We start from the raw sequence: 56,436 nt of genomic DNA on the forward strand, positions 1-56,436 counted from the left end.
AGAGGCCTCTTTGGTACTGCGGCCCTGCCGCGCTTCGATGTCTTCGAGTTCACGCCGCACCCGGCGCGCGCGCATGACGCTGAACAAAACCAACAGAATGATCAGGGTCAGCGAAACCGCATAAGCGCTGAGCACGTAGCCTGCATATTTTCCAAGATCCGGCAGCATCACAGTGTCCTTTCGCGGGCCATCAGCGCGCGGGCGCGCCGCGCCCGGATTTCAGTCTGCGTGCGCAGGAATACCAGCGCGATGAACAACAAGGCGAAACCAACCATGGAGATCACCGCCGGATACCAGAATACATCCGCGATATTCTGTTCCTTGTCAGCCGAGAAGGTGGCCTCCTGATGCAGCCCCTGGTTCCAGAACAGAACGGCGTAGCGGCTGAGCAAGGCAAAGACCGATCCAACAAGGCAAAGGATCGATGTCAGATCGGCGGCGGTGTCGTCATCCTCGATGGCCGACCACAGCGCGATATAGCCAAGGTAGAACAGGAACAGGATCAAAAAGGATGTCAGTCGCGGGTCCCAGGCCCACCATGTGCCCCACATCGGCTGGCCCCAGATCGCCCCTGTTGCCAGCGCAATGACCGTCATGACAGCGCCCACCGGGGCTGCGGCGCGCGCAGCGAGGGCCGAAACATGATGGCGTCTGACGATCCAGATCAGCGACGCCACAAGCATCATGAGCCAGGCATTAATCGCCATCAGCGCCGCAGGCACATGCAAGTAGATGATCTTGACGGTTGATCCCTGCCGGAAATCATCCGGCGTAAAGAAAAATCCCCAGATCAACCCGGTGGCAAGGCAGCTCAGCGCCGCCCAAGAAAACCATGGCAGCAGGCGGTCCGTTGTTCGGATGAACTTGACCGGATTGGCGTATTCCCAGATCGACATGATGTGCAGTTATCCCTTGTGCGCGCCTGTTACACCTCAAATATGCGTCATACGCAATATGGCAGTGCCCGGCGCATCAGCGCAGGTTGATCCTCAAAACAGCCGCCGAGGCAAAGGGAAGCAGGGCAACCACGCCCGCGCTGATCCCCGCCAGCATCAGCAACGGTGTTTGCACAGCCAGCCCCTCAGCACCCCGTCGGGCCACTTCGGCGCCAAAGATCAAGGTCGGGACATAGAGCGGCAGCACCAGCAATGACATCAGCAACCCGCCGCGTTTGATGCCCACGGTCAGGGCCGCGCCGAAGGTTCCGATCACACTCAGGGCCGGTGTGCCCAGTGCGAGGCTGACAACGACCCAGAGATAGGCATCGACAGGCATGCTCAGCAGCACGCCGAGTGCCGGTGCGGCAAAGACCAGCGGCAACCCCGTTGTGATCCAGTGCGCCAGTGCCTTGATGGTCACGATGCCTTCCATCGGCAAAGGCGCGGTCGCGAGCAGATCAAGCGATCCGTCTTCCCAGTCCAGCGCCAGAATGCGATCGAGCGACAACAAACAGGCCAGCAAAGCACCGATCCACAAGATACCCGGCGCAATCTTGGCAAGCAGTGCGGTTTCAGGGCCCACGCCAAAAGGCACCAGCACGGTAACGATCAGAAAGAACGCCAACCCGAGGCCAAAGCCCCCACCTGCCCGAATGGCCAGCATCAAATCCCGTTTCAAAAGCGCAATCACAGGAACGCCTCGTCTTGGGCGGACACGCGTGGAACCGCGCGGAATTTGCCCACATCCAGCACCTCAGCCTCGTTCAGGCCCAGATCGATATGCGTGGCCATCAGCGCAGCACCGCCCTGCTGCAGATGCGCACGCACCGCATCGGCAAAGAGCGCAACCGAAGCTGCATCCAGCGAAACCGTCGGTTCGTCCAGAACCCAAATCGGACGCCCCGTGACCATCAACCGCGCAAGACCAAGGCGGCGTTTCTGGCCCGCGCTCAGTGTTCCGGCAAGCCGCGTGCGCAATCCGGTCAGGTCAAAAGCCTTGATCGCAGGCTCAATATCGCGTTGGGCAAAGACATCAGCCCAAAAGCTCAGGTTCTCTGTCACGCTCAGCATGGATTTCAAACCGTCCGCATGGGCGGCATAGGCAATCCGGTCTTCTGCGCCTTCAATCCGCCCAGAGAGCGGCGGCTGCAGACCAGCCATGGTGCGCAGCAGGGTTGTCTTACCAGCGCCATTGGGTCCGCGCAGCACCAAGGCACGGCCAAGGCCGAGGGAAAACGTCACCCCCTCCAAAACCGGCACACCACCGCGTGCTACGCCCAGATCAATTGCTTGCAGATCCATGAAACGGAATTACCCCACGGGCGCCAAGCGCAAAAGCGCCAAATCGGCGCGCCCTGCCCATGCGCCAGTCACGAGGCCTGTTCGATCTGCTCTTCGCCTTCATCCTCGACCCTGGCAACACGTGCACCGGCCTTCTGGCTGGTGACCACACCCAGCGATTTGAGCTTACGATGCAGCGCTGAGCGTTCCATACCGACGAAATTCGCCGTTCGGGAAATGTTGCCGCCAAAGCGGTTGATCTGCGTCAGCAGGTATTCGCGCTCAAAGGCTTCGCGTGCTTCGCGCAGGGGCATCGTGGCCAACGTTCCGGAGAGAATGACCTTGCCGTCTTCTTCTTCGCTTGGGGCCGATTCCTGTGGCAGTTCACGGGCCTCGATTGGTCCGGTCCCCTCGCCCAGTATGAGCACACGCTCCACCAGATTCTTGAGCTGCCGCACATTGCCGGGCCAGGTCATGGTTTGCATCAGGGCAACCGCTTCGTCAGACAGCGTGCGCTTGGGCAGGCCCTGTGACTGATGGCATTGCTCGATGAAGTAATCGGCCAGCATTGGAATGTCTTCGCGCCGTTCAGACAGGGATGGAACCGCGATCGGCACAACGTTCAGGCGGTGGAACAGCTCTTCGCGGAACCGCCCTTCGGCAATTTCCTCCTGCAGCTCGCGCCCGGTCGAGGAAATGACCCGCAGATCTACGCGAACCTTGTCACTGCCTCCGACCCGGTTGAATTGCTGATCCACAAGAACACGCAGGATTTTTGACTGTGTGCCCAACGGCATGTCGGCCACTTCGTCAAAATAGATCACACCGCCATGGGCCTGTTCGAGCAAACCCGGCTCGATCCCCCGCTTGGCGCTTTCGCGGCCAAACAGCATAGCTTCCATCATTTCAGGCTCAACCCCGGCGCAATTCACGGTCACAAAGGGCGCAGAGCTGCGGTTGGACTTGGCGTGAATATATCGCGCTGCAACTTCCTTGCCGCTGCCTGCAGGGCCGGTCAGCATAACGCGGCCATTGGATTTGGTCACCTTGTCCAGTTGTGCAATCAAGGCGCGGTATCCTGCGCTGTCACCCAGCATTTCAGCGCTGCGGGTTTCACCGCGCTTCAGAGTGGCGTTCTCGCGGCGCAGGCGCGAGGTTTCCATCGCCCGCCGGATCACCACCAAAAGCTGATCAATGTTGAACGGCTTTTCGATAAAGTCATAGGCGCCCTGCCGGATCGCAGCCACCGCGATTTCGATGTTGCCGTGACCGGATATGATCACAACCGGCACGTCCGGGTTGTCGCGCTTTACAGCCTTGAGAATATCGATCCCGTCCATCTTGCTGTCTTTCAGCCAGATATCGAGGATCAGCAGCGCCGGAGGCTCTTTGTTGATTTCGGCCATGGCATCGTTGCTGTTGCCCGCAAGACGCGTGGTAAAGCCTTCATCCTCCAGAATATCCCCGATCAGCTCGCGGATATCGCGTTCGTCGTCAACGATCAGAATATCACTCATCTCTGCCTCTAACCTTTTCAATCACCATAACTGCTAAACCTCCTCCAATTGGGATGACCCGTCCGGCTGCTGCGCCGAAGGCGAATCCAGCGGCAGACGGATCACCGCCATCGCGCCCACATGGGCGTCTGGTTCAAAAGGTGGCGCGTCTTCCAGCGTCAGACTGCCGCCATGTTCCTCGATAATCTTTTTGACGATTGGCAGGCCCAGCCCGGTGCCTTCGCCACGTGTGGTCACATAAGGCTCGAACAGGCGGGCCCGGTCCTCTGGCAAGCCGATCCCGTTGTCCATGATCCGGATCTCCACCTTGTCATCGACGATCTCAGCACTGACGTGGATCTGCGGATCGTGACCTTCAGGAGCGCCCTTTTCCTGAAGCGTTTCAATCGCTTCTCCCGCATTCTTGATCAGATTAGTGAAGGCCTGCCCAATCATTGTCGCATCCAGTTCGGCGGGCATTGCCTGTGCCGCGATCTTGGTAACAAAGCGCACATTCGGCTGACCTGCATCCTGCAACAAGACAGCCCCGCGCAACAAATCGCCCAGATCTTCGGGCTTGCGTTCGGGTTCGGGCATACGGGCAAATTTCGAGAACTCATCGACAATGCGGCGCAAATCGCCTGTCTGCCGCACGATCACCCCTGTCATGTCCTCCAACTGGGCCGCATCGTCTTCCTCCAACACGCGCGAAAACTTGCGTTTGATACGCTCGGCGGACAGTTGGATCGGTGTCAGTGGGTTCTTGATCTCATGAGCAATTCGGCGGGCAACATCACCCCACGCGGCCATGCGCTGCGCACTGACAAGATCGGTCACATCGTCAAAAGCGACCACGAAGCCTTCAAGGCTGCGGTCATCCCTGCGTCTGGTGGCAACGCGCACCAGCAGGTTTTCCAAACGGCCTTCGCGCGACACTTTGATTTCTTCCTGAGCGCTCTCCTGACCGCTGCTGCGCAGGCGTTCAAACAAGGGGCCAAATTCAGGCACCGCAACGTGGATCGGAACGGATTCGCGGGTTTCATGCCAACCCAGCAAGCGTTCGGCGGAACGGTTGACGAAGGTCACTTTGCCGCCTGCGTCCAAGCCGACAACACCCGATGTGACCGACGTCAGAACCGAGTCGAACAGGCGTTGGCGCCGTTCAATCTGGCGGGTATTTTCCAAAAGGGTTTCGCGCTGCCCCTTGAGCTGCCGGGTCATCTGGTTGAAGTACCGCCCCAGCATCGAGATTTCGTCATCACCCTCTTCTTCGGGCACCTGCACGTCCAGATCGCCCGAACCAACCCGCTGTGCCGCGCCAGCCAAACGCCCAACGGGTCGCGACAGACGTTCCGCAAACCACAAACCGGCCCATGTCGCCGCGAGGATGAGCAGCACGGCAAAGCCAAGGTAAAGCAGAGCAAAGTCAAACAGTCGCCTACCGCGTTCGCTTTCCTGCTGCTGATAGAACCGCGCGGTTTCCTGTGTTTCATCCAGCAAGGACAGCAAACGGCCATCGACGTTGCGGCTGACATAGAGATAGCGATCGGCAAATGCCGCCAGGGGCACCAGAGCGCGGAATTCATCGTTTTCCCAATCCGCGATAACCGTGATGCCCGTCGCGTCCGCCGTAGCGAAATCGTCCGGTGATGGGCGTTCGAAGTCAAACAGATAGGACCGTTCCCCGCGTGCGCGAATTTCGCCAGCGCCGTCAATCACATAGGCCTCACGCAGGCCGCGCTGGATCTGGGCCTGACCCTGCCCCAGAATTTGCCGCAGATCGCCTCCGTCCATCGCCAGACTGACGCGCCGAGAGGCATTCAGAAACCCGGCCAGCGCCTGAGCATCCTGCTCAAGACCTTCACGCTGCTCTTCTTCGTAGGCCTCGGCCGCTGTCAAAGAGGCTCCGACCACGTTCTGCACGCGGCTGGAAAACCATGTCTCGAGACCAATGTTGATGGTCAGCACCGCGAACACAGCAACCGTGATGGTCGGCAGCAGCGCCATGACCGTAAAGGCCCCGGTCAGACGCAGATGCAAACGCGATCCCGCGGATTGGGCACGTCGCTCGGCCACCATGCGCGCGACACGGCCCAAAACCAACGCGGCAAGAAACAGAACATAAACGAGATCGGCCAGCAGCACCAACCGCAGGCTCAGCACGCCAGCCGAGCTATCCAGCGGCCCCAGAACAAGGAAGGTGGCAACAGCAAGGATCGGACCAAGCGCAACCAGCGCGAGTGTCATCGCGTTCTGCACCCGTCTTTGCCGCCGCAAACGGCTTATACGAGCCCAAGTCATGGTGCGCGCTGCAGTGCGTGCTCCTGTGGCCACAGCCCATCCTCGCCTTGATGTGTCGCCTCAAAGCGACAACCGCCATATCTTGTGGTCTGCCAGACCGTTTTCGCTGGGATAGCCCAAAAGCGAAGCGGTCGCGCCACAGTTATGTGGCCGTTTTACATCAATTTGCGGCGGCGTGTCACGCGAATATCCAGCTCGGTGATCTTTTTGCGCAAAGTATTGCGGTTGATTCCGAGCAAATCGGCACATTTAGCCTGATTTCCACCCGTCGCCTCTAGGGCGATTTCGATCAACGGCACCTCGACTTCACGGATGATGCGGCCATGCAGGCCCGGAGGTGGCAAAATTGCGCCGTGCAAATCGAAATAGCGGCGCAGGTGACGGGCAACCGAAGCGCCCAGCTTTTCGCTGTCCCCGCCCCGCAGGACAGGGCCGGTTTCCGGCTGGTTACCAAGCACCGCTTCGACTTCGGAGCGGGCAATTTCGTCAGCCCGCGCGGTCAGACACAAACGGCGCACTGCATTCTCCAACTGTCGGACATTGCCCGGCCAGCTGTATACCCGGAATAACTCTTCGGCCTGTGCCGACAGCCACCGCTTTGGGGCACCTTCTTTTTCAGACCGCAACATGAAATGTTCGGTCAGCAATTTGATGTCCTCAACGCGTTCGCGCAGAGAAGGCACCGACAACGCCGCGCCGTCCATGCGATAGAACAGATCCTGCCGAACCAACTTTTCTTCCATCAGGCGCCCGGGATCATACTGCGACGTAGCCATAAAGCGCGGCACATGATCACCCGGCACATCCATCATGCGCACGATCCGCGCCTGTACCTCGTCAGAAATGTCGGCGATTTCGTCAATCAGCAGCGTGCCGCCCTTGACCCGCGCCAGCACCTTGGCGGGGCCTTCCAGATCGGCAAGATCAGCCGCTGTTACCGATACGAACGGCAGAGTGCGACGATCAGAAAAGTCGTGCAGAGCGCGGGCGATCAGGCTTTTGCCTGTACCCGACTCGCCGGTGATTAGCACCGGAAGATCAGTGTTCATTACACGGGCCATCAATCGATAGAGCGCCTGCATGACCGGCGTTTTGCCCACCAGTGGCAATTCTTCCGGCTCGTCCGCGCCACCGACAACCGGATCATCGCGGCGCGGAACACGCTGCCGCGAATCCAGCGCCCGTGCGGTGCGCTTCATCAGATCGGGCAAATCGAACGGTTTTGGCAGATAGTCGTAGGCTTCTGCCTCTGCGGCCTGAATGGCTGTCATGATCGTGTTTTGCGCAGAGATCACGATCACCGGCAGATCCGGGCGGTCCTCGGAAATCTTGGGCAGCATCTCCAGCCCGTTTCCGTCAGGCATCATCACGTCCGAGATAACGACGTCGCCTTTGCCCTCGCCCACCCAACGCATCAGCGTCGTCAGCGAAGAGGTTGCATGCACTTTGCAGCCCGCGCGTGTCAGCGCCTGGGTCAAAACTGTGCGGATCGTACGGTCGTCATCGGCGACAAGAACAGTGCCATCCATAACTCAACTCTCCTCTTTGGCAGGTGTTGCCCGCGGCAACGAAATTCGAAAAACAGTGCGTCCGGGAATACTGTCGACGGAAATCCAGCCGTCGTGGTCCGAGATAATCTTGCTGACCAGCGCCAGCCCCAATCCGGTTCCGTTTTCACGGCCCGAAACAAAGGGATCAAAAATGTCGCCCTTGATGTCATCCGGCAAACCGGGGCCGTCATCGATCACTTCGATCTGCAACGGCAGCGACTGACCAGAGCCATCGGCACGCCGCAGGCGGAAGCTGTGTTCGTAGTAGGTGTGCAGCCTGATGGTGCCCCCGGTGATCGGGTCGGCGGCTTCGGCGGCGTTCTTGAGCAGGTTCAGAATGACCTGCAACAGCTTGTCCGGATCGCCCATCGCCATGGGCAGCGAGGGATCGTAATCCTCGACAATCTTCATATGCGCCCCCGCACCCAGCAAGGTTGAGCGGCGCGCACGATCCAACACGTCATGCACATTGACCTCGGTGCGTTCGGGCGTCGACAGGTTGCCGAACTGCTCAACCTGTTCGAGCAGCTTTACGATGCGCCGGCTCTCCGCCACGATTAGATCGGTCAATTCCAGATCATCGGCAGACAAGTTCATGCTGAGCAGCTGTGCAGCGCCAGTAATCCCCGCCAGCGGGTTCTTGATTTCATGGGCCAGCATTTCCGCCATGCCGATTGCCGATTTTGCAGCAGATTTCACCGAATGGCTTTGCGTCATACGCCCGGCCAGTTCACGGGGCGAAATCAGCAGGATCATCTGACCACCGCTGCCTTGAACCGGTGCAATCGACAGATTGCAGATCAGCGGTGCTCGGGATCCCGAGCCCACGTCCACATCGTTTACAAACAGCGGCGTGCCATGGTCGCGCGCCCGGGCAAGGCTTTCTTCCAGAGGCGCATCAACGGCGATGCGGTCCCATACGGGCTGCCCTTCAAGCCATTTTGCCGAGGTGTTCAGAAATCCTTCGGCGGCTGAATTGGCATCGAGAATGGTTTCATCCGGCGCAATCAGAATGGCCGGAACCGGCAGCGAAGACCACAGCTGCATATCCTGTTCTTCGGTCATGCTGCCACAGCCCCCGGATCCCGTTCCGCCAGAGCATCCGGCAGCAAAGCCAGTACATGGCTGGTGTCCTTTTCGGTCAGGATGCGCCCGCGCAAGGCCTTTTCCGTGCCTGCACGGTCCATGTACCACCCCAAATGCTTGCGGGCGACGCGTCCACCCAGCACCTTGCCGTAAAAGCGCAGAATCGCTTCGTAGTGGCCTGACACCATATCGGTCAAAGCTGCCCCGGTCGGCACTTTTGGCGCCGGCGTTCCATAAAGCTCGGCTGCGACTTCGGCCAGTTTCCAGGGCGCCCCCTGTGCCCCACGGCCAATCATGACCCCATCGGCCCCGGACGCCCTGAGCGCCGCCTGCGCCGTGTCGGCATCAACTATATCGCCATTGGCCACCACGGGGATGTTCACGGCCTCTTTGACGGCGCGGATTGCGTCCCAATCGGCCTGCCCCTTATAGAACTGACAGCGGGTGCGTCCGTGGATCACAACCATGGATACGCCAGCCCCCTCGGCGCGGCGGGCCAGATCAGGTGCGTTCAATGCATCGCTGTCCCATCCCAGCCGGGTCTTCAATGTAACCGGCACTTTGACGGCTGCCACGGTCGCTTCGATCAGGCGCAGCGCGTGATCCGGAACCTGCATCAGCGCCGAGCCTGACCATCCACCCGTCACCTTTTTGGCCGGACAACCCATATTGATGTCGATGACCTTGGCGCCCATCCCCTCAACGATCCGGGCGGCCTCGGCCATGGGTTCCGGCTCGCGGCCCGCAATCTGAACCGAGGTGTTTTCGATCCCGGCCCCAAGCTCGGCTTTTTCGCGTGTACCCGGGCGTTCTGTCAGGAATTCGCCGGAAGCAATCATCTCGGACACAACAAGGCCCGCGCCAAAGCCTGACACGAGGTTTCGGAACGGCAAGTCCGTGATTCCCGCCAGCGGAGCCAGCAAGACAGGGGGTGAAATGGTGCGGTCTGGCAGAGCAATGCTCAAACGCTTAATCCTTGTGCAGTTGCATCAGGGGTAGTGGTCCCCCTGAGTTCTTTCAATGTTTTGCCCTGTTTTCGCTACCGCAGCAAACCTATTTGCCTATTTTTTAATCACTTTCCCCGGGCAATTGCGCATGCGCCCCGCAGCGCCTAGAACAAAGGGAAACAGGGGCCAATCCCATGACAACAGCCGTGATTTTCGTCGCCGCAGGCCGTGGAAGCCGCGCAGGTGGACCATTGCCCAAGCAATGGCAAACCATCGCAGGGCGTCCCGTGGCGCGCTGGACGCTGGAGGCCTTTGCAGACGACATGACCAAAGTCATGGTGATTCATCCCGATGACCGACACCTTGCGGAAGCCGCCTGCACGGGACTGGACGTCGCGCTGGTGGATGGCGCGGACAGTCGCGCGGGCTCTGTGCTGAACGGGCTCATGGCGTTGCAGACCGCGGCGCCGGACCATGTCCTGATCCATGACATCGCCAGACCCTGCATTCCCGGCCACGTCATTGATGCGGTCCTTAATGCGCTAAGCGACACGCCGGGCGCCGCCCCGGCACTGGCGGTCACTGATGCGCTTTGGACCGGCGCCGAGGGCCGTGTCAGCGGAACACAGGACCGCACGGGGTTGTTTCGTGCGCAGACGCCGCAGGGATTTCGCTATGCCGATATCCTGGCCGCGCATCGCGCCCATCCGGGTAATGCCACTGACGATGTGGAGGTCGCCCGCGCTGCGGGGCTGGACGTATCCATTGTTCCGGGCGACGAACGAAATCTGAAAATCACGGGTCCGCAGGATTTTGCCCGCGCCGCCCGATTGCTGGAGACCGATATGGACATACGCCTAGGCAACGGCTTTGACGTACACGCCTTTGAAGATGGGGATCACGTCATCCTGTGCGGTGTGCGCGTTCCGCACAATCGCAAGCTCAAGGGCCATTCCGATGCGGACGTCGGCATGCATGCCGTGACCGACGCGCTCTATGGCGCGTTGGCCGAAGGCGACATCGGCCGCCACTTTCCCCCCAGCGATCCGCAGTGGAAAGGCGCGGCCAGCGACATATTCCTGCGCCACGCCTGCGATCTGGCCCGCTCCAAGGGGTATACGATCAGTAATGTTGACTGCACGTTGATTTGCGAACGGCCCAAGATCGGCCCACATGCCGCTGATATGATGGCGAAAATGGCTGAAATCATGGAGCTGCGCAGCGATCAGGTATCGATCAAGGCAACCACGTCTGAACGACTGGGCTTTACCGGCCGCGAAGAAGGCATCGCGGCCATCGCAACCGCAACACTGGTGAAGCCATGAAGTGGATCGCATCGGTTTGCGGCGTCGGCTTTCTGCGACCGGCCTCCGGGACATGGGGATCACTGGCCGCCCTGCCCCTTGCCTATGGCATTCATCAGATTGGCGGCTTTTGGTTCCTGCTGAACCTGACAGTCTTTGCCTTCATCTCGGGCCTTATCGCAACACAGCGCGTGACCGAGGGCGCAGAGGATCATGACCCCAGCTGGGTGGTCATCGACGAAGTGGTCGGACAGTGGATTGCCTTGTTCCCGGTCAGCTATGGCGCGGCCATGATGGGCATCGGGATCGAAAGACTGTGGCCCGGCTGGATTGCAGCCTTTGTTCTGTTCCGTCTTTTCGACATCACCAAACCATGGCTTGTCGGACGCGCAGACAGGATGGGCACCCCCATGGGGGTCATGCTGGATGATGTGATCGCCGGCGTTTTTGCTGCAATTGGCGTGATCGCACTGGCCTCGGTTTATCATGGAGCGATGATGTGACCGCCTCCGAGGTTCTGGAACTGGCACGCAAACAAGGCAAGATGATCGCCACCGCAGAAAGCTGCACTGGCGGGATGATCGCCGCAGCACTGACCGCAATCCCGGGATCGTCCGACGTGGTGGACCGCGGGTTTGTCACCTACTCCAACGGGGCAAAGATGGACATGCTGGGGGTCAGGGCCGCAACACTTGAGGCGCATGGCGCCGTATCCGAAGCGGTCGCGGCCGAAATGGCAAAAGGCGCGCTGGACCGGTCTGACGCACAGATCGCGGTATCCGTCACCGGGATCGCCGGGCCGGGAGGGTCCGAGTTCAAACCCGAAGGACGGGTGCGCTTTGGTCTGGCGAATGCAGACGGCGTACAAACCGAAACCGTCGAATTCGGCGCGATTGGCCGTGATGCGGTGCGGGCAGCGACGGTTGCGCATGCCCTGCATCTGCTCGGAAAAAGCTGCCTTTCATAAATGCCCTATTTTTGGTCATTGCTTAAATTTTAAGCCCATTTTTTGTGCAGTTTGCATATTGCCCCCTATTTGCGCGGCCTGAGGACGGCATGCCGCTTTTTTCCGCATCCGAATCCCGCTTTTGACCTGCGCAACGAACAAAATCGGAAGGACGGGACTATGAACGGAGCGGATACCGCTTGGATCATCGTGGCAACAGCGTTGGTGTTGTTCATGACATTGCCAGGTCTGGCGCTGTTTTACGGCGGACTGGTTCGCGCACGAAATGTGCTGAGTGTTTTCATGCACTGCTTTGCCATTGCATGCCTGATGAGCGTGCTGTGGCTGGTCGTTGGATACTCCATTGCCTTTGGCGGCGGCACATCCGGCTACTGGGGCGGATACGACAAGATGTTTCTTGCCGGTGTGACGGCAGACAGCCTGTCGGGAACGCTGCCTGAGGTGTTGTTCTTTGCCTTCCAGATGACCTTTGCGATCATCACCCCTGCCCTGATCGTCGGCGCCTATGTCGAGCGCGTCGGATTTGGGTTTGTTCTGCTCTTCTCGGGCCTTTGGATGCTGCTGTGCTACGCACCCGTGGTGCATTGGATCTGGGGCGGCGGTTTCCTCGCCGACGGCGGTATCTTTGGCGAAAACGGTGTGAAAGATTTCGCAGGCGGTATCGTGGTTCACGAAACAGCCGGTCTGGCCGCATTGATCATCGCAATGTTCCTTGGTCCGCGCAAAAATCAGACCACGCCGCCGCACAACCCCGGTTTCGTGATGATCGGCGCCGCCATGCTTTGGGTTGGCTGGTTCGGTTTCAACGGCGGCTCGCAGCTGGCGGCCGATGGTGGCGCAGCCATGGCGCTGACCGTCACCCATATTTCGGCGGCCACCGCATCGCTGACATGGGCGCTTTGGGAAAAGATCAAGTTCGGCAAGGCGTCCTTGGTGGGCATGGTCACAGGGACAATTGCAGGTCTTGCATCGATCACACCCGCGTCGGGCTTTGTCGGCCCGGTCGAAGCACTGATCATCGGCGGCATCGCCGGCATCCTGTGTCAGGAAGCGGTCAACGTGGTTCGCAACCTGCTCAAGATCGATGACACTCTGGATGTCTTTGCCGTCCACGGTGTCGGCGGTATCTTTGGCACATTGATGATTGCGATCTTTGGCGCTGGCAGCTTTGCCGCACAGGCCGGATCGCTGGTGATCGTCGGTCTCTTTACCATCGTCGTGACCGTGGTTCTGATCTTCATCACCAAGGCCATCACACCGCTGCGCGTGGATGAAGAGACTGAGCACAGCGGGTTGGACATCATGGTTCACGGTGAACGGGCCTATGATCACGCCAGCTGATCACAAACCAGCCAAACCGGCGGTTTGATCAAAATGCAAACGGGCCCTCGCGGGCCCGTTTTTCATGGGTTTTGCGGTTTTTTTCAAAACCGCCCGTTGGGGCGCTGCCCCAAACCCCGGGATATTTCAGGCACAAAGAAGCATCAGAAAAGCGCAGTCAGAGCGCAGAGGTCGTCCGTGTCTAGTGCCTGGCTGATTTGTAGAGCGGTGCTTTCGCCGACGAGCGCGCGCGTTTTGGCGGCAATGCGGCTTTGCCGGCTGTCCAGATCAAGCGGGAGATCCAGATCGAAAAACGCCTCTTGGCTTTTTTGGTCGGTCTGAACCGTGACACGGGCTTGCATTTCGCTAAGGCTCTCGTCTGCATGAACACTCACACGGGGCAAGATCGCCTGCACCACGGCGGCCTGTGCCAGGGAATCATCAAAGGTCGTGAGCGCGCCGGTGTCATACCCAAGCAGGGACAAGGCCGTGACACAGCGGTAAGAGAACTTGGCCTCGAGCCCGCTGCGCGGCGTCTGGATGTTGCATACGGTCATCCAGCGAGGGTGCGTTGCGATGCCAACCGCAGTGACATCCTGCGCATCAATGGGTTTGAGACTTTGCAAGGCTTCGAGTGTTGCATGAAGCCCATGGCAACAGGCGTGGAATTTGTGACTGACGTTTTCCATGAAAAATCCGGCCTGTTCGGCGCGAGATGAGCTGCTTACTTCAATGTCTGCGTGGTGGGTTGTCAGAAAACCATTCTGTCCGGTCATGGCATCCGAATTTGATTGAAAGCCTGCTGCGATCAGCAAGGCGGCCTCAACGCCGTTGGATGCTGCAATCCCGGCGTTAAAGGGTTTGCCCATTGTGCCAAACTGCGATTTCAGCCCTGAGGCCCGCGTCGAAATCAGCCCGATCACGGCTTGCAGGTCATCGCGGCCGAGCCCCAGCAGCTGCGCCGCTGCCACCCCGGCGCCAAAGGCACCAGCGGTTGCGGTCTGGTGGTAGCCGATCTGATAATGCGACCGGCCGAACAACAAGCCAAACCGGATCGAAGCCTCGCACCCTGCCAGCGCGGCTTTGAGCACGTCGCGCATGCCTGCGCCCTGACGCTCGGCCATCGCGAGGGCAGCGGGCAGAACGGCAACCGACGGGTGGCCGATATGGGCGAAGTGGGTGTCATCGTAATCAAGCGCGTGGCTGGTCGCGCCGTTGACCAGTGCCGCTGCCCGGGCCGGCGCGCGCCCCCCACCCAGCAGGCTGGCCTGTTCGGCGCCGCCTTCTTCGACAATCATGGCGCGGGTGATACGCGCGACCGGCTCGCTGCGCCCGGCCAGAGCGCAGGCGGTCCAGTCCTGCAAGGACATCCGCATGACCTGACGCGCAGATTCAGTCTGTTTGGCCAAGCTGGCGTCGAGAATAGGCCCGACCGGGTCAGCTGCGATGGTCACTTGTCATCCCTCCTGAACATGAGCCGCAAAACAGCGATCCCTCAGGCAAGATGCGCCGGAGCGCGCTAGCTGTAAAGCTCGGCGGCGCGCCGTTCGAAGGCCCTCACAATACGCTGCATGGCCTCGTAAAAGAACATCCCCGCCGCGCCTTGCAAAATCCGGTTGCGGAACTCGAAATCCACGAAGAAGGACACTTCGACCCCGCCGTCCACGTCTTTGAAGGCCCATTTTGACACCATGTGATTGAACGGGCCATCCAAGTATTCTGTGTCGATCTTTTGGGCTTCGGGCCACAGTGTGACCCGGCTGCCAAAGCGTTCGCGGAACACTTTGAACGAGATGACCAGATCCGCCAGCATCACCTCATGATCGCCCTGCTCTTCGCGCGACCGAATGCGGGCCGCCGCCGTCCAGGGCAGGAACTTGGGGTAGTTGGCCACGTCGGCCACAAGGTCGTACATCTGCTGCGCCGAATAAGGCAGCGTACGGGTTTCCGAATGGGTCGGCATCTCGCCCCCTTGCATCCGTGACATTGTCGGGTCATGTCGTATGCTGCGGCTCAAATTTCAAGGGTAAACCCATGACACAGCGTCCTTATGTCGTAGACCAGATGATCTCGGCCAAATCCATTGCCGCGCGGATCGAAGCGCTCTGTAGTGCAATCCAGACCGAGTTCTCGGATACCGACAAGCTGATTGTCGTGGGGTTGTTGCGCGGATCATTCGTTTTCATCGCCGATCTGGTGCGCGAGCTTGATCTGCCGGTCGAGGTGGATTTCCTCGAGGCGTCGTCATACGGCGACGGCATGGAAAGTTCGCGAGAGGTGCGCATCCTGAAGGACCTGCGCGGTGGAATCGAAGGGCGCGATGTACTGGTCGTCGAGGACATCATCGACACCGGATTCACAATGAAACATGTTCTGGGGCTGCTGAAAGCGCGCAAACCGCACAAGCTGCGTTCGATCGCGCTTCTCGACAAACCCAGCCGCCGTGAAGTGGACGTCAAAGCGGATTGGACGGGCTTTGAAATTCCCGACGAATTTGTTGTGGGTTACGGCATCGATTTTGCGCAGCGCAACCGCAACCTGCCCTTTATCGGCAAGGTCCGTTTCACCGATCCAGACTGAAAACGGCTGCGGTCACGCGCCCTGGGCTACGCCTTCGAGCGCGTCTCTTTGACGCCTGAGGGCTGCAAAGACGGCGCGCTGCAACAAGTCAATGCGGGGCAGCCCCGCAAGATCGCGGTGCGTTGCCACCCAAAGCGGCACCCGCAGATCCGGCATGTCACAGTCGATCCTGTTCAGCCCCCGCGCACGATCCCCCAAAATACAGGGCAAAACGGCCCGCCCCATTCCGGCCTGCGCCATGACAGTGAGAACCTGAAAGCTATCAGCCAAGGCCACCACATGTTCAGAGAGCACGTGGTCGGCCAACCATCGCCCTGGTAATGAGCCAGCCAAGGTGCCGCCCAGTCCCAGCCAGCCGCCCGGCGCGTCCTTGTTCGCGTAAACCGCAAAAGCCAGATCGCAGGCAATTTCCCCGACCATGAACTCTTCGAGCGTGGGTGTGGGCCGGACTGTCATTTCTGCCTGGAGTCTTGAGATATCGAGCCGGGTGTTGGCCGAGATCAGCGCAAGCCGGTGCGGCGCGATCCGCTTGGCAATCTGCGGCATTTCCTCGGCCAGAACCGATTGGCATAGCGAATCCACCGACGTCAGGCGCATCAAAGAGCCACCATCCGGCAGGGTTTCGCTCAGGTGGCGCCCTGCCCGGTCGAGCGCGCTGGCGGCATCCCGTGCGGCCTCAATCACGGCCAGCCGATCCGCCCGCAGCCGATAGCCCTGCGCGCTGCGCTCAAACACCGGGGCACCTGCGGCAGCTTCAAAAGCGTTCAGCCGGCGCAGGACCGTAGCGTGGTTGACGCCAAGAATTCGTGCCGCGCTGGCCACTGAGCCGGAATCGGCCACAGCCAGCACAAATCTCAGATCATCCCAGTTCAGTTTTTGCATTTATGCGCACCTGCCCCGCAAATTTGTGGAATGTGTTTGTTGCGGCCCCTAAACATACTATGGTTGCTACTATTAATCACACTAGGGAGTTCCTCCATGAAAAAGACTTTGACCCTTTTGGCCGCTGTCGCCACCCTCGGCAGCACCGCCGCATATGCGCAGGATTTCGAAGCGCAACTCAAGGCCCGCCAGGGTCAATTCCGTATTATGGCGATCAATCTTGGCATTCTGGGCGGCATGGCCCGTGGCGCTGTGGAATATGACGCCGAAGCAGCTCAGGCAGCAGCCGACTCGCTCGTCGGCGTTTCGATGGTCAACCAAGCACCGCTTTGGCCCGAAGGTTCTGACAGCATGTCGATCGACGGCACGCGCGCAATGCCAGCGATGTGGGAAAACCTGCCGGATGTTCTTGAAAAGTGGGGCGCATTCGGTGCGGCGGCCGCAGAAATGCAGACCGCAGCGGCGACAGGTGTCGAAGCCATCGGCCCCGCACTGGGCAAGATGGGCGGCACCTGCAAAGCGTGCCATGACACTTATCGTACGCCCGAGTAACAGGCCGTGCGCCGCTTGTTGAAACTGCTGATCCCGGCTGCCGTTGTGGCGGCCGGGATTGGACTCTGGGTTACGGCGCCAGACACTGTCGACGCCGCCCAGTTCGCCGAGGCCACAGGAAACGCAGAGGCGGGCAAAACCGTCTACACCGCTGCGGGCTGTGCCTCTTGTCACCACGCCAAGGGAGCCGAAGACAAAAATTTGCTGACCGGTGGTCAGGCCTTTGCATCAGATTTTGGCACTTTTTACGCACCAAACATTTCACCCCACCCCGAAGCCGGGATCGGCAACTGGACTCAGGAACAGTTTGCCAATGCAGTGCTGCGCGGCGTTTCACCGGCGGGCCAGCATTACTATCCGGCCTTTCCCTACACCGCCTACAGCCGCATGACAGATGGCGACCTGAAGGACCTTTGGGCCTTTATGCAGACCTTGCCAGCGTCCGATGTGGCCTCGAAACCGCATGATGTGGGCTTTCCGTTCAACATCCGCCGCTCTGTCGGCGGTTGGAAGTTCCTGTTCATGCCAGACGGGTTCGTAATGGATGTTCCGGATGATCTGGCCCGTGGCCAGTATCTGGTTGAGGCTTTGGCCCATTGCGCCGAATGCCACACACCGCGCAATCCTGTAGGCGCCTTGAACACCGGCCAATGGATGGCAGGTGCGCCGAATCCTTCGGGCCAGGGCACGATTCCCGCGCTGACACCGGATAAACTGAAGTGGTCTGCCGCAGATATAGCCTACTATCTCGAAACCGGATTTACCCCCGATTTCGACAGCGTGGGTGGTCACATGGCCGAAGTGGTTCAGAACTTTTCGGAACTCAGCAAAGAAGACCGGGATGCGGTCGCCGCCTACGTCAAGGCGATTCCGAATCCCTGAGCCTTTCAGCCAGAACAAACAAAAAAGGGGCCGGTTTCGCGGCCCCTTTTCTTTTTGACAGTGGTACTTGGCCGTCAGCCCCGGGCCAGCTTGGCCTCTCGCGCGGCGCGCAGGCGGGCGAAATCGTCCCCCGCATGATAACTTGAGCGCGTCAGCGGAGTGGCAGAGACCATCTCGAAGCCTTTGCCGTAGGCGGCCTTTTCGTAGGCAGCGAATTCCTCGGGCGTGACAAAGCGGTGAACCGCGTGGTGCTTGGGCGTCGGCTGCAAGTATTGACCGATTGTCAGGAAATCCACATCAGCGGCGCGCATGTCATCCATGACCTGCTTGACCGCCTGCGCGTCTTCCCCAAGGCCGACCATGATACCCGACTTGGTAAAGATCGAAGGATCGATTTCCTTGACCCGTTGCAACAGGCGCAGCGAATGGAAGTAGCGCGCGCCGGGCCGCACTTCGGGATAGAGACCCGGAACAGTTTCAAGGTTGTGGTTAAACACATCCGGTTTGGCATCGACCACGATTTCCAGCACCTCTGGCGCACATTTGAGGAAATCCGGCGTCAGAATTTCAATTGTCGTACCCGGACTGCGATGACGCACGGCGCGAATGGTCTGGGCAAAATGTTCGGCCCCGCCATCTTCCAGATCATCCCGGTCCACCGAGGTGATGACCACGTGGTTCAGCCCCAGCTTTTGCACCGCATCCGCCACGCGGCCCGGTTCAAACAGATCCAGCGCATCAGGGCGCCCGGTCGCCACGTTGCAAAAGGTGCAGCCGCGCGTACAGATTTCGCCCATGATCATCATGGTCGCGTGGCCCTGATTCCAGCATTCACCGGCGTTCGGACAACCCGCTTCTTCGCAGACGGTGACAAGCTTGTGTTCGCGCATGATGCGGCGGGTTTCATTGTATCCCGCCCCACCCGGAGCCTTCACACGAATCCAGTCCGGTTTCTTGGGCTGGGCGTTATCCGGGCGATGCGCTTTTTCCGGATGGCGCTCGTTGGGCAACTTGAGGTCTCGCACAGTTTTTTCCCCGCGAAGAATATATCTGCATTCCGTAATACGGAGTTGCGGGGGGATTTGCTAGTACCGCACAGCTGTCTCACAGCGTCGCATCCCCAAGGTAATGAGTTTCCCCCTGCACCATTACTAAGTGTTCTGAGTGCGTTACGCGCCGGAGTGAGCTGCTCACTCCGGCGCTGACTCGCGCTGAATGGGACGCGGGAATGCAGCCCGCGCAGAGCGCGACGACCGCAATTCATCCTTAACCAACGAGATCACCGCCCTGCGCGGCACGCTGAGCGTAGTGATGCCTGAGTCGCTGCAATGCGATGCGCAGAACGATCTTGCCGGAACGCGCGGACCAGCCCAGTTCTTTTTCAGTCATTTCGAGACCTTCGAGATAGCAACAGCAGCGCAGCGCGACATCTCCCAGCCCAGGACCAAGGTCTCTGAGCGCCGCTTCAAGTCGAGCGCGTGCGTCGGCGCCACCTTTGACGGCATCCCCTTCGGTACCGCCAAGGATACCATCCGTTAAAAACGTGTCCCAATTCTGCGCAGCGCGCGGGCCGATCTGGGCCAACTCAAAGTCTTCGCGCAAACGTTCACCGGCGGCCACTAGCTCTTCGTTCAGGAATGCGTCACCGGATTTGTCCTTGCGCCGCGCCAAGGCGATCAAAGGGCTTTCGGCCAGTAAAAAGCGGCCTCGACGCGCCCTTGGGTCTGCTTCAATGGCATTGAGGGCGGCCTCGGCCTCGCGCCCTGTGTCAAACCCGGCCTGCGCCTCGGCGAACCCGCGAACGCGATTTTCCTGTTCTGCCACCAGCCGGTTCAATGTGCTGCGCCCGATCGACGTAATCCTGTAGCGCGAAATGCGGCCCGGTGCGTCGCAGGCAATCCAGTCCTTGAGCGCCATGGCCTGCGCAATGGTGGAATCGACAACCGCAGAACGAGTCGAGCCGCCATCTCCGGTGTCCCGTACGACAACAGCCTTGTCCATCTCGGCCGCGACGGCCAGAACCGCACCGCTTTCACACAGACGTTTCAAGATTCGCCGGGCTTCTCGTGCCAACGTGGCTTCGTCGGGCGATGCAGTGAAATCTTCGGCCTTGGTCATACAACGTTCATCCTTAGGGACGTGTTTCGCATCGGTCTGCACGCCGGGACCCGACGGGTGTGAAACCCCCAGACGTTTGAGGGCAGCGTCCACCAATGGATCGTCTCGCCGGTTCTCTATGCGCCGGACTTGACGCAGAACCGTCGAGGCATGGCAGCCGATATCGCGCGCCAATTGACGGATCGAGCACCCTTCTTCGGTATGCGCGAGATACAGACGCGCGGCCCGTGGCACCCAGTTCGGTATTTCCTTTGGTCCGCTCGTTTCTATGAGCTGTGACATTTGCATCCCCTGTCTTTCCAACGGCCAATCGACGGCCCTACCGCACAACAATGTCTATAAAACTTATCCACAACACCCTTGGGATAACAACTTAAGGGTGTGTTTGTTACCTATTGGTTAATCGCATTGGTGCTGAAAAGGTATGGATCATCAATTGATAACCCTTCCTTGAACGACCGTGCGGACAACACCCACTTTGCGCAACACGCGCTAAAGTTGTGCAATTCATGACCCATGACCTCACATGCAAAAGGGAAAGCCCATGAAAGACCTCATTGGAATGCTCGAAAGCTTGCGACGCCCCCGGTTGCTGATACGGGCCGCGCGCATCGGTGCGCAGGATTATCGCCGGGACACTCAGCTGAAACGTCTGTTCGGATATGGCCGCCTGCCCCGTCCCGGTGCGGCCCTGATGCGCCTGATCGAAATCGAAGAAGGCCTGAATGACGCCCGCGTCGCCGAGGCCGCCAGCTATTCCATCAGCCGCCATGTCGAAGTGCTCTGCGCCATGATGGGCGAAGCGCAACTGATCCGAACCGCAACACGTTGATTCCAAAGAAAAAGCCCGGACACTGCGGCCCGGGCTAAATCTCAGCACTGCATTGGATTAGGTAAAGCTGTCCGGCATGCTTTCTTTCTTTTGTGCCACATAGGCCTGCAAGGCCTCTTCGATGCCCGGATCCATGGCGGGCTTTTGATAGGTTTCCAGCAACCGTTTGACCCGCGCATTGGCAAAACTGGCCGTGTCTCGCGCACCTTCTTCTGACCAGGTCTCATACGGTTTGTAGTCGAACAGATCCGACCGCCAGAACGCCTCTTTGAAGTTCGCCTGCGTGTGGGCGCATCCGAGGAAATGTCCGCCCGGGCCCACTTCGCGCAACGCATCCATGGCCTGTGCGTTTTCGTCCATCGCAACACCCTTTGCGAGATGATGCAACGTGCCCAGCTGGTCTGCGTCCATCACGAATTTTTCAAAGGACGCCACAAGGCCGCCCTCCATCCATCCGCAGGAATGCAGCATGAAATTAACACCAGCGAGCAAGCCCATGTTCAGGCTGTTGGCGGTCTCGTAGGCGGCCTGTGCGTCGGGCAATTTGGAGCCACAGAACGAGCCAGCAGACCGGTACGGCAATCCCAGCCGCCGTGCCAACTGCCCAGCGCCATAGGTGATATGCGCCGCTTCTGGTGTGCCGAACGTTGGCGCACCAGAGTTCATATCGATCGATGTGACGAAAGCCCCCATAATCACCGGGGCACCCGGACGGATCAGCTGGGAATAGGCGATACCGGCCAAGACTTCGGCCATAACCTGCGTCAGCGTACCGGCCACGGAAACAGGCGCCATGGCACCGCCGACGATAAAGGGCGAAATGATCGACGCCTGATTGTTCTGCGCGTAGACCTCGAGAGCACCCATCATCACATCGTCAAAGGTCAAAGGCGAGTTGATGTTGATCAGTGACGTCATCACCGTCTTTTGCTGCACGACGTCCTTGCCGAACAGAATACCCGCCATGTCGACACTGTCCTGCGCCCGGCTGGGTTCTGTCACCGACCCCATGAAGGGCTTATCGGACAGCGTCATATGCGCCATCAGCATATCGAGGTGGCGCTTGTTCACCGGGATGTCTGTCGGCTCGCATACGGTGCCGCCCGAATGATGCAGCCACTTTGACATGTAGCCCAGTTTCACAAAGTTCTCGAAATCCGCCATGGTCGCATAGCGGCGGCCTTTTTCCATGTCGTGCACGAAGGGCGGGCCATAGACAGGGGCAAGAACCAGGTTTCTGCCGCCAATCTCGACCGAGCGTGATGGATTGCGGGCATGCTGGGTAAAGGTGCTGGGCGCGGTGCTGCACAATTGCCGGGCCAAACCCTTGGGGATGCGAACGCGTTCACCATCAATGTCTGCACCTGCATCACGCCAGCGGTCCAGCGCGGCAGGGTTGTTGACAAAGTTCACACCAATTTCTTCGAGGACCTGCTCTGCATTGGTCTCGATGATTTCCAGCGCTTCTTCGTTCAGAATTTCGAGGTTCGGAATATTCCGCTCGATATACTTGGCGGTTTCGGTGCTGATCGCGGTCCGTTCGGCACGTCGTGCCGCACCGCCGCCACTGCCGCGGGACCGTCTACGTGCTGCTGTTGCCTCTGCCATTGCTTTTTCCCCTCTGCGCCGATGCGGGGTGCGGAACCCCGGTTGAGCATTTATCTAGCTTGCCAGAGGAACACGCCCCCTGTCGTTTCCGGCGTATGGCGCGAGAAAACGACATTGGGGCGTGCTATGGCCTGATCAGCTACGTTTAGTCAGTCGGGCGCAGGCGCCAACTGTCTTGTTTTGGCAAGAATACTTCGATCGCAGCGCTTGCAGTCACGGCACCAATAGAGCCCTCTTCGACAGCGACATCCAATCCGCCCAGCGCGACCGTAACGTCCGCACCGGACCGCGGCAGGCAAGCAGCCACGGCTTGTTTGTCGACACGATCGGGATCCTGCACGCCGATATGGACCCGAATTTCGGCTTGATCCATACCCGGCAGTGACAGCGCTGGCAGCGAGGCATGGCGCAAGGCCTGTTCAACGGCACGGCACGCAGCCTTGGTATAGTCCTGTCCATGCAGATCCGTGCCTATTGCCATTTCAATGATCAATCGCTGCATCACGCGGTCTCCTCTACAGGCACCATGTCAAAACTCACGGTGATTGCGACATTGGCGATAACGGTGGGGTTTCCAGTGCCTTCGGGCCGGGCAATGTCCAGCCCCCCTTGGGACAGACGAATCGTGGGCTGGCCGTAAGGGAAAATCTCACGCAGTGCATCGACATCCACCGCCTGAGGTTTCTGGACACCGACATCCACGGTCAGTTGCATATCGGATTTGTCGAATCCAAACAGTTCGGCAGCATTGATCGAGTTCCGCCAAAGCGCGTTTTTGATGCCTCGGGCCGCCGCTTCGGTGTAGTCCCCCCTGCGCAGCGATGTTCCCATGCCAAATTCGGTAATAACCCTCATAGCAGCTGCTCCTTCGCTGATCCTTGATATTGAACTTTTCCATTGGCGGTTCTAACAGAGCGCATGACCCAAGCCCAGCATGACCGCCTTCTCATCATCGACTTTGGCAGCCAGGTAACGCAGCTGATTGCGCGCCGTCTGCGCGAGTTGAATGTTCTCGCCGAAATCCGCCCTTATCAGGCAGTCACCATGGACCTGATCCATGAGATGGCACCCAAGGCGATCATCTTTTCTGGAGGGCCCGACAGCGTCACCCGGGATGGCAGTCCCCGCGCACCGGACGGTGTCTTTGACTATGGCGTTCCGATTTTGGGAATCTGCTATGGTCAGCAGGTCATGATGCAGCAATTGGGCGGCAACGTGGTCTCTGGCGAAGGCACTGCCGAGTTTGGTCGGGCCTATGTGGAGCCCTCTGCCAAGCTGGACCTGCTGGACGGCTGGTTCGATGATGGCCGCGAGCAGGTCTGGATGAGCCACGGCGATCATGTCGCCGCGTTGGCTCCGGGCTTTGAGGTCTATGGCACCTCCCCCGGTGCACCCTTTGCGATCACGGCCGACACAGCGCGAAACTTTTACGCCGTTCAGTTCCACCCCGAGGTGCACCACACACCACGCGGCGCAAAGCTCTATGAGAACTTTGTAAAACTGGCAGGGTTTACCGGCGACTGGACCATGGCCAGCTATCGCGAAGAAGCCGTTCAGAAGATCCGCGAACAGGTCGGCGACAAACAGGTCATCTGTGCGCTGTCCGGCGGGGTCGACAGTTCGGTTGCTGCGGTGCTGATTCACGAAGCCATCGGTGAGCAACTGACCTGTGTATTCGTGGACCACGGTCTGCTGCGTATGAACGAGGCCGAAGAAGTGGTCGGCATGTTCCGCGACCACTATAACCTGCCGCTGATCCATGCCGACGAAACCGAGCTGTTCCTTGGCAAACTCGAAGGCGTGTCTGACCCCGAAACCAAGCGCAAGATTATCGGCGGTCTGTTTATTGACGTGTTCCAGAAATACGCAAATGAAATCGAAGGCGCTGAATTCCTCGCCCAGGGCACACTCTATCCAGATGTGATCGAGTCGGTCAGCTTTTCCGGCGGTCCTTCTGTGACCATCAAATCGCATCACAATGTTGGTGGATTGCCCGAGAAAATGGGCCTGAAGCTGGTAGAGCCTCTGCGCGCGCTCTTCAAGGACGAGGTCCGAGCGCTGGGTCGCGAACTTGGCCTGCCCGATCACTTCATCGGTCGTCACCCCTTCCCCGGTCCCGGTCTGGCTATTCGCTGCCCCGGCGAGATCACCCGCGAAAAGCTGGAAATTCTGCGCAAGGCAGATGCGGTCTATATCGACCAGATCCGCAAGCACGGCCTCTATGATGAAATCTGGCAGGCCTTTGTCGCGATCCTTCCAGTACGCACCGTCGGCGTGATGGGTGATGGACGCACCTATGATTTCGCCTGTGCGCTGCGGGCCGTGACTTCGGTTGATGGTATGACGGCGGATTATTACCCGTTCAGCCATGAGTTTTTGGGCGAAACAGCCACGCGCATAATCAACGAGGTCAAAGGCATCAACCGTGTGACCTATGATGTGACGTCCAAACCTCCGGGCACAATCGAGTGGGAATGACGGTTTGGCGCTGATCCTTCATATCGGGATCTGGAAGACCGGCACGACCGCCATGCAGTCGATCCTGGCGCGCAATGTCGAATTGTTGCGTGACTTCGGGCTGCACTACCCAGAGCATCCTATGATGGAAGACGCCCGGCGCGGCGGCATGAGTTCCGGCAATATCGACTTTGCTCCCGGTGAAGACTGGGCCGACGTCGTGCTAAGCAAAGCACAATCCGCGTCGGAAAAGGATGTGCTGTTCTCGCGAGAACAGATGACACTCAAAATTTCGGATGAGCCCGATCAACTCGATCGGTTGACGGCCCAGCACCCGGTAAAGATCATCCTGTTTCTACGTGATCCGATAGATTTTGTCGGCTCCTACTATGCTCAGGTCGTAAAACAGGCCGGTTACGGCGGTTCGCTGGCAGATTTCGCAAACACCTCTGACACCTTCCAACGGGTTCGTCTTCTTCTGTCCGTATTTCAGGACAAGGGCATTCCAGTTGAGCTGGCTAACTATTCGCGGTGTAGCAAATCGCTGGCAGATCGGTTTTTTGGACTGCTGCTTGGTCAATCCAGCGACGCGTTTCTGGCCAAGGCCGATATTCTGGATGTTCCGGTCAATCGGTCCCTGACGCGGTCCGAGCTGATGCTCCAAAGCGCCCTAAACAAAGCAGATACCAAACAACCGGCTAGGTTTCTCTCAAAGGGCCTGATCGAAAACCTGCCGATCGTAGAGCATGACCCGCTTCCCGTTCCGGCAACAATCGTCGAACAATTGCGCGACAGAATTGGCCCTGACATCGACGCAATCAATAAAATGGTGCCTTCTTCTGAAAAACTGATTTGGCCTGACCCTGTCGCAAAAAGCGACCAACAAGGCGATGAAGTTGCTTTGTTTTCGCAAGATCAGATCAATCAGATCGCCAATAGCATTGCACAGGAATTAAACCAAAACACGCTCGCCAACACTGAAGTTGGCGCTTTGATGCGGATTGCTAAACGGGCCAACCGCAACAATCCCAGAGCACGCGAAGACCTGATAACGCTTTTGACCTTTCTGCATCGGGTCCGCCCGGCAAATGCCAATATCACCCAGATGCTGCAGGACTTGTCTGACGGCAAATAGCTGGACATGTGCTATCCAGCAATGTGCAGCACATTCATGTTTAACATGCAGATTATGAGTTTGCCTTGAACCCTGCGAGCATGAGATGTGGTCTGCAAAACAACGCAGGCAACACCACTCATGTCCAATGCACTTTCCAAAGCTCTCGAAACCCGTGACTGGCTTCTCGCCGATGGGGCAACCGGTACGAACCTGTTCAACATGGGGCTTATGTCCGGAGACGCGCCCGAATTCTGGAATGAGGATGAGCCTGACAAGATCCGCGCGCTCTACCGCGGCGCAGTCGATGCTGGCTCTGACCTGTTCCTGACCAACTCATTTGGGGCCAATGCGTCGCGCCTCAAGCTGCATGATGCAGCAGACAAGGCCTATCACTTTTCCAAACTGGCCGCAGAACTTGGCCGCGAAGTCGCTGATGCCGCGGGGCGCGACGTTATCGTTGCAGGCTCTGTCGGTCCAACAGGCGAGATCATGGGCGCTGCAGGAACACTGAGCCACGAGAGCGCGGTGGAGATGTTCGAAGAAACCGCCAAGGGCCTCATGGACGGTGGCGCAGACGTGCTCTGGGTTGAAACCATCAGCGCACCCGAAGAGTTTCTGGCCGCGGCCGAAGCCTTTGGAAACATCGACGCCCCATGGTGCGGCACCATGAGCTTTGACACTGCGGGGCGTACGATGATGGGGGTCACTTCGTCAGCCATGGTAAAACTGGTCGAAGAACTGCCAAACCCGCCTATTGCATTCGGGGCAAACTGCGGCACGGGGGCGTCGGATTTGTTGCGCACGGTTCTGGGCTTTTCAGCGCAGGGTACAGAGCGTCATCTGATCGCCAAGGGTAACGCAGGCATTCCCAAATACGTGGATGGCCATATTCACTATGACGGCACACCGGAACTGATGGCTGACTACGCGATTCTCGCGCGGGATTGCGGCGCCAAGATCATTGGCGGGTGTTGCGGAACCATGCCGGAACACTTGCGCTCTATGCGTGAGGCACTGGAAACCCGATCTCGGGGTGCGCGCCCGACGCTGGATCAGATCACCACTGCCTTGGGCGGATTTAGTTCCGAAAGCGATGGAACCGGCGACGCCACCGGCCCCACCCGCGAGCGCCGCAGCCGCCGACGCCGCGCCTGAGCAGCGGCACAGACCGCTCTGGCACCCCGCAAACAACCACAAGAATAACGAATCCCTTGCTGCGCAAGTCGAGGCATGGTTGCGTTATGGATACCGATAATTTTTCAACCAAAAGACAGGTATTCTTATGCCCACCCACACGATTTACGAAGACAATGGCTATTTTCTACTGGACGAATATCGAACCAATTCAGCCGGTGCGATCGAGTTAGAAGCCGTTTCGACCAATTCAAACATCCAGCTCTACTCAAGAGTTGTCTTTGCAAACGGTACGACGTCTGCCCTTACACCAGTATCGTCCGGGACGAATGTAAATGTCTCTGGACTTGGCTGGCGAACTGTCGAGATTTATGGACTACCAGCGGCAAATGCCTACGGTGCAGAGCTCGGGGTTACTTGGATCTGGGAATTTTCCGGGACACGATCTTTCCGCGAGTTTTGGGTTACGATCTGGGAACGCCCGGACGCACCCAGTGATCTGATCCTGTCAAACGCGGTCATTGACGAAACCGACAGCGGCGTGGTCATTGGCACCTTGTCCGCCACTGACGTCGATAACGAACCTTACTTCGACTACGCCATTCTGTACGACCCAACCGGCGCCCTGACCGTTGCGGGAAACCGTCTCGTTGCTTTTGACGGTCTGGAACTGTCCGACCTGGCCAACAACGCACTAGTCACGATTAACGGCGCTGGCGACGCTGTGTTCGAGATCATCCTCAGGGTCACCGATAGCGACGGGCTCTCGCGCGACGAGGTACACACGATCACCGTTCGCGATGGGTCTGGCGCACTGACCTACAACGGCACGGCCGGCGACGATCTCGTTTCTGGCACAGCCTTTGACGATATCGTTTTTGGCGAAGCGGGTGACGATATCGCAACGCTGAGCTCTGGCAACGATACAGCCTATGGTGGCGACGGTGATGACTACGCGGTCGGTGGCGCCGGGGACGACGTCTTGCGCGGCGAACGCGGCGAGGACCTCTTGCGCGGCGGCAGCGGAGAAGATGTTCTGGTCGGTGGTATTGACGATGATTTCCTATACGGCGGTGCGGACAATGACCGTTTGATTGGCGGCAGCGGGCGCGACCGCCTGTCTGACGGCGATGGCAGCGATATCCTGATCGGCGGCGCTGATGCAGATCGGTTCGTTCTGCGTGACGACGGCGCGTCAGACCGGATCAACGATTTCGAGGATGGCATCGACCGGATCGTTCTGCTGGACGTCAACAACTTTGCCGAATTGACCATTCGTGACGTCAGCGGTGGACGCGTGCGCATCGATTATGGTGGCGATGTTCTGTTCGTATCTTCCGCAGGCGGAACGCTACAAGCATCTGATTTGACAGCCGATGATTTCATTTTCTGACACAGACGCATCAGAACAAAGACAGCTGGTCGCCCCTTCGGGGCGGCACGGCAAACAGGTCGCTGCGCAGCGCTGGTTGCGGGGTGTTCAGCGCCAAACGCCGCGCGGCGTGCCGAAACCGCTGGTCAATCATCTGGGCATAGGGCCCGTCCCCGCGCATGCGTGTGTGCCATTGCGCGGAATACAGCTTGCCATCGTGCATTTCCCGCAGCCGGTTCAAAACCCGCTCTGCGCGGTCGGGGTAATGCTCGACCAACCATTCGCGCCAAAGCGGCGCCACCTCAAGAGGCAGGCGCAGCATGATCCAGCTTGCGCTCGTGGCGCCGGCCTCAGCCCCCGCCTCGAGAATTGCTTCAAGCTCGGGGTCGGTCAGGGCCGGCACAATCGGCGAGGCCATAACCCGGACGGGAATGCCGGCTTCCACCAACCGGCGGATGGTTTTCAATCTGCGCTCAGGGTCCGGCACGCGCGGCTCCATCGAGCGCGAAAGCTTGCGATCCAAAGTGGTTACCGAGATCCCGACCCGCGCAAGACCCTGCTTTGCCATATCGGACAGAATGTCGATGTCTCGTTCGATCAGACTGCCCTTGGTCACGATCGCAACCGGGTGCCTGTGCGCTGCGAGAACGCTCAAAATGGACCGTGTGACTTCCTGCTCCTGTTCGATCGGCTGATAGGGATCAGTATTCGTCCCGATTGCCAGAGGCGCGACGCGATAGGATTTTCTGCGCAACTCTTGGGCCAGAACCTCCGAGATCGCAGGCCGCGCAATGAGCCGCGTTTCAAAGTCCAGTCCCGGCGAAAGGCCCAGATAGGCATGCGTCGGCCGCGCAAAGCAATAGATGCATCCATGTTCACACCCCCGGTACGGGTTGATGGAGCGGTCAAACGGCAAGTCCGGCGAACGCTGGTAGGTGATCGCACTGCGCGGCCTTTCCAGACTGACCTGCGTCCGCAGGATCGGACGATCCTCGGGGATGTCCCAGCCGTCATGCGTATCGGCATGGGTAAACCGTTCGTATCGCCCCGAATTCCGGCTGATCGCACCCCTGCCCCGGCGCTGCTCTTTGGGCACCGGACGGAGGGATTTGGGCAATTCGGAAGACATCAGGCAAATATGGAACATAATAAGAACATTTGCAATCCGAACGAATTCGATCCCCCGCGCGTCGGAACCTGCGCGCTCTTGGTCGCAATCCGGCAATTGAATCGCAAACAAAACGACGAATAGTCAGGTATATCCGGGGTATGCGGTGGCATGCCCCTTCAGAAGGAATAGCGCAATGTCCGACGAAGAAGACGACATCATCCTCTCCGAACTCGACGACGAGGAACTTGTCCAACAGATGTTCGACGACCTCTATGATGGTCTCAAGGAAGAGATCGAAGAGGGTGTGAACATTCTGCTGGAACGCGGATGGGAACCGTACCGCGTACTTACAGAGGCGCTCGTGGGTGGCATGACGATTGTCGGCCATGACTTCCGCGACGGCATTCTGTTCGTGCCCGAGGTTCTGCTGGCTGCCAACGCCATGAAAGGCGGCATGGCCATTCTCAAGCCGCTTCTGGCGGAAACCGGCGCACCGCGCATGGGCAAAATGGTCATCGGCACTGTCAAGGGCGACATCCACGACATCGGCAAGAACCTTGTGTCGATGATGATGGAAGGGGCCGGTTTCGAAGTCGTCGATCTGGGGATCAACAACCCCGTCGAAAACTATCTCGATGCCATTGCCACCGAAGAGCCGGATATTCTGGGAATGTCCGCCCTGCTGACCACGACCATGCCTTATATGAAGGTCGTTATCGACACGATGGTCGAAAAAGGGATTCGCGACGACTATGTCGTTCTGGTGGGCGGCGCGCCTCTGAACGAAGAGTTCGGCAAAGCAATCGGTGCAGACGCCTACTGCCGCGATGCGGCTGTTGCGGTTGAAACGGCCAAGGATTTCATGTCCCGCAAGCACAATCAGATGGCGGCCGGCTGAATCTTGCACAGCCCCGAGACAATTCCTGCCAAAAGGTCCCATCTTTGTGATGGGGCCTTTTTCTTTGCAAAAATCTGCCGCATACTGGCCTCAGTAGGAGATCGGTATGCCTGTCACATCCTTTGCCCTTTTGGTCGTTTTCGTTCTTGCTGCAGCGGGTGCTACCCTTTGGGCGCTGAACGCCTTTGGGCTCATGACAGTCTTGCCACTCGCACTTTGTCTAGCTCTGGCCGCTCGCTGGGCGATGGCCCATGTTCCCCATGACGACGGGCAAGCCTGACACCACGGCTGTCACCGCAGAGCCCCTGTCCCCCGACACGTTGACCGATTCCGGCCTTGCACCGGCCGGACAAGGCCGAACGCTTTTGTTGGCCTGTGGGGCGCTCGCCCGCGAAATCCTGGATATCAAACGGATGAACGGCTGGGATCATCTCGATCTGGCCTGCCTGCCCGCGATCCTGCACAACCATCCAGAACGGATCACCCCGGCTGTCCGCGAAGCCATTGCCGAGCACAAAGACAACTATGATCGCATCTGCGTTGTCTATGCAGACTGCGGAACCGGCGGACTGCTTGCAGCGGCCTGCGAGGAACTGGGCGTAGAGATGGTGCCCGGGCCGCATTGCTACGCATTCTTTGACGGAATCGACGCCTTCGCAGAGCGCGGCGAGGTGACAGCGTTCTATCTGACCGATTTTCTGGTGCGTCAGTTTGATGCCTTTGTCTGGAAACCGCTCGGGCTGGATCGCCACCCGCAACTCAGAGACATGTATTTCGCGCATTACGAAACACTGGTTTATCTGGCGCAGACCGAAGATCCAAAGCTGACAGCCATGGCGCAGGATCAGGCCAATCGTCTTGGCCTAAAATTCGAGCACCGCCAAACAGGTTATGGTGATCTGGCCCAGACCATGAAGACCTGGGCCGAACCGGATCAGGGTTGAAGCGATTCCTGCAAGATGAGCGAGGCCGGGACCAACGATATGGTGCCTGCGCGATCCTGCAGACCCCATTGGATCAGCGCCGAAACCGTGTCAGCGCGCACCCGTCCAACCAGCACGACGGACCCTTCCTGACTGGCACGCAAAGCCGCCATATCCAGCACGCGTCGGATCACGCCGGTGGCCTGCCCCTCACTGTCCAGGTCCCGAAATACAGCTGCCGACGGAACGCCGGCGCGCACAGCAAGCTGTTGGCCGGTATTCAACCCCTTGGCCTGCAACAGCAGGCCATGCCCGGTTGAGGCGAGGTACTCGGCCACTTGTGTCGAGGTCTGACGGTTCTGCTGCAACCCGCCTTCCGGTGCTTCGAGCACTGCTACCGCCTCTGGCACGATGTCCAGAGCCGCCTGCATGGACACTTCGATATCGGTGGCCTGCGCACCTTCGGGCACATTCGCGATAACCATGACCTCGAATCCATTCGCACGATACCCAGCAGCCGCAGCAGCCGGGTCCGGATGTCCTGAGGAAATCGCAAAGCTCAGAGGAAAGGGAAACGAACGAAGAGCCTCGGGGCCCAATGGCCCACTGCCGTCGTCAATCAGGACGACAGCGAAACGCGGCACACCCGCTTCGGGGTCTGCGGGCGCAGCAAACTGCATCAGGGGACTGCTTTGTGATACGGCAATAGCCGGGGCAGCCGCTGCAGGATCAGCCGCACCAATTCGCGGCAAGCGGCTTTGGGTCACTGCACTGTTACGCCCGATCAGAGATCCGGCTGGCTCGCCGATCGAAGGCCGCGCAGCACCCTGTTCCGGCGCAGCCAAAGCCACGTCTTCCTCTTGCGCTGGCAAAGGATCAGCCGGGGCAACGTCCAATTCCGGGATACCATCCGCGTCTGGGGCTGTCAGTGCACCACCAGCGGCACCCAGAGCGGCGTTGACCGGCGCTTCGGGCTTGGGCGCATCCAGCGCACCCTCTTGCGCGGGGGCGGCATCGGCCTGAACCGGGGCTTCGGGAACTTCAGGGCGGCGTGTTGGGTCTTCCGGCGCGCCGGGCGAGGCGTCCGCATCCGGAGCATCCGGTGCAATCAGAGCCTCAGCCTGATCCGGGGCTGCATCCGATCCGGCGCCAACGGCAGCACCGGCATCCTGTGGCGCAGGATCAGTCTCCGCCAAACCCTCAGGCGCAACACCCACCGCCGGGGCAACGGGGCGCGCCAGAGGCTGAGCTGGCAAATCCTGCTCTGATGGCGCGGCCAATGCAGGGGCATCCTGCGCTGCCGGGGCAGCCTGTTGATCGGCAGGCGCGCTCAGCGCAACCGCGTCACCCGCCTCGGGTTCCATCGGCGCATCCGGCGCCGCAGCGACCTCGGGCGCAGTTTCGGCAGCGGAATCAACGGCCGGTTCCGCGGGCGCCTCAATCTGTGTTGCGGTCGCATCAGCCGCTTGGTCGTCAGCGCGGTCTGGCGGACCCATCGCAATCGAAAGACCCCCTGCCCCGATCGCGGCCGCGACAGTGCCCCAAACAATACCTGCGAACGTTCCTCGTGCCATTGCTTCCGCCCTTTGCCCTGATTGGTCAGCCACATCCTGTGCTGACCGGCCCGCGGTTCCGCCTGTGCCTTTCTCTACCCGGGTTGCGCTCTGAACACGGGGCGAAGGCTTGACGCCGCTTGGCCTGCCTGCGCATGTATACCGCGACATAGGCCAACGCCGCCAGACCCAAGAACCGCATGACCGCAGACTGGTGAATTCCAGCAACCCGAAAGCCCGAACCGATGTTCCTGTTGATCGATAACTACGACAGTTTCACCTATAATCTGGTCCACTATTTCGGCGAACTTGGCGCCACGATGAAGGTGGTTCGCAATGATGCGCTGGATGTGCAGCAGGCCATGGCCCTGAACCCAGCCGGAATCGTATTGTCCCCTGGTCCGGCCACACCCGATCAGGCCGGCATTTGCCTCGCGCTGACCGAGGCCGCCGCAGAGACAAAAACGCCGCTGATGGGTGTCTGTCTTGGCCATCAGACCATTGGGCAGGCTTTTGGTGGCACCGTGGTACGCCATGATGAGATCGTGCACGGCAAGATGGGCCAGATGCACCACGAAGGCGGCGGGGTCTTCAAGGGGCTGCCATCGCCGCTGGCTGCCACACGCTATCACAGCCTCGTTGTGCGGCGGGATGATCTGCCCAGCTGCCTCGAAGTTACGGCATCGCTCGAAGACGGCACAATCATGGGCCTGTCGCACCGCGAGCTGCCCATCCATGGCGTTCAGTTCCACCCGGAATCCATTGCATCCGAACACGGCCACGCGCTGCTGAAAAACTTCCTAGATTTCGCGAAAGAGACCGCATGAGCGACGATATCCGTCCCCTGATCGGCCAAGCCGCCGACCGCCCGCTGACCCGCGCCGAAGCCGAAACGGCCTTTACGATCCTGTTCGAAGGGGCCGCAACCCCAGCGCAGATCGGCGGCTTGCTCATGGCGCTGCGCACCCGTGGTGAAACCGTTGATGAATACTCGGCCGCCGCTGCGGTCATGCGGGCAAAATGCAACAAGGTTGCTGCCCGCGCAGGCGCGATGGACATCGTGGGCACCGGCGGCGATGGAAAAGGCACGCTGAACATCTCAACCGCCACGGCCTTTGTGGTCGCAGGCGCAGGCGTGCCTGTTGCAAAGCACGGCAACCGGAACCTGTCGTCAAAATCCGGTGCGGCAGATGCCTTGGGACAGATGGGCGTCGAAGTCATGATTGGCGCGCAGGCCGCCGAAGACGCGCTGGCCGAGGTCGGGATCTGTTTCATGATGGCGCCGATGCACCACCCTGCGATGGCGCATGTGGGCCCGGTCCGCGCAGAGCTGGGCACCCGCACGATTTTCAATATCCTTGGCCCGCTTACCAACCCCGCGGGCGTCAAACGCCAATTGACCGGCGCCTTTACCCGTGACCTGATCAGACCCATGGCCGAAGTTCTGGGGCAGCTTGGGTCAGAACGGGCCTGGTTGGTTCACGGCTCTGACGGCACGGATGAGCTTGCCATTTCAGGTGTCTCATGGGTGGCCGCTCTGGAAGAAGACGGATCTATCCGCGAAACGGAATTGCACCCAGAGGACGCCGGATTACCCACGCATCCCTTTGAAGACATTCTGGGAGGGTCACCCGAAGACAACGGGAAGGCCTTTGCTGCACTGCTGGATGGCGCGCAATCGGCCTATCGTGACGCCGTTTTGCTGAACGGTTCCGCAGCATTGGTGGTATCGGGCAAGGCCAGCGATCTCAAGCAGGGCGTCGAGATGGCCCGCGAGAGCATCGACAGCGGCGCGGCCAAAGGCAAAATCGAAGCGCTTGCGACGTTCACACAATCACGGGCATGAACGCGCCTGTTCATTGGCAGCATCTGCCGTTCTTTCAGACACGCTGGCCAGCGCTGGAACAGCGCCTTGCGGCTGAGACCCGGCAGATCCTGCCGCCCGACTCCATGCGATTTGCCGCGCTTGAGGCTTGCAGTCCCAGCGACGTTCGGGTGGTCATTCTGGGGCAGGATCCCTATCCAACGCCCGGCCATGCGCACGGCCTGGCTTTTTCCGTTGCGCCCGACGTGCACCCCTTACCCCGCTCTTTGGGTAATATTTTCAAAGAGTTGCAAAGCGATCTTGGCGCGGCACCCGAATCCGGTGATTTGCGCTTCTGGGCCGCTCAGGGCGTTCTGCTGCTCAACACTGCGCTGAGTGTGCCTGCCGGTGACGCCGGCGGACATGCCAAGCTGGGGTGGTCAGATCTGACCCGCGATGTGTTGGCCAGCCTGAACGAGCGTCCACGCGCTTTTGTCCTTTGGGGGAACCATGCCCAAGGCTTTGAGCCTGCCATATCGGGCGCGGATCACCTGATTTTGCGCAGCGCGCACCCGTCGCCGCTGTCAGCCCGGCGCGGCTTTTTCGGCTCGCGCCCCTTTTCCCGCGTGAACGACTGGCTTAAAGCCAGAGGGGACACGCCGATCAACTGGACGGACCCATGACGCAGACCATTCTGGACAAGATCAAGGCCTACAAGCTGGAAGAAGTGGCCGCCGACAAAGCCAAGCGCCCCGCCGCAGACGTCGAGGCCGCGGCCCGTGAGGCCAGCCCGGTGCGCCCCTTTGCAGCCGCGCTGATGCAAGCCGCCACACACGAATACGGACTGATTGCCGAGGTCAAGAAGGCCTCACCGTCAAAAGGTCTGATCCGGGCGGATTTCGAGCCAGCCAAACTTGCCGCTGCCTATGAAGCCGGAGGTGCGACCTGCCTTTCGGTGCTGACCGATACGCCCAGCTTTCAGGGTGCCAAGGACTTTCTTGTGCAGGCCCGCGCCGCAACCGGCCTGCCCGCGCTGCGCAAGGACTTCATGTATGACACCTATCAGGTCGCCGAAGCCCGTGCGCTTGGGGCTGATTGCATTCTGATCATCATGGCCTCGGTTTCGGATGCGCAGGCGCAAGAGCTTGAAGACTGCGCCACGAGCTGGGGCATGGATTCGCTGATCGAGGTCCACGACGGCGAGGAACTGGATCGCGCACTTGCGCTAAAGAGCCCGCTGATCGGAGTGAACAACCGCAATCTCAAGACCTTTGAGACAACGCTGGACACAACCCGTGAGCTGTCCAAACGCATTCCCGAAGGCCGATTCCTGATTTCCGAATCCGGGTTGAACACACCGGCTGACCTTGCGGATATGGCTGCCCACGGTGCCCGCGCCTTCCTGATCGGCGAAAGCTTGATGCGGCAGGACGATGTCACCGCGGCGACCAGAACGCTGCTCAAGAACCCGGTGCCAGCATGAGCGGCCTGACCCATTTCGATGCCGAAGGCCACGCCCACATGGTGGACGTGTCCGAAAAGGCCGTCACTTCGCGGATTGCAACCGCCGAGGGCTACATCAAGATGCAGCGCGAAACCTTTGATCTGATCACCGAAGGTCGCGCCAAAAAAGGCGATGTCGTCGGCGTGGCGCGACTGGCCGGGATCATGGGGGCCAAGAAGACCCCCGAGTTGATCCCACTGTGCCACCCCCTGCCCGTGACCAAGGTAACCGTCGATCTGACACAGGATCCTGAACTGCCGGGTTTGCGGATCGAAGCGACTGTGAAGACAACCGGCCAAACCGGCGTCGAGATGGAGGCGCTGACCGCCGTATCGACCTGCGCACTGACCGTCTACGACATGGTCAAGGCGGTGGACAAAGGCATGGAAATCGGCGGCGTCCGCGTGATCCTCAAAGACGGTGGAAAATCGGGTCGGTACGAAGCCACATGATCACCGGTCGTTCGCTAGAGTTGTTTTTCGTTGATGGGCGCCCTGATGGAATGCTGACGGCCGAGGTCTTTAATTGGACTGGTCACGTGCTGAGGCTGCCCAAAACCCAATTGGCCGATGGTTTGAAACGCCGTGAAGCCAAGCAGACCGGCGTTTACTTGCTTCTGGGCGAAAACGATTTTGGTGAATTGGCGTATATAGGCGAAGCGGAAAATATGGCAGAACGCCTACGCCAACATCTCAGCCAGAAAGAGTGGTGGAACGACGCTATACTCATAACGACTGCCGGCGACGCACTGCACAAAGCACATGTGAAATATCTAGAAAGCCGTCTGGTGGAAATCGCAAAGGACGCTCAGATCTGTCCGTTGGAAAATGGCAATATTCCCTCGCGGCCAAGTCTTAACGAGGCCGCCACAGCCAACATGGAGAGCTTTCTATCAACTCTTCAAATGGTTCTCCCGGCAATCCGTGTGGATTTGTTTCAATCCAAAAAGAGACCTTCCCCGAGCCACTCCATCTCAGAGGCTACCTCAAGAGTAGAACTGGAACTGCGACTTGCCAAAAGAGGTCTTAGAGCAACCGCGTTTCTCGAAAACGGTGAGGTCATCGTTGAGTCTGGTTCGCAATTGGTCAGCCGCTGGGTCGGAAAATCAAAGTACCACGAACACGTCCAACTAAAACACGCGCATTTGCTGAACTCAGACATCGTCGAAGTGGGCCCCGAATTGTCAGTGTTCAAAGAGAATTACGCCTTCTCAAGTCTTAGCACGGCTGCTGCCACCATTCTTGGACGATCCTCCAATGGCCGAACTGAATGGAAGCTTCGTGAGGATGGGCGCACCTACGCCGAGTGGGAAGAAGATGCGCTGTCAAAATTGGACACAAACGAGTAGCCACATGATCACCGTCACCCAAGCGCTAGAGCAACTGTTCTCGATTGCCCCGAACACCGGGGTTGAGGACGTACCTTTGCTGGATGCCTCGGGACGTGTTCTGGCCAAGAGCGTGCAGGCCCGGCGCGAACAGCCGCCCTTTGCCGCCTCGGCCATGGATGGCTATGCGGTGCAAGAGGCGTCACCCGGCGACATCCTGACCGTCATCGGTGAAAGCGCTGCGGGCCATCGTTTTGAAGGCGCTGTCGCGGCGGGAGAGGCCGTGCGGATCTTTACCGGAGCGCCAGTGCCCGAGGGCGCAAACCGCGTCGTGATTCAGGAAGACGTGCAGCGCAACGGCGACACGATCACCATTGGCGACAATCTGGATACGAATGTCTACATCCGCCCATCAGGTGGCGACTTCCACATTGGCGACAGCGTGGCGGCGCCGCGCCTGTTGGACCCTCAGGATGTCGCGCTTTTGGCGTCGATGAACATTGCGCAGGTTCCCGTGGCCCGCAAACCCGTGATCGCGCTGATTTCGACCGGAGACGAACTGGTCATGCCCGGCGATACGCCCGGCCCGGATCAGATCATCGCCTCGAACACCTTTGGTTTGCATGCCTTGATGCGCAATCTGGGTGCCGAACCGCGTTTGCTGCCCATTGCCCGAGACAACGAAGCATCGCTCAAGACTGTCATTTCTCTGGCGGAGGACGCGGATCTGATTGTCACCATCGGCGGCGCGTCGGTCGGCGATCATGATCTTGTGGCCTCAGTAACATCCGGCATGGGCCTGGACCGGGCCTTTCACAAGGTTGCCATGAGACCGGGCAAACCGTTGATGTCCGGTCGTCTGGGCGAGACCATGATGATCGGCCTGCCCGGCAACCCTGTCTCTGCAATGGTGTGCGGACATATCTTTGTTGCGCCCGTTGTCCGGGCCATGATGGGATTGCCAGCGGTGCCTGCGCCGCGTCAGATCGCCCCTCTTGGTGCAGCAGTGTCCCGCAACGGCCCCCGCGAGCACTACATGCGGGCCCGCCTTCGTGATGGCGAACTGCAGCCTTTCGGACGTCAGGATTCGAGTCTGCTGAGCATATTGGGTGAAGCAAACGCGCTGATTGTCAGGCCCGTTGACAGCCCTGCACTTGATGTCGGTGAGCAGGTCGAGTTCATTTCAATCTAAAGGCGATCAAGCCTGATCTTCTCGTTGCAGATCTAGATTAAATTTGCACAAACGAAACCAAAAATGCGCGTATTGTCAACAATATGGGCAAATTTCAACCTATCCGGAAATTTAATATTTACCATACACTTTAAACAACTTAAACGTGCTAACGGGCCATAACTAAACACTTCAACGGTACAAACGGAGCACGTCTTGAACCAAAAACCCAAACGAAAGAAACCACACCGACCATTTTTTGCAAACCGGCGACGGATGATCATTCTCAGCATCATAAGGGACATCCTGCACGACGCCGCAGACAGTGATCACGACATCCATCGGACCATCACGCAGTGGTGCGCCAGCAAAGAAGGTCAATCCATCATCCGCAGCAGTGGATTGTCGAATGTCTCAAACCTTGCGGACAGTCTGGCGGAACTTAGCGACGAATACCGCAAAACAGGTCGCCCTCTCTCACGGCGTCAGATCATCACTCATGTGGAGCTTAACCTCGCCGATCCCGAGGACGAGAGCCAATTGTTTCGGGGTTTTCAAAACCTGTCCCAGAAGCACACGGACCAACGCGCCTTGAAAGTCGCCTCCAAATAGTCCGACACTCAGTGAGCACAAAAAAAGGATAAACCTCAGCATAGCATCGGCCTCCTTTTCAAAATTGTTGACACAAAACAAGAACACAAATAGAACAAACGTTAACAAAACGGGAAAAGGTGGCCGAGCATGCTGACCAAGAAACAACTGGATCTACTGGAATTCATCAACAAACGGATGACCCGCGACGGGGTGCCGCCCAGTTTTGATGAAATGAAGGACGCGCTGGATCTGCGCTCGAAATCCGGTATTCACCGTTTAATCACTGCTCTGGAAGAACGCGGCTTTATCCGCCGCCTGCCACATAGAGCGCGCGCCCTCGAAATCCTGAAGCTGCCAGACAGCATGGGTGGCAAACCCGCGGGCTTTACCCCACAGGTCATTGATGGCGATCGCCCCGATCATCAACCCAGCGTCGCGCAAAGTGTGACCGCCTCCGGCGTGTCCGAACTGCCGCTGATGGGCCGGATCGCAGCGGGTGTTCCGATCGAAGCGATCAACGAAGTGCCGCCGCAAATCGCTGTTCCCGGCCAGATGCTGAGCGGACAGGGTCGGCACTATGCGCTTGAGGTCAAGGGCGACTCGATGATTGATGCGGGCATCAACGACGGCGACGTTGTTGTGATACGCGAAACCACGGTCGCAGACGAAGGCGACATCGTCGTTGCGCAGGTCGAAGGCTATGAAGCGACATTGAAACGTCTGCGCAATCGCGGCGACATGGTCGTTCTCGAGGCGGCCAATCCAGCCTATGAGTCGCGGGTATTGCCCAAGGGGTCGGTCAGCGTTCAAGGCAAACTGGTCGGCTTGATCCGCACCTATTGATCCGGTGCCGTCCCTGCTCTGACCGCAGGGACTGCCCATGCAAACGCAATGGGCCGCGGATCTGCACCATTCCAAAGACGGCGGCCCGACACCGAGGCCGCCGTTTTTATTCTCAGTTGCCCGTCAGACAGCCAAAGCGCCACGGCGCCGCTTTGTTTCAGCCGGCTCGGATCAAAGACGCGGCACGCCCCTTTCAGTTCAAAGGCAACGCTGGCCACAAGGATTTGTTCACCCTCACAGCCCTGATAGGCCGCCACGGCACGCTTGCCCTGCAGATGGACCAATGACCACGGCCCGAGCGATACCTGCGCGCGGCGCGGCGCAGGCCGATCCTTCCAAAGCGCAGCAGCCAAAGCCTGATCGCCGCCAAATCCATCGTTTTCCAGCCAATTCTGAGCAACGAACCCAGCGCCCTTTTCCTTGGACAGCGCACGCCCTTGATCGGTCATCACCCCGACGAGCGCCCCGTTTGCAGAAATCAGAATGTCCGGGCGATCCGTTTGCGCCCAAAGCACCGCAGCCAGAGCAATGGGCAGCGCCCCTACAACACGCAATCTGCCCTGCCATAGTGCTGTGAACAGTGCACCAAGTGCGAGCAATGGCAAAACCAGTGGACCCGGCGCAACAATCGTTCCAACCGCGCCATCCCATTGCGCAACCGTTTGAGCGACCCACAAGATCCACTCCAAACCCAGTTTCATCAGCGCGAGCGGCATCCAATCCAGCCCAAACGGCAGCAACAAAGCAGCCAGAACCGCCATTGGCACGACAACCAACCCCATGATCGGCACCGAAACGAGATTGGCGATCAATCCGAAATGCGCGATCTGATTGAAGTGGGCCATTCCAATCGGGGCAGTCGCCAACCCGGCCACCGCAGAGGAGACCACCAAGGACACAAACGGGACGCTCCAACGCGGCGCGCGGCGTTGACCGCGCATTTTGCTGATTTTCTCAAAGACCGCCACGAGTGCCGTCGTTGCAGCAAAAGACATCTGAAAGCCCGGGCCCAGCAACGCTTCGGGTTGCCAGCACAGGATGATCAACGCGGCAATGGCCACCGCCCGCAAGGACAAGGCCCGCCGATCCAGCACGACCGCACACAGCGCCACCGCCACCATCACAAAGGCCCGTTCAGTCGCGACATTGCCGCCAGACAAGGCAAGATATCCGCTGGCTGCCATCAAGGCAGCCGCCGCCGCAATTTTCTTGGTGGCGCGTCTATGCCGTGTGGCGGGCAGAGCCAGCAGCACCAGTCGCAGAGCGCCAAAGACAAACCCCGCCAGCAAACCCATGTGCAGACCTGAGATCGCCAACAAATGCGCAAGGTTCGTATCCCGCAGCGCCTGTAAGGTGCCCTGCCCCATACCGGACCGATCACCAGTTGTGACAGCGGCTGCAAATGCACCGGCTTCGCCCGGTATCATGCGTTGCACATGCGCTGAATAACGCATGCGTATCTTGAACACGCTTTGCCCGCGACCAGCCTCTTGCAGCAGAAGCACGGGGGTCCGCGTATATCCCACAGCGCCCAGACCAAGAAACCAGGCATGGCGACGAAAATCAAAACCGCCCGGTTCAACCGCACCATTAGGCGCAGACAGATGACCCGTGAGAATGATGCGGGCGCCCGGCTTCGGATCGATGAACCCCTGCTCTCCGTGCAATGATATTCTGACCCTGTGGGGTGTTTTGGCGGGTGACATCCTTTCCAGAACCACCTCGTCCAGCGTCAGGCGTACCGCGTCCGATGCGCTGCGGTCGATTCCAACAATCCGGCCCTCGATGGCGCCATAGTATCGGAAGTCGAGCACAGGACCTGCAACCTGATGTGCCCGGTTCCCTGCCAGCGAAAACCCCAACGCCGTCAGACCCAAAGCCAACAGCATCGGCCCCCAAGTGGCTCCGAGCCGTCTTTGCCAAAGGATGCAGCCCAGTCCGAATAGCCCGGCCAGCCAAAGCGAGGTGATCGCAGGTTCCTGTTTGAGCGCGAAATAACCGCCTATTCCGATTGCCAGAAAGACCGGGGACCACGGAAACAGAAATCCGCGCTGACCCAGCACAGCGCTTTGCAGTGGTCCCAGCATGCAGGCCTCGGCTTGCCCCAGTCTTGCTCATGGGCGGGGGGATGGTTAAGGAACGCTCAACTTGTGCCACACCACCCCTTAGCAAAAGGTTAACCATGTCCGATCAGGTCGTCACACGCTTTGCCCCCTCGCCTACCGGTTACCTGCATATCGGCGGCGCAAGAACTGCGCTGTTCAACTGGTTGTATGCCCGCGGACGCGGCGGCAAATTTTTGCTTCGGATCGAAGACACCGACCGTGCCCGATCAACACCAGAGGCCACGGCCGCAATCCTCAAGGGCATGGAATGGCTCGGTCTGGATCATGACGGCGAAGCCGTCAGTCAGGCCGCCGGTGCCGAGCGCCATGCCGAAGTGGCGCATGAGCTGCTCGCCAAGGGTGCGGCCTACAAGTGTTTTTCGACACAGGACGAAATCGAAGCATTCCGCGAAGCCGCCCGTGCCGAAGGACGCTCGACGCTGTTCCAAAGCCCGTGGCGCGATGCCGATCCGGCCAGCCACCCAGATGCGCCTTATGTGGTGCGTCTGAAAACGCCGCGCGATGGCGAAACCGTCATCCAGGATCAGGTGCAGGGCGATGTGCGCATTCGAAACGATCAACTGGATGACATGATCCTGCTGCGCTCGGACGGCACACCGGTCTATATGCTGGCCGTTGTCGTTGACGACCACGACATGGGTGTGACCCACGTCATCCGCGGTGACGATCATCTGAACAATGCCGCACGTCAGATGGGGATATATACGGCAATGGACTGGCCGACGCCCACCTATGCCCACATTCCGCTGATTCATGGCCCTGATGGCAAGAAACTGTCCAAACGCCACGGCGCGCTTGGCGTTGAGGAATATCAGGCCATGGGTTATCCGGCCGCCGGTATGCGCAACTATCTGGCCCGGCTGGGTTGGAGCCATGGTGATGACGAATTCTTTACTGATGCTCAGGCAAAAGAGTGGTTCGACCTGAATGGAATCGGCAAAAGCCCCGCGCGTCTGGACTTCAAAAAGCTCGAAAATATCTGCGGTCAACACATCGCGGTTTCAGAAGATGCTGCGCTGCTGCAAGAAATTAAAGGCTATTTGGCTGCTGCCGGAAAGGATGCATTGTCAGCCGCGCAGGAACACGGTCTTTTGACTGCGCTCTATTGCCTCAAGGAGCGCGCACGGACCTTCCCTGATCTTCTTGAAAAGGCTCATTTTATTCTGACGTCCACTCCGGTGGAACCCGACGAGAAGGCTGCCAAGTCGCTGGATACGGTATCCCGTGGTATACTGGGATCATTGACGCCGCACCTGCAAAATGCTAGCTGGACGCGAGACGATCTGGAGGCGGTTTTGAACCGTTTCGCGGAGGACCAAGGCACCAAATTCGGCAAGTTGGCAGCCCCTATGCGGGCCGCTCTCGCAGGCCGGGCAGCAACGCCTTCGGTCTTTGACATGATGCTCGTTCTGGGGCGCGAGGAAACACTTGCGCGACTGACCCAGGCTGCGGCCACCGAAGACAGCTGAACGCCGCGCGTTCGCACCTTCTGGCCACGTGAATACAATTTGGCACGGCCTGACGATCTGGCCGCGCCCCACGATGAGACGAAGGGATGATCCAACATGGCTGACAGCAATAAATCCGCGACACTGACGATCGATGGGCAATCTTTTGAATTGCCGATCTATTCGCCAACGGCCGGTCCCGATGTGATCGATATCCGCAAGCTTTATGGGCAGGCCGGTGTTTTCACCTATGATCCGGGCTTTACGTCGACGGCGGCATGCGACAGCACCATCACCTTTATCGATGGCGACAAGGGCGAGCTTCTGCACCGCGGCTACCCCATCGACCAGTTGGCGGCGAAATCGCACTACCTCGAAGTTTGCTACCTGCTGCTCTATGGCAATCTGCCCACCGCGGCCGAGCTAGAGCATTTCGAGAGCACCATCACCCGTCACACGATGATCCACGAACAGATGCACAACTTCTTCCGCGGTTTCCGCCGCGATGCGCATCCGATGGCAATCATGGTTGGCGCGGTTGGCGCGATGGCTGCTTTCTATCATGACAGCACCGACATCACCGATGCGCGCGAACGTGAGATCGCAACACACCGTCTGATCGCCAAAGTGCCCACCATTGCGGCGATGGCATACAAGTATTCGATCGGACAGCCTTTTGTTTATCCGCGCAACGATCTCGATTACGCGGCCAACTTCCTGCACATGTGTTTCGCGGTCCCTGCCGAGGAATACCACGTCGATCCGATCCTGGCCCGGGCCATGGACCGCATCTTTACGCTGCATGCGGACCACGAACAGAACGCTTCGACCTCGACTGTGCGTCTTGCGTCGTCGTCGGGTGCCAACCCGTTTGCCTGTATTGCCGCTGGTATTGCCTGCCTTTGGGGCCCTGCCCACGGTGGTGCCAACCAGGCCTGCCTTGAAATGCTCAAGGAAATCGGCACGCCGGATCGTATCCCGGAATTCATCGCCCGCGCCAAGGACAAGAACGATCCGTTCCGCCTGATGGGCTTTGGCCACCGCGTCTACAAGAACTTTGACCCGCGTGCGACCGTGATGAAGCAGTCCGCCGACGAGGTGCTAGAACTGCTGGGCGTCGAAAACAATCCGCTGCTTCAGGTTGCGATGGAACTGGAGAAGGCCGCACTGGCCGATCCCTACTTCGCAGAAAAGAAGCTGTTCCCGAACGTGGATTTCTACTCGGGCATCATTCTCGAGGCGATGGGCTTCCCGACGTCGATGTTCACACCAATCTTCGCGCTGTCGCGCACGGTTGGATGGATTTCGCAGTGGTCGGAACAGCTTGCGGATCCACAGATGAAAATCGGCCGTCCGCGCCAGCTCTATCAGGGCGAAACCACGCGCGACTATGTGGATATCGAAAACCGGTCTTAATCCACCGCCACCTCCGAATCGTAAGGCCCGCCTGCATTCAGGCGGGCCTTTTTTTGTTTGTGGGCCATCATTTAGACAAACCCGCCTGTTTCCGGATCGTAAATAACGTTTGCGGAAAATTCGAAATTGTATCGGGGGCACATCCCGTCATGCTTCAATTGGGGCTGAATTGTGGCGGAAACGCATTGTTTCGCTAAAATTGGGCAGGAATTGGGCAGTTTGCAGGCACAAGGGTCGCAATTGAGTACCCGTCTACGGAGTTTGCCCCCATGTCCACGTCCACCAACACAGAAGTTCTGCTCGGCTGTCAGTCGCAGGTTCGCGTCGTCGTTATCGAAGATGCCGGCAACCTGGTCATTCAGGTTTTTGCCACCGACCCTGCCGTCACCGACGTTGATGCACTGTTCTTTAACCTGACCGATGACAGCGTGTCAGCGGATCTGACGATCTACCCGTCCATCAATGTCGAGAACGTAACCGGCTTCGATGTCGCCACTGGTACACTGAACCAGATGAACAACGGCGCACAGATTCAGGATGCCTATGACGTCCGGATCGAGTTTGGCACCCTGTCCGACACAAGCCAGGGTGACGTGGATCAGGCCGCCTTTACACTCTACGTGGATGGCGATCGTCCATTGACCGCAGACGACATCGATCTCAGCAACCTCACAGCCGTCATCAACTCTGACAGCGGCAACGGAATGGCCCTGACTGGCGGCAACGGCGCTACAGGCAGCGAAGTGACACTGGTTCTGGCCAGCGACGACTTTGACGGTCTGCATTCCGCCACTGACAGCGACATTGTTGCCTACAACGAAGGCTGGCAGGTCACAAACGGCGCGCTCGAAGCCAATGGTGCCAACGATGGCAATATCTATTTCGAATCCGTCGCCACGACGGGCGAAGCACAGATTTCCTTTGATGCCCGCGCGCCCCACACTGAGTACTTTGAAAACGGCGGATGCTACGGCGACAGCCTCGAAGTCTGGGTCTACGTCAACGAATCTGACTGGGTCCTGCTGGATACTTTCACCGTGAACGCCGATGGCACCGCGCTGGTTGGCGACACGACCGGCCAGACCATCACTGCGGAAACCCAGACCCTGACCTACGAGGGCGGCGCACTGGAAGACGCGGATAGCGTTCGTCTGGTTCTTGATGCCGATATCTCGGCCTCGAACGAAGAAATCTTTGTCGACAATGTCGAAGTGACCGAAACTGTCTACGAAGGTCCAACCGAAACCGTCGTCGAAGAAAACGTTGCATTCGAAGAAACCTTCGACAGCACATCCAATGTCAGCGCTGAACATGCGGCTGGTGTCGAGTACCACACGCGCTGGGACATGCGGAACGGCGAGTTGCAGACCGACGGTTGTGATGATGGTCAGATCTGGTTCGACGAAGTCGACGTGGACGGCCCTGCAACCGTGTCTTTTGATGCTCGCGCACCGCACACGGAGTACTTCGAAGACGGTGGCTGCTATGGCGATAGCCTCGATGTCTGGGCGCTCGTGGATGGCACGACCTGGGTTCACCTCGACACCTATGTGGTGAACGATGACGGAACCGCGTTGGTCGGCTCTGAAACCGGTCAGTCCATCTCGGCTGAAAGCCAGACCATCAGCTATTCCGGCGGTGCACTGGATGATGCAAGCAGCGTGCAGCTCTACATGTATTCTGACATCAGCGCGAGCAACGAAGAAATCTACTTCGACAACGTCACCGTGACTGAAACCGTAGAAACCGAAGTGCCTGTCGATGGCGGCGCGGACTGCGGCGAATATGCAGTCACCTATGACGATGTCATGCGGGCTGCGGATCACAACGACGATCAGACCACAGATCGTGCAGATCAACAGGATGACATGGCCGATATGATGGTCTGACCCTGTTTTGGGTGGGGGCACCCAAAGGGCGCGTTGGTTTTCACCAGCGCGCCCTGATTTCGTTCAGCGGGATATAATCGGCAAAGCCCGGGGTCAGCGGCCTTCGTATTTGGCCGGACGCTTTTCCAAAAAGGCCAGAACGCCCTCTTTGAAATCGCGCGTCTTACCGCAATCGCCCTGAAGGCGGGCTTCCAATGCCAATTGGGTTTCGATGTCGTTTTCAAACGACGCGCGCAAGGCTGTCTTGACGTGGGCATAGGCAGCAGTCGGCCCCTGTGCCAGATGCGCGGCGCGCGACTTCCAGTGGGCGTCAAAACCGGCTTCTGGAACCGCCTCATAGATCATGCCCCATTCGTCAGCCTGACGTGCGCTGATCTTATCGGCGAAAAGCGCCGCGCCCATTGCCTTGGCCAGCCCCATCTGACGCGGCAGGAACCACGTGCCACCGGCGTCAGGGATCAGACCGATCCGGGTAAAGGCCTGAAGGAAGAACGCGCCCTCGGAGGCGATCACCACATCGGCGCAGAGCGCCAGATTGGCCCCCGCTCCGGCTGCGGCACCATTGACGGCAGAAATCGTAGGAACCGGGCAGTCCATGATAGCGCGCAGCATCGGTACGTATTCGTCGCGCAATGTGCGCTCAAGATCGAGGTTTGCGGCATTCGCCCGGTCGCCCAGATCCTGACCCGAACAGAACGCCTTGCCGTTGCCGGTCAGAACAACCACCCGTCCATCGCGGCCACCCCGTTTCACGGCATCGGTAATTTCGGCGCGCATCTGCGTGTTCAGCGCGTTCATCACATCCGGACGGTTCAGCGTCACGGTTGCAACGCCGTCTTCTAAAGTGAATGTAATCGTGTCGTATTGCATCTGTTGGCTCCTGCAAGCGTTTGGGGCATCAAACACACGGGCGTGCGAAAAGGCAAAGGCAAACGCGGCGTCATAACCGCAGTGCCTACTCTTTCAAAAGCTCATCAAGCCGCTTTTGTTCGTCGTCGGTCAGTCCGGTCTCGTTCGGCGCTTCGGCCTTTGAACGACCCCGGACATAGGCCGCGCCCATAAGCAAGGCGATCAGAAACAAAGCCGGGCCCGTCGCCCAAAGCACCCAGTTCCAGCCCCCCGTCGTCGGGCGAAGCAGAACGAACTCGCCATAGCGTTCAACGATGAAGTCCAGCACTTCTTCGTCGCTGTCACCTGCCACCAGTCGTTCACGCACCAGCAGCCGCAGGTCGCGCGCCAGCGAGGCATTGCTTTCGTCGATGCTTTCGTTCTGGCAAACCAGACAGCGCAAACCTTCGGACAGGACACGTGCGCGCTGTTCCAGCACAGGATCATCCAAAACTTCGTCCGGTTGAACAGCAGGTGCCGCCAGCGCCGATACAAGCACGAACGAAAGGGCTGCTATCGTTCTGATGAGGGTCGTCATTCCGCTGGCACCCCTGCTTTTGGCGCAGTTTTGCGCGCACCCGCAGCGACACGGAAGCGCCGATCAGACAGGCTGAGCAATCCGCCGAGCGCCATCAGAATGCAGCCCGCCCAGATCCAGTTGGCCAGCGGCTTGATGTAAGTTCGCACAACCCAAGCGTCCTGCCCTTGCGGATCACCGATCACAACGTAGACGTCCCGCCAGAACCGATAGTCGATCGCCGCCTCGGTTGTCGGCATCTGAGCCACCGGGTAGTTCCGCTTTTCCGGGAACAAATGCGCGACCTCTTGGCCGTCCACGCGAACGGAAACCTCGCCCATGGTCGAGAAATAGTTCGGACCTTCGACGCGTTTCACATCCTGCAGTTCCAGCTCGAATTGCCCGACATTATAGGGCTCGCCTACTTTGGCCACGCGAATGTCTTCTTGTTCCCAAGCCAGCAGCCCTGCAATCCCAAGCATGGTAATCCCCAGCCCGCTGTGCGCGACAGCCTTGCCCCAATCGGCGCGCGGCAACCGGAACAAGCGGCGCAAATCGCGGCTCTGCCCGGTGCGGCTAAGCAGATCGGTCACAGCCCCCGACACCAGCCAGGCGCCAAGGAAGACCCCGACAGGCCCCATCAGACTACGCCCGGTTTGCATCGCCCAGACCAACCCGGCCAAGGCAACCGCGAGCATAAAGGCCGGCACAAGGCTGCGCACCACACGGCCAGCCTTGGCCCGCTTCCAGCTAAGCATGGAGCCGATGGGCAGCAACAGGCCGAGCGCGATCATGAAGGGCGTGAATGCCATGTTGAAGAAAGGCGGCCCTACCGACAATTTGCGGTCAAAGAACATCTCGGCCACCAGCGGCCACATGGTGCCCACGAAAACGACAAAGCTGGAGACTGCCAGAAGGATGTTGTTGGCAACCAAGGCGCTTTCCCGGCTGACGACCCCAAACACGCCCTTTGCTTCCATGGTCTGCGCCCGGGCTGCGAACAGTGTCAGCGCACCCCCTGTAAAGAAGACGAGGATCATCAGAATAAACACGCCGCGTTCCGGATCGTTGGCAAAGGCATGCACCGATGTCAGCAGGCCCGAGCGCACGATAAAGGTGCCGATCAGAGAGAAGCCAAACGCAAGAATTGCCAGCAGGATGGTCCAGCTTTTCAGCGCTTCGCGTTTTTCGACCACGATCGCCGAATGCAACAAGGCTGCTGCAAAAAGCCATGGCATGAAGGATGCGTTTTCAACCGGATCCCAGAACCAGAAGCCACCCCAGCCCAATTCATAATAGGCCCACCATGATCCCAGCGCGATGCCGATCGTCAGGAACACCCACGCAGCCAGCGTCCAAGGGCGCACCCAGCGCCCCCAGGCGGCATCCACGCGGCCTTCGATCAACGCGGCCACCGCAAAGCTGAAACAGATGCTAAGCCCGACATACCCAAGGTAGAGAAACGGAGGATGGAAAGCCAAACCCGGATCCTGCAACAGAGGGTTCAGATCTTGACCATCAAAAGGCGGCACCTGCATCCGAAGAAACGGGTTGGAGGTGAAGAGGATAAATCCATAAAAGGCAACAGATACAGAAGCTTGAACTGCCAGAACGCGCGCCCGCAATGTCGGTGGCAGATTGCCACCAAACCATGCGGCCATTGCCCCGAACAGCGCAAGGATCAACACCCAAAGCAGCATGGAGCCTTCGTGGTTCCCCCACGTTCCCGAAATCTTGTAGAGCATCGGCTTGGCCGAGTGGCTGTTCAGATAGACGAGCCGCAGGGAAAAGTCCGAGACCACAAAGGCGTAGGTCAAAGCCGCAAAGGAAAAGGCAACAAACAAAAACTGCGTGGTCGCGGCAGGTTCGGCCACAGCCATCCAGCCGGGCCAGCGTTTATGCGCACCGATCAACGGAACAATGGTTTGGATAACCGCGATCAAGGCGGCAAGGATGAGGGCGAAGTGTCCGAGTTCTGTAACCATGCCCCGGACTATAGGGCCGCGCATATCCCGGGCCAATCATAATCGGCCCGGGCGTTTGATCACATTGTCGCGGGGCTTGGCCTCGGTGGTTTGCCGGCCTGCCAATCCGCAAGCGCGGGATTGTCTGACGTCATGGCCACATCGTCATCGTCGGCCTGCCGGATGTTTTCGACCGCGTCGATTGTCCGGATGACCTGCGGAACCGTGGCGATGGTGGCGGCCAGTTCACGCTGGAACGCCTGCCCCTTGGCCTGATGTCGCGCGCCGAAATAAAAACTGACGATTGCGGCCAACAACCACCAGAGCGGTTCTGGCACAAGAGCAATCCCGGCCATGCGGGCGGCAAACCAGATCGGATCGATCATGGCCGCTACGAACAAACCCATGGTTCCCAACGCCATGGCCGGTCTGGGAACCCGGTTCAGAGCGTCCATCAGGCGATCAAACCACCCCCGTCTGACGATCCTGAATTCGCGCCCGAACTGGTCCAACGCAGCGCCCTGCAACGATGACCATCGGACTGCATCAGCTTCGGCATTGATGCGGAACACTTCAGCTGTTTCCGCCAAAACATTCCGGTTGGATCCGAACAGGACCCCGAAAATCTGCTCAATCATCCCCATGATGCGGTCCGCGCCCGAAACTCGGCCTCGGTCATATGAAAGCGATCCGAAATGAATTCTTCGGCGCGCTTGATCCAGCCGCCTTTTTGACCGCCCCGTGTTCTGGCATACTTGCGGCTGGCCGGGCGCCTGTCTGCAATGCCAAAGTAATAGTTGCGCCGCGCAATTCCGTAGGCATCCACCAAGTGGTCCGGCGCTTTGGCATACGCGCGTGCGGCGGCACCGATGGTTTGCGGGCCAATCGCGCCGTCCACGCTCACTGGCTCGCCCATCTGCCGCATCAATCGCTGAAGGATCTTGATCGCGTTCCCACCAGCATTCACATACATGTCGAAGACCGTCTCGTGCAGCGCCTCGGGCAGCTCAGCGATCCGGGGGCGCAAAAAGTAGTGTTCCAGAAAAATTTCCACGGCCTGTTTTCTGCTTAGTCGCTGAACGTCATGCGATGTGATCCGGCCATCGCCATCCAGATCCAGTCCAAGACGCCGCATTGTATGAATCGTAACGCCGAATTTGGTTGCGCCGCCCGGATCGTCGGGATCATTGACATAGCCGCCCTCACGAACGACGATTTCCTCGGCCATTTGCCGCACTTTGCTTGCCATTGGTTTGCCTCCTGCTCGAAGCGGTTTTAAGTGGGGCAAGCCTGCGCAGCGGGCGTTAATCAAAACTGACCGGAGCGTACGGAAACCATGAGCAGCGAAAAGACGGCAGAACAGGTTATTGAAATGCTTGACCTGCAGCCCCACCCCGAAGGTGGCCATTATCGCCAAACCTGGATTGACGATACGGCTGACGGCCGACCCGCCGGAACCTGCATCTATTTTCTGCTCAAGGGGGGTGAACGCAATCTCTGGCACCGTGTCGATGCCACAGAGATCTGGCATCACTACGCTGGCGCTCCGTTGGTTCTATCGCTCAGCGAGACCGAAAAAGGCCCGCGCCGCGATCTGGCGCTGGGTCCGGATCTGACCTCCGGGGAACGCCCCCAGCTGATCGTGCCTGCACATTTTTGGCAGGCGGTCCGATCAACCGGCGACTGGACGCTGGTCGGCTGCACCGTCAGCCCGGGTTTCCAATTCGAAGGCTTTGAACTTAAAACCGCCGAGTTTGACATCCCGTGACCGCGCTGCCTTTTCTCACACCGCTCAGCCCCGAACAGCAGATCGCGTTCGGCATGAATCAGATCGCGCCGATTGCCATGGCGGACAGGGTGCGTTTTGGCGAATTGGATCAGCTGGCGCATGTGAACAACGTGGAATACCTGCGCTGGTTTGAGTCTCTGAGGGTTCAATACTTCACCGAATGCGGCCTGACGAGCTATCGCAAACCCGGTGTTGAGCCTCGCATCGTCATTCGGCGCGGTGAAACCGACTATCTGTCCGAGGTGCGCCAGAACGAAGTCTATGTGGCCACTGCCCGTACCCGCAGTTTCCGCAAATCCAGCTTTATCATGGATCAGGACCTTTGGGTCGCACGCGATGGTGGCGCCGTGCTGGCGGCGCGTTTTGTGGCTGTGATTGTCCTGCTGTTGCCCGACGGCTCAGCACGTTGGGACATCCCGGACTGGCTTGCCGACCATTTCGTTCAAGCGGACGGCGCAGAACAGAAAAGCTGAGCGCGGCTGCTCTGGCCGGACGGCGTTACAGCCGGGGAAAGATCGTCTTCATTTCGGCATCGAATTTTGCCCAACTGACGCTGGCCTTGTTCCCTGCGTAGCCATGGTAGTGCGATTTACCAGAACTGTTCGGTAGCCCGGCCCAGATCTTGGCGAGGTTGTTCATGAAGGTGTGCCGGGGCATGTCCCCGCGCAAGAAGCGGTGAAGCCCAGCCTCGGCCAGCAAAACATCGGCCAGCCGGTCCTGAACCAAGGGCGAGAATCGCGTTTCGGGCGGCAAATTCAACTTGTGAACAAGGCGCCGCAACGTTTTGGGAATAAACTGGTATTTCCCGATGGCATGCGGCTGTCCGGGAGTTGTGTCGATCCAATGATAGATCTGCGCGATGCTTAACTGTGTTGGGCGCATCGGCGGTTTGATCCGCGCGCCATATTGCACGGCATCATATCCATCGCGTCTGGATTCTGCGTGACGGATCAATGCGCGAAGCCGGTGCATCTGTCCCTTTGTGGCCGCAAAGCCCGCCGCAGGTGCGCCGGGATCCAAGGGCAGAATAAACCGGGCAGCGGCATGGCCGTCAGGCCCAAGTCTTTCAGGGCGTATTGGCGCCGGTCGTGCGGCTGGCGGCGCAAAAAAGCCGTGGCTGACCCGCCCTGCAAAAAGGCTTGGGCCATTGGCCTGTCGCTGTCCCGCCGTCTGACCACCAAGATCACCGGCGATCGGTGCGCGGGCCTGCAAAAACCCATTGTGGTCAGCCAGTCCTGCACCGCCAGCATACGCGGGGGCGCAAGGCGCGGCCACAATTGCCACCACAATTGATCTGAACCGGGTTTGGCTGTTGCGCTTTCTGCGCCCGACGCATGTCTTCATGCAGCCAGAGTTAAACCCATTGCACTAAGCGGCGGTTACCACCATTGGCGGATTACTTAGAACTTTATCCATCTCGGACCTACCCGGCCCCAAAACTGCTCTCGTAGAAGCGTAGCCAGTTGCCACCAAGGATCCCGTCCACCTCTTCGCCGCTCAGACCGGTTTCACCCAGACCTTCGCGTACATTGTCCCAGTCGCGGTTGTCTCTGAACCAGTCGGGCATGGGCGGAAAGCCGGGGTTCCCGGCCGATCCCTCACCAAAATCAATCCCCTTGGTCCAGCGACCCACGCGCATCCATGTCACGATGCTGTCGGGCTGATCCTGACAAAGGTCCGTGCCGATACCCAAATTTTCGGCACCGTAGCGGTCAGCCGCCTCGGCGATCATTTCGCAAAAGCTGCTCAGCGAACAATTCGTACCGCCCGCAAGGTGATGTGGATAGACCGAAAAGCCCAGCATGCCACCGGAATTTGTCAAAGCTTTCAATACAGTGTCGGATTTATTGCGCAGCGCCGGATGCCACCAATGCGGGTTCGCATGTGTGATCGCAATCGGGCGCGTGGAATGCTCAATGGCTTCCAGCGTCGAACGTTCCGCCGAATGGCTCATGTCCACGACCAGACCAACCCGGTTCATTTCCGCAACGACCTCACGCCCCATGCGGGTCAGGCCCATGTCCTCGTCCTCATAGCAGCCCGTCGCCAGCAATGACTGATTGTTGTAGGTCAGCTGCATAAAGCGCACACCCAACTGGTGCACGATCTCGATCAAGCCGATATCGTCTTCGATTGGGCTTGGGTTCTGAAATCCAAAGAAGACTGCTGTACGGCCCGTCTCCTGTGCGATCCGCACATCCGCCGCGGTTGTGCCGCGCATGATCAGATCCGGGAACTGTTCGAACCAGCGATTCCACTGTTCCAGATTCAAAACCATTTCCCGAAAACTCTCGTGATAGGCAATGGTCACATGGATAGCGTCCACTCCGCCCGCGCGTAGCTGGCGAAAGACTTTTTCAGAGAAGTTGCAGTACTGCAGATTGTCGATCAGGGGTGCTTTCATGCCGCCACGCTAGGAGCGCCCGCCCCACCGCGCAAGCCGCAAATTTCGTTCGCGGACCTTTAACTTTGGATCGACGCCGCCCACTCCAGCACCGCGACCTGCAAAGTATCCCAATCGGTGTAGACCTTGTCGGCCTTCAAATCCGCCGAGGGGTCTTTCCTGGCGATGATCCGGCGCATGAAAAAGGCAGTCACCACATCATATGCCGACGGCTTGTAGGCACCTGCCAGATGCAAGACGCGCGACGGATGCCACCCGGTTGCTTCGCTTAATTCGGCGGCGATCCGATCCAGCGACCGCCAGTCGTCATCATCGTGCCCGGCTGCAGCCAAAGACACCGATATGAACATGCTGGGGATTTGATCCAGTCTCTTCTTTTGTGCGGCCGCGAAATCGGACAACGCCCCCTGATAGTGTCCAGAATGAATCGATGCCAAAAGCAAAACAGCATCGAAATCCTGCAACGGGCGCGCGTCGCCATCCGCAAGCGGCATCAATTCAACCGTATGCCCCGCATCAAAGAGCGTGTCTGCGGCGCGTCGGGCGATCTGGCGGGTGTGCCCCTGCGTTGTGGCATAGGAAACAAGATACTTCATGACAAACTCCGATGGTGAATACCTGCACAAAGTACCGCTCCGCTGAAAAGATCACTTTGAGCCATGTCATTTCCGAAACGCGCAGTGCCGCGATCGGACCAAATCGAAAAGGGCTTGCCTTTTTCGCCGGGATGCCACAAAGCAGCGTCATGACAGCAATGGTTCATATCCGACGAGGCTAACGCCCGTTTTAACCTCCCCGCGCAACGCGCCGGGGCTTTTGCTGTTCCAAACCCTCTCGAAAACTTGACATGCCCCTGTGCCCTTGGCACCACTCGGGCTTCTCACAAAGGATACGTTCATGATCCCTTCTGTCCTGCCGACCTATTCCCGGGCAAACCTGCATTTCGTCAAAGGCGAAGGCAGCTGGTTGATCGAGGCAGATGGCCGACGTTTCCTGGATCTGGGCGCCGGTATCGCCGTCAATGCGCTGGGACACGCCCACCCTGCTTTGGTCAAGGCGCTGACCGATCAGGCGCAAAACCTGTGGCACGTCTCGAACCTGTATGAAATTCCGCAACAACAGGCGCTGGCGGACAAACTGGTCGATGCAACCTTTGCGGATACAGTCTTTTTCACCAACTCCGGCACGGAAAGCTGCGAGCTGGCGGTCAAGATGGTGCGCAAGTACTGGTATGAAAAAGGCCAGCCCGAAAAAACCGAGATCATCGCATTTGATGGGTCCTTTCATGGACGGTCGTCAGCAGGCATCGCGGCAGCCGGTTCGGAAAAGATGACCAAGGGCTTTGGTCCACTGCTGCCGGGCTTTGCCCATGTTGGCTGGGGGGATCACGAGGCATTGCAGGCCGCAATCAACGAAAATACGGCGGCCATTTTGATCGAACCCGTGCAGGGCGAAGGCGGCATCCGTCCCCTGCCCGACCAGTGTCTCAAGGGCCTCAGAGAGCTGTGCAACACAAAAGGCATTTTGCTCGTGCTCGACGAAG

At 59.1% G+C, this 56,436-nt stretch carries 58 protein-coding genes (2 of these 58 cut by a window edge); 30 read left to right on the forward strand and 28 right to left on the reverse strand.

From position 1 onward, the window contains the following. From ccmD to dusB, 9 genes are all read right to left on the reverse strand, one after another. On the reverse strand, positions 1-168 hold the 5' portion of the coding sequence (ccmD, locus tag PFY00_RS07310) for a heme exporter protein CcmD (protein WP_271431879.1). Its footprint begins 9 nt before the window's first position; the window shows 168 of its 177 coding nt (coding positions 1-168); it begins with the start codon at positions 166-168; the stop codon falls past the left edge of the window. After that, positions 168-896 (reverse strand): heme ABC transporter permease, encoded by a 729-nt coding sequence (locus tag PFY00_RS07315; protein WP_271431880.1) that lies wholly within the window; start codon positions 894-896, stop codon positions 168-170. The genes ccmD and PFY00_RS07315 overlap by 1 nt, the downstream gene beginning before the upstream one ends. A 76-nt stretch (positions 897-972) precedes the next feature. Continuing rightward, a complete protein-coding gene (gene ccmB, locus PFY00_RS07320) occupies positions 973-1,629 on the reverse strand; it encodes a heme exporter protein CcmB (RefSeq protein WP_271431881.1) in 657 nt (218 codons plus the stop codon). Continuing rightward, positions 1,626-2,240 carry a heme ABC exporter ATP-binding protein CcmA gene (gene ccmA / locus PFY00_RS07325; protein ID WP_271431882.1) on the reverse strand — a complete coding sequence of 205 codons (615 nt, stop codon included), beginning with the start codon at positions 2,238-2,240 and terminating at the stop codon, positions 1,626-1,628. Before ccmA ends, ccmB begins: the two co-directional genes overlap by 4 nt. 68 nt (positions 2,241-2,308) lie before the next feature. Continuing rightward, complete coding sequence (gene ntrX, locus PFY00_RS07330; protein WP_271431883.1) at positions 2,309-3,736, reverse strand: nitrogen assimilation response regulator NtrX; 1,428 nt, start codon at positions 3,734-3,736, stop codon at positions 2,309-2,311. A gap of 33 nt (positions 3,737-3,769) precedes the next feature. Beyond that, positions 3,770-6,016, reverse strand: a complete 2,247-nt coding sequence (locus tag PFY00_RS07335; protein WP_271431884.1) for a sensor histidine kinase NtrY-like — start codon at positions 6,014-6,016, stop codon at positions 3,770-3,772. 155 nt (positions 6,017-6,171) lie between these two features. Continuing rightward, positions 6,172-7,545 (reverse strand): response regulator, encoded by a 1,374-nt coding sequence (locus PFY00_RS07340; RefSeq protein ID WP_271431885.1) that lies wholly within the window; start codon positions 7,543-7,545, stop codon positions 6,172-6,174. A 3-nt stretch (positions 7,546-7,548) separates the two neighbouring features. Next, the gene (locus PFY00_RS07345; protein ID WP_271431886.1) at positions 7,549-8,631 is read right to left on the reverse strand and encodes a two-component system sensor histidine kinase NtrB; all 1,083 of its coding nucleotides are present in this window, start codon (positions 8,629-8,631) and stop codon (positions 7,549-7,551) included. After that, positions 8,628-9,617 carry a tRNA dihydrouridine synthase DusB gene (dusB, locus tag PFY00_RS07350; RefSeq protein ID WP_271431887.1) on the reverse strand — a complete coding sequence of 330 codons (990 nt, stop codon included), beginning with the start codon at positions 9,615-9,617 and terminating at the stop codon, positions 8,628-8,630. The genes PFY00_RS07345 and dusB overlap by 4 nt, the downstream gene beginning before the upstream one ends. Before the next feature lie 176 nt (positions 9,618-9,793). Here dusB and PFY00_RS07355 point away from each other — a divergent pair, with 176 nt between their 5' ends. From PFY00_RS07355 to PFY00_RS07370, 4 genes are all read left to right on the forward strand, one after another. Continuing rightward, entirely contained in the window at positions 9,794-10,924 is a 1,131-nt protein-coding gene (locus PFY00_RS07355; protein ID WP_271431888.1) for a bifunctional 2-C-methyl-D-erythritol 4-phosphate cytidylyltransferase/2-C-methyl-D-erythritol 2,4-cyclodiphosphate synthase, read from the forward strand. Continuing rightward, entirely contained in the window at positions 10,921-11,406 is a 486-nt protein-coding gene (locus PFY00_RS07360) for a phosphatidylglycerophosphatase A family protein (RefSeq protein ID WP_271431889.1), read from the forward strand. The genes PFY00_RS07355 and PFY00_RS07360 overlap by 4 nt, the downstream gene beginning before the upstream one ends. Next, positions 11,403-11,870 carry a CinA family protein gene (locus PFY00_RS07365; protein ID WP_271431890.1) on the forward strand — a complete coding sequence of 156 codons (468 nt, stop codon included), beginning with the start codon at positions 11,403-11,405 and terminating at the stop codon, positions 11,868-11,870. Before PFY00_RS07360 ends, PFY00_RS07365 begins: the two co-directional genes overlap by 4 nt. Before the next feature lie 159 nt (positions 11,871-12,029). Further along, on the forward strand, positions 12,030-13,211 hold the full coding sequence (locus tag PFY00_RS07370) for an ammonium transporter (RefSeq protein WP_271431891.1): 1,182 nt from the start codon (positions 12,030-12,032) through the stop codon (positions 13,209-13,211). 143 nt (positions 13,212-13,354) lie between these two features. Here PFY00_RS07370 and PFY00_RS07375 read toward each other — a convergent pair whose 3' ends face one another. Beyond that, a complete protein-coding gene (locus tag PFY00_RS07375; RefSeq protein ID WP_271431892.1) occupies positions 13,355-14,644 on the reverse strand; it encodes an MmgE/PrpD family protein in 1,290 nt (429 codons plus the stop codon). 65 nt (positions 14,645-14,709) lie between these two features. Next, positions 14,710-15,153: a type II toxin-antitoxin system RatA family toxin gene (locus PFY00_RS07380; RefSeq protein WP_271431893.1), complete on the reverse strand. Its 444-nt coding sequence runs from the start codon at positions 15,151-15,153 to the stop codon at positions 14,710-14,712. A 71-nt stretch (positions 15,154-15,224) separates the two neighbouring features. Here PFY00_RS07380 and hpt point away from each other — a divergent pair, with 71 nt between their 5' ends. Beyond that, positions 15,225-15,770 carry a hypoxanthine phosphoribosyltransferase gene (gene hpt / locus PFY00_RS07385; protein WP_271431894.1) on the forward strand — a complete coding sequence of 182 codons (546 nt, stop codon included), beginning with the start codon at positions 15,225-15,227 and terminating at the stop codon, positions 15,768-15,770. Positions 15,771-15,782: 12 nt separating this feature from the next. On the opposite strand, the gene PFY00_RS07390 is transcribed toward hpt, so the two are convergent. Beyond that, positions 15,783-16,652 carry a LysR family transcriptional regulator gene (locus tag PFY00_RS07390; protein WP_271431895.1) on the reverse strand — a complete coding sequence of 290 codons (870 nt, stop codon included), beginning with the start codon at positions 16,650-16,652 and terminating at the stop codon, positions 15,783-15,785. Between the two features lie 96 nt (positions 16,653-16,748). Here PFY00_RS07390 and PFY00_RS07395 point away from each other — a divergent pair, with 96 nt between their 5' ends. Then, positions 16,749-17,204: a c-type cytochrome gene (locus PFY00_RS07395; protein WP_271431896.1), complete on the forward strand. Its 456-nt coding sequence runs from the start codon at positions 16,749-16,751 to the stop codon at positions 17,202-17,204. Between the two features lie 6 nt (positions 17,205-17,210). Then, positions 17,211-18,086 (forward strand): cytochrome c, encoded by an 876-nt coding sequence (locus PFY00_RS07400; RefSeq protein WP_271431897.1) that lies wholly within the window; start codon positions 17,211-17,213, stop codon positions 18,084-18,086. A gap of 74 nt (positions 18,087-18,160) precedes the next feature. On the opposite strand, the gene lipA is transcribed toward PFY00_RS07400, so the two are convergent. Beyond that, a complete protein-coding gene (lipA, locus tag PFY00_RS07405) occupies positions 18,161-19,111 on the reverse strand; it encodes a lipoyl synthase (protein ID WP_271431898.1) in 951 nt (316 codons plus the stop codon). Positions 19,112-19,352: 241 nt separating this feature from the next. Continuing rightward, entirely contained in the window at positions 19,353-20,486 is a 1,134-nt protein-coding gene (locus PFY00_RS07410; RefSeq protein ID WP_271431899.1) for a DUF6456 domain-containing protein, read from the reverse strand. A 262-nt stretch (positions 20,487-20,748) separates the two neighbouring features. Between PFY00_RS07410 and PFY00_RS07415 the strand changes: the two genes are divergently transcribed. Continuing rightward, a complete protein-coding gene (locus PFY00_RS07415; protein ID WP_271431900.1) occupies positions 20,749-21,036 on the forward strand; it encodes a DUF6477 family protein in 288 nt (95 codons plus the stop codon). A gap of 57 nt (positions 21,037-21,093) precedes the next feature. Here PFY00_RS07415 and PFY00_RS07420 read toward each other — a convergent pair whose 3' ends face one another. The 3 genes from PFY00_RS07420 to PFY00_RS07430 form a co-directional block, all read right to left on the reverse strand. Further along, a complete protein-coding gene (locus tag PFY00_RS07420; RefSeq protein ID WP_271431901.1) occupies positions 21,094-22,644 on the reverse strand; it encodes a trimethylamine methyltransferase family protein in 1,551 nt (516 codons plus the stop codon). A gap of 145 nt (positions 22,645-22,789) precedes the next feature. Then, positions 22,790-23,146: a Lin0512 family protein gene (locus PFY00_RS07425; RefSeq protein ID WP_271431902.1), complete on the reverse strand. Its 357-nt coding sequence runs from the start codon at positions 23,144-23,146 to the stop codon at positions 22,790-22,792. Beyond that, a complete protein-coding gene (locus tag PFY00_RS07430; protein WP_271431903.1) occupies positions 23,146-23,499 on the reverse strand; it encodes a Lin0512 family protein in 354 nt (117 codons plus the stop codon). Before PFY00_RS07430 ends, PFY00_RS07425 begins: the two co-directional genes overlap by 1 nt. A gap of 63 nt (positions 23,500-23,562) precedes the next feature. Here PFY00_RS07430 and guaA point away from each other — a divergent pair, with 63 nt between their 5' ends. From guaA to PFY00_RS07450, 4 genes are all read left to right on the forward strand, one after another. After that, entirely contained in the window at positions 23,563-25,122 is a 1,560-nt protein-coding gene (gene guaA, locus PFY00_RS07435) for a glutamine-hydrolyzing GMP synthase (RefSeq protein WP_271431904.1), read from the forward strand. Between the two features lie 4 nt (positions 25,123-25,126). Continuing rightward, positions 25,127-26,236: a hypothetical protein gene (locus PFY00_RS07440; RefSeq protein WP_271431905.1), complete on the forward strand. Its 1,110-nt coding sequence runs from the start codon at positions 25,127-25,129 to the stop codon at positions 26,234-26,236. A 120-nt stretch (positions 26,237-26,356) separates the two neighbouring features. Further along, positions 26,357-27,373, forward strand: coding sequence for a betaine--homocysteine S-methyltransferase (bmt, locus tag PFY00_RS07445; protein ID WP_271431906.1), 1,017 nt, complete (start codon positions 26,357-26,359; stop codon positions 27,371-27,373). Between the two features lie 127 nt (positions 27,374-27,500). After that, a complete protein-coding gene (locus PFY00_RS07450) occupies positions 27,501-28,745 on the forward strand; it encodes a calcium-binding protein (RefSeq protein ID WP_271431907.1) in 1,245 nt (414 codons plus the stop codon). A gap of 10 nt (positions 28,746-28,755) precedes the next feature. Here the strand turns inward: PFY00_RS07450 and PFY00_RS07455 are convergent, their stop codons facing one another. Then, on the reverse strand, positions 28,756-29,853 hold the full coding sequence (locus PFY00_RS07455) for a PA0069 family radical SAM protein (RefSeq protein ID WP_271431908.1): 1,098 nt from the start codon (positions 29,851-29,853) through the stop codon (positions 28,756-28,758). A gap of 175 nt (positions 29,854-30,028) precedes the next feature. Between PFY00_RS07455 and PFY00_RS07460 the strand changes: the two genes are divergently transcribed. The 3 genes from PFY00_RS07460 (at position 30,029) to PFY00_RS07470 (ending at position 31,677) form a co-directional block, all read left to right on the forward strand. Further along, positions 30,029-30,733: a corrinoid protein gene (locus PFY00_RS07460; RefSeq protein WP_271431909.1), complete on the forward strand. Its 705-nt coding sequence runs from the start codon at positions 30,029-30,031 to the stop codon at positions 30,731-30,733. 106 nt (positions 30,734-30,839) lie between these two features. Then, complete coding sequence (locus PFY00_RS07465; protein ID WP_271431910.1) at positions 30,840-31,013, forward strand: hypothetical protein; 174 nt, start codon at positions 30,840-30,842, stop codon at positions 31,011-31,013. Beyond that, positions 30,994-31,677, forward strand: coding sequence for a DUF1638 domain-containing protein (locus tag PFY00_RS07470; RefSeq protein ID WP_271431911.1), 684 nt, complete (start codon positions 30,994-30,996; stop codon positions 31,675-31,677). The genes PFY00_RS07465 and PFY00_RS07470 overlap by 20 nt, the downstream gene beginning before the upstream one ends. Here the strand turns inward: PFY00_RS07470 and PFY00_RS07475 are convergent. Next, complete coding sequence (locus tag PFY00_RS07475) at positions 31,668-33,230, reverse strand: divergent polysaccharide deacteylase family protein (protein WP_271431912.1); 1,563 nt, start codon at positions 33,228-33,230, stop codon at positions 31,668-31,670. The two genes, PFY00_RS07470 and PFY00_RS07475, sit on opposite strands and share 10 nt — an antisense overlap. A 224-nt stretch (positions 33,231-33,454) precedes the next feature. Between PFY00_RS07475 and PFY00_RS07480 the strand changes: the two genes are divergently transcribed. From PFY00_RS07480 to lexA, 9 genes are all read left to right on the forward strand, one after another. Beyond that, positions 33,455-34,036, forward strand: coding sequence for an anthranilate synthase component II (locus PFY00_RS07480; RefSeq protein ID WP_271431913.1), 582 nt, complete (start codon positions 33,455-33,457; stop codon positions 34,034-34,036). Continuing rightward, complete coding sequence (gene trpD / locus PFY00_RS07485) at positions 34,033-35,055, forward strand: anthranilate phosphoribosyltransferase (protein WP_271431914.1); 1,023 nt, start codon at positions 34,033-34,035, stop codon at positions 35,053-35,055. Before PFY00_RS07480 ends, trpD begins: the two co-directional genes overlap by 4 nt. Then, the gene (locus tag PFY00_RS07490; protein ID WP_271431915.1) at positions 35,052-35,696 is read left to right on the forward strand and encodes a uracil-DNA glycosylase; all 645 of its coding nucleotides are present in this window, start codon (positions 35,052-35,054) and stop codon (positions 35,694-35,696) included. The genes trpD and PFY00_RS07490 overlap by 4 nt, the downstream gene beginning before the upstream one ends. Beyond that, on the forward strand, positions 35,693-36,496 hold the full coding sequence (gene trpC, locus PFY00_RS07495; protein WP_271431916.1) for an indole-3-glycerol phosphate synthase TrpC: 804 nt from the start codon (positions 35,693-35,695) through the stop codon (positions 36,494-36,496). The genes PFY00_RS07490 and trpC overlap by 4 nt, the downstream gene beginning before the upstream one ends. After that, positions 36,493-36,969, forward strand: coding sequence for a cyclic pyranopterin monophosphate synthase MoaC (moaC, locus tag PFY00_RS07500; protein WP_271431917.1), 477 nt, complete (start codon positions 36,493-36,495; stop codon positions 36,967-36,969). Before trpC ends, moaC begins: the two co-directional genes overlap by 4 nt. After that, a complete protein-coding gene (locus PFY00_RS07505) occupies positions 36,966-37,865 on the forward strand; it encodes a GIY-YIG nuclease family protein (RefSeq protein WP_271431918.1) in 900 nt (299 codons plus the stop codon). The genes moaC and PFY00_RS07505 overlap by 4 nt, the downstream gene beginning before the upstream one ends. A 4-nt stretch (positions 37,866-37,869) precedes the next feature. Beyond that, positions 37,870-39,036 (forward strand): molybdopterin molybdotransferase MoeA, encoded by a 1,167-nt coding sequence (locus PFY00_RS07510; RefSeq protein WP_271431919.1) that lies wholly within the window; start codon positions 37,870-37,872, stop codon positions 39,034-39,036. A gap of 255 nt (positions 39,037-39,291) precedes the next feature. Next, complete coding sequence (locus PFY00_RS07515) at positions 39,292-39,627, forward strand: hypothetical protein (protein WP_271431920.1); 336 nt, start codon at positions 39,292-39,294, stop codon at positions 39,625-39,627. Positions 39,628-39,756: 129 nt separating this feature from the next. After that, positions 39,757-40,452, forward strand: a complete 696-nt coding sequence (gene lexA / locus PFY00_RS07520; protein WP_271431921.1) for a transcriptional repressor LexA — start codon at positions 39,757-39,759, stop codon at positions 40,450-40,452. Here the strand turns inward: lexA and PFY00_RS07525 are convergent. Continuing rightward, positions 40,446-42,539 carry a ComEC/Rec2 family competence protein gene (locus PFY00_RS07525; protein ID WP_271431922.1) on the reverse strand — a complete coding sequence of 698 codons (2,094 nt, stop codon included), beginning with the start codon at positions 42,537-42,539 and terminating at the stop codon, positions 40,446-40,448. The two genes, lexA and PFY00_RS07525, sit on opposite strands and share 7 nt — an antisense overlap. Positions 42,540-42,634: 95 nt before the next feature. On the opposite strand from PFY00_RS07525, the gene gltX reads away from it, so the two are divergent. The 3 genes from gltX to PFY00_RS07540 all read left to right on the forward strand — a co-directional run bounded on the left by gltX (position 42,635) and on the right by PFY00_RS07540 (position 47,331). Next, positions 42,635-44,047 carry a glutamate--tRNA ligase gene (gene gltX, locus PFY00_RS07530; RefSeq protein ID WP_271431923.1) on the forward strand — a complete coding sequence of 471 codons (1,413 nt, stop codon included), beginning with the start codon at positions 42,635-42,637 and terminating at the stop codon, positions 44,045-44,047. A gap of 96 nt (positions 44,048-44,143) precedes the next feature. Beyond that, positions 44,144-45,442 (forward strand): citrate synthase, encoded by a 1,299-nt coding sequence (gene gltA / locus PFY00_RS07535; protein WP_271431924.1) that lies wholly within the window; start codon positions 44,144-44,146, stop codon positions 45,440-45,442. A gap of 269 nt (positions 45,443-45,711) precedes the next feature. After that, a complete protein-coding gene (locus PFY00_RS07540) occupies positions 45,712-47,331 on the forward strand; it encodes a hypothetical protein (RefSeq protein WP_271431925.1) in 1,620 nt (539 codons plus the stop codon). 93 nt (positions 47,332-47,424) lie between these two features. On the opposite strand, the gene PFY00_RS07545 is transcribed toward PFY00_RS07540, so the two are convergent. The 5 genes from PFY00_RS07545 to PFY00_RS07565 form a co-directional block, all read right to left on the reverse strand. Then, positions 47,425-48,201, reverse strand: a complete 777-nt coding sequence (locus PFY00_RS07545; protein WP_271431926.1) for an enoyl-CoA hydratase-related protein — start codon at positions 48,199-48,201, stop codon at positions 47,425-47,427. Between the two features lie 85 nt (positions 48,202-48,286). Beyond that, positions 48,287-48,757, reverse strand: coding sequence for a cytochrome c-type biogenesis protein (locus PFY00_RS07550; protein ID WP_271431927.1), 471 nt, complete (start codon positions 48,755-48,757; stop codon positions 48,287-48,289). Next, positions 48,754-50,721 carry a heme lyase CcmF/NrfE family subunit gene (locus PFY00_RS07555; protein WP_271431928.1) on the reverse strand — a complete coding sequence of 656 codons (1,968 nt, stop codon included), beginning with the start codon at positions 50,719-50,721 and terminating at the stop codon, positions 48,754-48,756. The genes PFY00_RS07550 and PFY00_RS07555 overlap by 4 nt, the downstream gene beginning before the upstream one ends. 59 nt (positions 50,722-50,780) lie before the next feature. Beyond that, positions 50,781-51,344, reverse strand: a complete 564-nt coding sequence (locus PFY00_RS07560) for a holin family protein (protein ID WP_271431929.1) — start codon at positions 51,342-51,344, stop codon at positions 50,781-50,783. Further along, a complete protein-coding gene (locus tag PFY00_RS07565; protein WP_271431930.1) occupies positions 51,335-51,949 on the reverse strand; it encodes a holin-associated N-acetylmuramidase in 615 nt (204 codons plus the stop codon). Before PFY00_RS07565 ends, PFY00_RS07560 begins: the two co-directional genes overlap by 10 nt. A gap of 87 nt (positions 51,950-52,036) precedes the next feature. Between PFY00_RS07565 and PFY00_RS07570 the strand changes: the two genes are divergently transcribed. Together PFY00_RS07570 and PFY00_RS07575 are read left to right on the forward strand one after the other, a co-directional pair. After that, on the forward strand, positions 52,037-52,468 hold the full coding sequence (locus PFY00_RS07570) for a cupin domain-containing protein (RefSeq protein ID WP_271431931.1): 432 nt from the start codon (positions 52,037-52,039) through the stop codon (positions 52,466-52,468). After that, on the forward strand, positions 52,465-52,962 hold the full coding sequence (locus PFY00_RS07575) for an acyl-CoA thioesterase (protein ID WP_271431932.1): 498 nt from the start codon (positions 52,465-52,467) through the stop codon (positions 52,960-52,962). Before PFY00_RS07570 ends, PFY00_RS07575 begins: the two co-directional genes overlap by 4 nt. A 25-nt stretch (positions 52,963-52,987) precedes the next feature. Here the strand turns inward: PFY00_RS07575 and PFY00_RS07580 are convergent, their stop codons facing one another. The 3 genes from PFY00_RS07580 to PFY00_RS07590 all read right to left on the reverse strand — a co-directional run bounded on the left by PFY00_RS07580 (position 52,988) and on the right by PFY00_RS07590 (position 55,489). Next, positions 52,988-53,764 carry a lysozyme family protein gene (locus tag PFY00_RS07580; RefSeq protein WP_271431933.1) on the reverse strand — a complete coding sequence of 259 codons (777 nt, stop codon included), beginning with the start codon at positions 53,762-53,764 and terminating at the stop codon, positions 52,988-52,990. Positions 53,765-53,912: 148 nt separating this feature from the next. Beyond that, positions 53,913-54,893 carry a membrane dipeptidase gene (locus PFY00_RS07585; RefSeq protein ID WP_271431934.1) on the reverse strand — a complete coding sequence of 327 codons (981 nt, stop codon included), beginning with the start codon at positions 54,891-54,893 and terminating at the stop codon, positions 53,913-53,915. A gap of 59 nt (positions 54,894-54,952) precedes the next feature. Then, complete coding sequence (locus PFY00_RS07590) at positions 54,953-55,489, reverse strand: flavodoxin domain-containing protein (RefSeq protein WP_271431935.1); 537 nt, start codon at positions 55,487-55,489, stop codon at positions 54,953-54,955. Between the two features lie 301 nt (positions 55,490-55,790). On the opposite strand from PFY00_RS07590, the gene PFY00_RS07595 reads away from it, so the two are divergent. Next, a protein-coding gene (locus PFY00_RS07595) for an aspartate aminotransferase family protein (protein ID WP_271431936.1) crosses the window boundary here: on the forward strand, positions 55,791-56,436 show its 5' portion. It continues 542 nt past the right edge of the window; the window shows 646 of its 1,188 coding nt (coding positions 1-646); it begins with the start codon at positions 55,791-55,793; the stop codon falls past the right edge of the window.

Origin of the sequence: Thalassococcus lentus, from assembly GCF_028023555.1 — a bacterium.
GTDB classification, from domain to species: domain Bacteria; phylum Pseudomonadota; class Alphaproteobacteria; order Rhodobacterales; family Rhodobacteraceae; genus Thalassococcus_A; species Thalassococcus_A lentus.

Excerpts from the sequence above, each read along its gene's own strand:
- PFY00_RS07315 (WP_271431880.1), bottom strand. The coding sequence starts at position 896 with ATGTCGATCTGGGAATACGCCAATCCGGTCAAGTTCATCCGAACAACG.
- ccmA (WP_271431882.1), bottom strand. The coding sequence starts at position 2,240 with ATGGATCTGCAAGCAATTGATCTGGGCGTAGCACGCGGTGGTGTGCCG.
- ntrX (WP_271431883.1), bottom strand. The coding sequence starts at position 3,736 with ATGAGTGATATTCTGATCGTTGACGACGAACGCGATATCCGCGAGCTG.
- PFY00_RS07335 (WP_271431884.1), bottom strand. The coding sequence starts at position 6,016 with ATGACTTGGGCTCGTATAAGCCGTTTGCGGCGGCAAAGACGGGTGCAG.
- PFY00_RS07340 (WP_271431885.1), bottom strand. The coding sequence starts at position 7,545 with ATGGATGGCACTGTTCTTGTCGCCGATGACGACCGTACGATCCGCACA.
- PFY00_RS07345 (WP_271431886.1), bottom strand. The coding sequence starts at position 8,631 with ATGACCGAAGAACAGGATATGCAGCTGTGGTCTTCGCTGCCGGTTCCG.
- PFY00_RS07355 (WP_271431888.1), top strand. The coding sequence starts at position 9,794 with ATGACAACAGCCGTGATTTTCGTCGCCGCAGGCCGTGGAAGCCGCGCA.
- PFY00_RS07360 (WP_271431889.1), top strand. The coding sequence starts at position 10,921 with ATGAAGTGGATCGCATCGGTTTGCGGCGTCGGCTTTCTGCGACCGGCC.
- PFY00_RS07370 (WP_271431891.1), top strand. The coding sequence starts at position 12,030 with ATGAACGGAGCGGATACCGCTTGGATCATCGTGGCAACAGCGTTGGTG.
- PFY00_RS07380 (WP_271431893.1), bottom strand. The coding sequence starts at position 15,153 with ATGCCGACCCATTCGGAAACCCGTACGCTGCCTTATTCGGCGCAGCAG.
- hpt (WP_271431894.1), top strand. The coding sequence starts at position 15,225 with ATGACACAGCGTCCTTATGTCGTAGACCAGATGATCTCGGCCAAATCC.
- PFY00_RS07390 (WP_271431895.1), bottom strand. The coding sequence starts at position 16,652 with ATGCAAAAACTGAACTGGGATGATCTGAGATTTGTGCTGGCTGTGGCC.
- PFY00_RS07395 (WP_271431896.1), top strand. The coding sequence starts at position 16,749 with ATGAAAAAGACTTTGACCCTTTTGGCCGCTGTCGCCACCCTCGGCAGC.
- PFY00_RS07410 (WP_271431899.1), bottom strand. The coding sequence starts at position 20,486 with ATGTCACAGCTCATAGAAACGAGCGGACCAAAGGAAATACCGAACTGG.
- PFY00_RS07415 (WP_271431900.1), top strand. The coding sequence starts at position 20,749 with ATGAAAGACCTCATTGGAATGCTCGAAAGCTTGCGACGCCCCCGGTTG.
- PFY00_RS07420 (WP_271431901.1), bottom strand. The coding sequence starts at position 22,644 with ATGGCAGAGGCAACAGCAGCACGTAGACGGTCCCGCGGCAGTGGCGGC.
- PFY00_RS07425 (WP_271431902.1), bottom strand. The coding sequence starts at position 23,146 with ATGCAGCGATTGATCATTGAAATGGCAATAGGCACGGATCTGCATGGA.
- PFY00_RS07430 (WP_271431903.1), bottom strand. The coding sequence starts at position 23,499 with ATGAGGGTTATTACCGAATTTGGCATGGGAACATCGCTGCGCAGGGGG.
- guaA (WP_271431904.1), top strand. The coding sequence starts at position 23,563 with ATGACCCAAGCCCAGCATGACCGCCTTCTCATCATCGACTTTGGCAGC.
- bmt (WP_271431906.1), top strand. The coding sequence starts at position 26,357 with ATGTCCAATGCACTTTCCAAAGCTCTCGAAACCCGTGACTGGCTTCTC.
- PFY00_RS07450 (WP_271431907.1), top strand. The coding sequence starts at position 27,501 with ATGCCCACCCACACGATTTACGAAGACAATGGCTATTTTCTACTGGAC.
- PFY00_RS07455 (WP_271431908.1), bottom strand. The coding sequence starts at position 29,853 with ATGTCTTCCGAATTGCCCAAATCCCTCCGTCCGGTGCCCAAAGAGCAG.
- PFY00_RS07460 (WP_271431909.1), top strand. The coding sequence starts at position 30,029 with ATGTCCGACGAAGAAGACGACATCATCCTCTCCGAACTCGACGACGAG.
- PFY00_RS07465 (WP_271431910.1), top strand. The coding sequence starts at position 30,840 with ATGCCTGTCACATCCTTTGCCCTTTTGGTCGTTTTCGTTCTTGCTGCA.
- PFY00_RS07470 (WP_271431911.1), top strand. The coding sequence starts at position 30,994 with ATGACGACGGGCAAGCCTGACACCACGGCTGTCACCGCAGAGCCCCTG.
- PFY00_RS07475 (WP_271431912.1), bottom strand. The coding sequence starts at position 33,230 with ATGGCACGAGGAACGTTCGCAGGTATTGTTTGGGGCACTGTCGCGGCC.
- PFY00_RS07480 (WP_271431913.1), top strand. The coding sequence starts at position 33,455 with ATGTTCCTGTTGATCGATAACTACGACAGTTTCACCTATAATCTGGTC.
- trpD (WP_271431914.1), top strand. The coding sequence starts at position 34,033 with ATGAGCGACGATATCCGTCCCCTGATCGGCCAAGCCGCCGACCGCCCG.
- PFY00_RS07490 (WP_271431915.1), top strand. The coding sequence starts at position 35,052 with ATGAACGCGCCTGTTCATTGGCAGCATCTGCCGTTCTTTCAGACACGC.
- trpC (WP_271431916.1), top strand. The coding sequence starts at position 35,693 with ATGACGCAGACCATTCTGGACAAGATCAAGGCCTACAAGCTGGAAGAA.
- moaC (WP_271431917.1), top strand. The coding sequence starts at position 36,493 with ATGAGCGGCCTGACCCATTTCGATGCCGAAGGCCACGCCCACATGGTG.
- PFY00_RS07505 (WP_271431918.1), top strand. The coding sequence starts at position 36,966 with ATGATCACCGGTCGTTCGCTAGAGTTGTTTTTCGTTGATGGGCGCCCT.
- PFY00_RS07510 (WP_271431919.1), top strand. The coding sequence starts at position 37,870 with ATGATCACCGTCACCCAAGCGCTAGAGCAACTGTTCTCGATTGCCCCG.
- PFY00_RS07515 (WP_271431920.1), top strand. The coding sequence starts at position 39,292 with ATGATCATTCTCAGCATCATAAGGGACATCCTGCACGACGCCGCAGAC.
- lexA (WP_271431921.1), top strand. The coding sequence starts at position 39,757 with ATGCTGACCAAGAAACAACTGGATCTACTGGAATTCATCAACAAACGG.
- PFY00_RS07525 (WP_271431922.1), bottom strand. The coding sequence starts at position 42,539 with ATGCTGGGACCACTGCAAAGCGCTGTGCTGGGTCAGCGCGGATTTCTG.
- gltX (WP_271431923.1), top strand. The coding sequence starts at position 42,635 with ATGTCCGATCAGGTCGTCACACGCTTTGCCCCCTCGCCTACCGGTTAC.
- gltA (WP_271431924.1), top strand. The coding sequence starts at position 44,144 with ATGGCTGACAGCAATAAATCCGCGACACTGACGATCGATGGGCAATCT.
- PFY00_RS07540 (WP_271431925.1), top strand. The coding sequence starts at position 45,712 with ATGTCCACGTCCACCAACACAGAAGTTCTGCTCGGCTGTCAGTCGCAG.
- PFY00_RS07545 (WP_271431926.1), bottom strand. The coding sequence starts at position 48,201 with ATGCAATACGACACGATTACATTCACTTTAGAAGACGGCGTTGCAACC.
- PFY00_RS07550 (WP_271431927.1), bottom strand. The coding sequence starts at position 48,757 with ATGACGACCCTCATCAGAACGATAGCAGCCCTTTCGTTCGTGCTTGTA.
- PFY00_RS07555 (WP_271431928.1), bottom strand. The coding sequence starts at position 50,721 with ATGGTTACAGAACTCGGACACTTCGCCCTCATCCTTGCCGCCTTGATC.
- PFY00_RS07560 (WP_271431929.1), bottom strand. The coding sequence starts at position 51,344 with ATGGGGATGATTGAGCAGATTTTCGGGGTCCTGTTCGGATCCAACCGG.
- PFY00_RS07565 (WP_271431930.1), bottom strand. The coding sequence starts at position 51,949 with ATGGCAAGCAAAGTGCGGCAAATGGCCGAGGAAATCGTCGTTCGTGAG.
- PFY00_RS07570 (WP_271431931.1), top strand. The coding sequence starts at position 52,037 with ATGAGCAGCGAAAAGACGGCAGAACAGGTTATTGAAATGCTTGACCTG.
- PFY00_RS07585 (WP_271431934.1), bottom strand. The coding sequence starts at position 54,893 with ATGAAAGCACCCCTGATCGACAATCTGCAGTACTGCAACTTCTCTGAA.
- PFY00_RS07590 (WP_271431935.1), bottom strand. The coding sequence starts at position 55,489 with ATGAAGTATCTTGTTTCCTATGCCACAACGCAGGGGCACACCCGCCAG.